The sequence below is a fragment of the Pedobacter sp. UYP30 genome (genome assembly GCF_040547165.1).
Taxonomy (GTDB): Bacteria; Bacteroidota; Bacteroidia; order Sphingobacteriales; family Sphingobacteriaceae; genus Pedobacter.
In genome coordinates this window covers 230,686-279,304 of the sequence record NZ_JBEPPD010000004.1, presented here as the reverse complement: position 1 = coordinate 279,304, position 48,619 = coordinate 230,686, and the positions used below count along the sequence as shown (strand labels likewise).

Sequence of the window (48,619 nt, the reverse complement as noted above, 5' to 3'; positions counted from 1 at the left end):
ATACTTGATACTAACTACTTTATACTATAGAGTTGGTTAGGTGGTTAGAGGGCAGTTGGTTAGCCGTTAAGTCGGTCATCTTGATACTTGATACTTGATACTTGATACTATGGAGGTGGTTAGCCGTTAAGTCGGTCATCTTGATACTTGATACTAACTACTTTATACTATAGAGAGGGTTAGGTGGTTAGCCTTTGAGTCGGTTTTCTTGATACTTGATACTAGCTACTTTATACTATAGATAGGATTAGTTGGTTAGCCGTTAAGTCGGTTATCTTGATACTTGATACTAACTACTTTATACTATAGAGTTGGTTAGGTGGTTAGATGGTTAGGTGGTTAGCCTTTAAGTCGGTTTTCTTGATACTTGATACTAGCTACTTTATACTATGGAGGTGGTTAGCCTTTAAGTCGGTCATCTTGATACTTGATACTTGATACTTGATACTTGATACTTGATACTTGATACTATGGAGGTGGTTAGCCGTTAAGTCGGTCATCTTGATACTTGATACTAACTACTTTATACTATAGAGTTGGTTAGGTGGTTAGAGGGTAGTTGGTTAGACTTTGAATCGTTTTCTTGATACTTGATACTAACTACTTTATACTATAGATAGGATTAGTTGGTTAGCCGTTAAGTCGGTCATCTTGATACTTGATACTTGATACTATGGAGGTGGTTAGCCGTTAAGTCGGTCATCTTGATACTTGATACTTGATACTTGATACTATGGAGGTGGTTAGCCGTTAAGTCGGTCATTTGATACTTGATACTAACTACTTTATACTATAGAGAGGGTTAGTTGGTTAGCCTTTGAGTCGGTCATCTTGATACTTGATACTAGCTACTTTATAATATAGAGGGTTAAGGTGGTTAGAGGGTAGTTGGTTAGACTTTGAATGTTTTTTCTTGATACTTGCTACTAACTACTTTATACTACTGAGACGAACCGCTAACAAGCTTTACCCAAATGTATCTACATATAAATCCTCTACCTTTTTTCTAGCCCAAGGCATGTGCCGTAGAAATTTAAGGCTAGACTTTACATTCGGATTGTTGTTGAAACAATCTATCCTTATTTTCTCTCCAAGTGCTTCCCATCCAAAATGCAGACTCAAATCTGTCACTATTTTTTCTAAAGTAATTCCGTGTAGCGGGTTATTTTTTTGGGTTTCTGGCATAAGTGAATTCTTTGTGATTTTCTTACGCAAAGGTGTGAAAAATATGGGTCTTAAAGGAAAAATCCTAAAACGAGTTCAGGAGCATTAGTCTCAACCCCAGTCTCAACCTTTCTTCCTTCTATCCACAACCTCCTCTCGCATTAACGATTGAACGGCATCTTTTTAGGCCTCCTTCAACTCAAAAATTACAGTGGAAAGCCACGCACGCGCAAGGCCCAAACCTTTATTTTAAACTAAAGGTTAAAAAAAATCCCCAAACCTGGACAAACCAAGAATGGGGATTTGCTTTATAAAAATTTCTCTTAGTTGTCTTTCGTAAAATTATACGTTTGTCCGCCCTCAGTTAACGTCAGTTCTTTCTTTGCAGGATCAAACTGAAATTCTAATCCGCCTTCTTCAAACGTAAACTTATCTTTACCGACATAGTCTAACGTTAATTCTGGTTGGTTTGGTATTGCTACATGAAGCGCCTTATTAACGTTAGTAACGGTTAATTTTACCGGCAAGGTTTTACTGCCATACACCCCAACGTATTGATCTATGTTTTCTGGAACCATAGCAGAAGTTGTGATACCAGATGAAGTCCATTTGTTGTTATCTGGATTTGCATCTGGAAGTACGTTGTTTGGATCTATTACTACAGATGTTAACTCTTCTGTAGTTGGGTATCTTATTGTCCAATTATCGCTCTTCATCCAAACATCTACCGCAATTTTTAAAGAATCTTGCTTGCCACTTTTTGTGGTCATTCCTAAAATAATTGGCATTGGCATCTTCTCGTTGTTATCTATCTTAATGTTGTAGGCCACCAATTTGCCACCTTCCATTACAGGCTTAACACTTTCTATACCTTGGTCCATTTTCCAGTTGTTTAACCACCAACTTCTCCAAAACCAAGATAAATCTTCGCCAGCGGCATTCTCCATCGTACGGAAAAAATCAAACGGTGTAGGATGTTTGTAAGCCCAATTTTTGATGTACTGTCTAAAAGCATAATCGAACCTATCTTTGCCCAACACCTGATTGCGTAAAATATCTAATCCCCAACCTGGTTTAGAATATAGGTTTACCCCAATATTTCTCTCCATCATGGCATCTGGCATTTGCATAATGTTTTCATAACTAGGATTGCCAATATAGTTTTTGCCAATAAAATGCATGTTTACAGGCTTAGTTTCATACTCCCCATGGTTAAAGTTTTGCGACGCAATTCCGTTTATAAAGGTGTTAAAACCTTCGTCCATCCAACCATACTTGCGCTCGTTAGAACCCACAATCATTGGAAACCAAGTATGTCCAAATTCATGATCTATTACACCCCACGCAGATCCTTTTTTGGCTTTCCAGCCACAAAAAACAATACCTGGATATTCCATTCCTCCAACGGAGGTAGCAATATTTACCGCCATTGGATATGGATATTCGAACCATTGCTTAGAATAATGCTCTATGGTTGCTTTAACATACTCTACTCCCCTACCATAACCATCTACACCATTACTTTCTACAGGCTGTGCCGAAACTGCCAAAGATTTTTTACCGCTAGGCAAATCTATCCGTGCTGCATCTAACACAAAAGCTTTCGACGCCGCCCAAGCTGCATCGCGTGCATTGTCTATCCTATACTTCCAAGTTAATGTACCTTTCCTAGCTCCATTTCCACTGTTTGCCTCTGCTTCTGTACGAACATGAACGGTCGCTTCGCTATTTTTTGCCTCATTCCAACGTTTTAATTCTGTTGGGGTAAAAACTTCTGTCGGGTTAAGCAAAGTTCCAGAACCCATTACAATTTGATCTGCTGGTGCGGTAATTGCGAAATTGATGTCGCCATATTCGCAATAAAATTCGCCACCTCCCCAATAAGGCAAGGTATTCCAACCAATTACATCATCATATACACACATCCGTGGAAACCATTGTGCAACCGCAAAAATTTCACCGTTTTTGGTCATCAGTCTGCTCGTGCGGTCAGATCCATCTTGCGGAATTACGTAAGAATAGTCGATTTTAATGGTAACAACATCGCCATTTGCAGCCAAGGGCTGATCTAGGCGAATCTGCATTCTAGTGTCTTCTATAATTTTAGTAAACTTTACTGCACCTTTCTTTTGAGAAACAGTAACGTTCTTAATGTCATAACCACCATCAAATTTTTCGCCCTGTGCACCATACCTGCTTTTTCCTGGCGTAATGTCTGCACCTCTAGAGTGTTTCTTAAAAGTATTTTGATCCAACTGAAGCCATAAAAAAGGCAATTTATCGGGGCTATTGTTTTTATACGTAATGGTTACCGAAGCTGTAACCGATTTCTCAGCCGTGTCTAATTTTGCAAAGATGTTATAATCTACCCTATTTTGCCAGTATTTCGGCCCAGGTGCTCCAATTGCCGATCTAAATTCATTACCGTTCTGAGTGTAAAAAAGTGGCCCAAATGCCTTTGCGGGATTATAGTTGCTCGAGTCTGATTTTGGTGCTATTTGTTGAGCGCCCGCAGTAAAACTAACAAGACAGCAAATAAAACACCAACCAAATAAATTTTTAGTTATTTTCTTCATTATTTTTAGCATATAAGTTGCACAAATATAAAAAATTATAGCGCCTACAGAAAGATTGATAGTGTTTTGTTACCGACCGAGAAATTTTACTTTAAGAACCAAAAGCTTTGCTCAGTTCTGCTGAATCTTTGGCAGATCTTTTAGTGTACGTTCCGCTGGACTAAGCTTTTTCCAAGCCCCTATGGATCGGGCTATGTAAAGCGAGTAGTTAAACGGCTGATCGTTCATCACCTTTTCTACTGAGGGACGATATAAAACCATAAAATCCTCCATTTCCTTTTCTGAAAGCTTAATGAATTCTGAAATAGCTTTGGAACTGAAATTCTCGGTAATCTGGTCTAAATATTTCTCTTTTTCTTCAATACGTCGTTCAGCAAGCTGTTGTCTTCTGTATTTACCATAACCTAAACTTAAAGAAAGTCCGCCAACTCTGTCGTTCATTCTCTTGTGGTTCAAATTGCCACCCGTACCTAATAAGCTTGGCTTTTCTGCAATCGAATCTCTAAGGTTGTTAAGCGCGCCGTTTACTTTTGCGCCAACTATGTTTACATCGTTTAAAGAATGGCTCTGCACAGGCAGATAAATTTCTTTCGTAAGCAAGGTGGTTAAATACAACGTGTCTGTATGATATCCTATTAGAGAAAATTCTAATATATCGCCAATTTTGGCCGGAATGGTAAATTTACCACCACTGCTGGTAATTGTAACTTCCTTACCAGATAAATTTCTAACCACTACGCCCGGTAAAGGCAAATATTTCTTAGAATAATCGTAAACAGTACCTGTAGTAACAGTTTGCGCTTTGGCAGCTATTGGAAGGATTAAAAGAAACAAGAGGGCAATTTTATACATCATCAAATGTAAGCGGTTTAACGATGGCAAATAATGCTTTAACATAGTTTAACATCCGTCTCTACAAACCAAATAACTGTGCATATTGTTCTTTGTCGAAGGAAATTAATACAGCTGCGCCATCTTTTTCTAATATAGGCCGTTTTATGGCGCTCGTTTTCAATTTTAAAAACTCAACTGCACGCTCTTGGCTATCAATTGCCGCTTGCTCTTCTAAAGATAGTTTTTTAAAAGTAGTTCCTTTTTTATTTAGCAGTTTCTCCCAGCCAAAAACGTCGCACCATTGGTTCAGTTTAAGCTCATCTATACCACTTTTCTTAAAATCGTGAAATTGAAAGTCGATGTTGTTTTTTTTGAGCCAGTCTTTGGCCTTTTTAACTGTATTGCAATTGGGGATGCCAAAAAGTATCATCTGCTTTTAATTTTGAATTATATTTTATTGGGATTTTCCTCTAAACTGCAAAATAATTGGCAAATCACCAAAGGTAGACGAGGAATTGTTTGCGAGGGAGGTTGAGGCTGAGGTTAAGATTGAGGTTAAGCGAAACAAAGGATAACAAAAAAAGGAAGAGAGATTGACGTCGACTATATGTCAAAAGCATCATTCGTCACATCTTTTAGGCCGTTCATCACATTTAAATGCTCAATGTTTAAAAGCTTCGTAACATTGCTGTATAGTTTGGCACAACATTAACAACACACATTTATGGAAACCAAAAACATAAACCAGTTAGAATTCTGGATTTCTACCACCATTTACGTTCTTGCCGTTATTGGCATTTGCTCAACGCTCGGTTCCAACATAGATCGCTCCTACTTTTTTAAAGAAGCACATATAAGCTATAACATTATCGGCAATTATCTTATCCCCGAGCTATTTAAGGCCAGTGTTTTGTACAGCAGTTTCTTGCTGTTTAACTTTTGCTTCGTGCCGCAAATGGTTTCCAGCAAGAATGTTGCACTCAACATTATTCTATCTATTGTAATTACCTTTGTTTCAATACTGGTTTGGATGGTAGCAAACACGTACACAGAAGCATACTTGTTGCTTAGATATAACAATTTAGACGATGCTTACGATGTTTTCTTTGGTAATGCAATTGGCTACATTATAATAACTTATCTTTTATTTAATGGCTACGCTTACTTTAACGAGCGCGGTTTGGCCTTACTTTCTAAAATTAACTATTTAAAAAAGTACGGATCAGAAATGCTTGCGGCTTTTTTTATGGCTATAAAAATTTGGCTAATTACGTTAATGGTTCTTCTTGTAGTAAACTCATTAAGATTTAATACCGATTTAATTCTAATATGGGCAATTGTACCGCCGTTAAATATTGCATTTGCCTTTCATTCTATATTTGAGACTATTCCAAAAATAAAAAAGCAATCAAAGCAGTTTGGTAAATATTTTTGGAAAAACATCATCCATATTCTAGTTGTTATGGCGGCCCTGCTAGTTTTAGCACTTATTCTATTTAATGGCAAAGATATCGCAGCAATAATTCTTATCATAACAAGCTTAACGCTCATATTTTTTACCACCCCGCTTTCATGGTACATCTACAAACAAAAGTTCGAAAAGCAATCGCAACTTCAGTTTTTAAAAACAGAACTCGGAAAATCTGATGCCAACTTAAACTTCTTAAAATCGCAGATCAATCCACATTTTTTATTCAATGCGCTTAACACTTTATTTGGAACTGCCCTACAAGAAAATGCAGAACGAACTGGAGAAGGAATACAGAAACTAGGCGACATGATGAGGTTTATGTTGCACGAAAATACCTTAGACAAAATTTCGCTTGCTAGAGAAGTAGAGTATTTAAACAACTACATTGATTTACAAAAGCTTCGCACCTCTCGCACAGCAGATATAAAAATAGAAACCCAAATTGAGGAACAGCTAAGCAATTTGCATATAACACCTATGTTGCTCATCCCTTTTATAGAGAATGCATTTAAGCACGGCATAAGTATGCAGCAACCCTCGTACATAAAAATAACTCTGCAAACCAAAGAAAGCACGCTTTATTTCGATGTGAGCAACAGCATTTACATTAAACCAGATAACGACCCCGAAAAACTAAAAAGTGGCATTGGGTTGGAGAATGTAAAGCAGCGCTTGTCTTTACTTTATTTAGGCAAACACGAGTTGATTATCCGCGAAAGCGCAAAAGAATTCTTTGTACATTTAACGTTGCAATTGGATTGAGGTTGAGGTTGAGGTTGAGGTTGAGGTTGAGGTTGAGGTTTTAGGCTTTAGGCTTTAAGGCACAGGCGATTGCCTTCTACAATCAAAGCGAAAAGAGAGCATAAATCTTTTAAATCCATCATAGGAAACCCTCAATCCTATCGTTTGTCAGGCTGAGCATGTCGAAGACCATAAAAAAAGTCTAAAAACTAACAAAATGGCTGTCCTTCGACGTGCTCAGGATGACATCATTTTGTTTGTTTTTCGTTGTCTTAATAGCAGTATGAAACTCCTCGCTCGTTACTGCGAGACACAGGGCAATCTGTAGAAAGGATTTATGATTTTGGGGTTGGAGATTTAGGCTTGAACAACCATAACTTGTAAATCAAAAATCTGAATTCTAAAATAACGTTGATTATCTTTAATTTTGAATTAACAAAGTCCAGAACCAAATGATTGCCATTGCCATAGATGACGAACCCATTGCCTTAGAAATCATAACATCGCATGCCGCTAAAGTTCCTTTTTTAGATTTAGAGGAAACTTTTGTAAATGCGTTCGAGGCAGCAAATTATCTTCAACAACATAAAATTGATGTTATTTTTCTCGACATTAAGATGCCAGACATTACCGGAATAGATTTTCTGAAAAGCCTGAACAATCCGCCGATGGTAATTTTTACCACAGCTTACTCAGAACATGCGGTACAAGGTTTCGAACTTGATGCCGTAGATTATCTTTTAAAACCTTTCTCTCTAGCCAGGTTTTTAAAGGCTTGCAACAGGGCACAAGAATTGCATCATTTTCGTAGTGAAACAAAGGAAAACGCAGCACCTTATATTTTTGTAAAAGACGGATACGAGCAAATTAAAGTGATGTTGGACGATATTTTATACATCGAAGCTTCGGGAAATTACACGTTAATTCAATTACAAGATTCGATGATCAGCTCTAGGATTACCATTAATGATTTGGCGACACTATTGCCTCAAAATCAGTTTGTTCGCTGCCATCGGGCATTCATTGTGCAAAAAAACAAAATCAATAAATTCGATAGAAACCAGGTCCTGATCGGGGAAAAAATTATCCCGATAGGTGCTACTTATGTGGGTTTGCAATTAATTTAGTTCATCTTATAGCCTGTTAAAATTCGATAAAATAAAGTCGCTATAGCCAACTCGGTGGGATCGGCCTAGCAACTGTTTGGGGGAAAAAACGCTCAGGGGAAATCGGAAGTCGGATGTCAGAAATCAGATAACGACGCAATTCATCGTAAATTGAGCTCCCCTCCTTTCTTTAGGAGGGGTTGGGGCAATGTCATTAATTTAAGGAAATCGTTTGTCCTTTAGATTTGTCTTAGTCTATATTTAAGGATAAACAAATTTTTACTTTTACTTGTAATAACTTATTTAGAGATTACCTAAAACGGTAGCGGCACATTACTTACTTTGTCAAGGTTTTTATGCCTATTGACTGATTTAATCCGCTACCGTTTTTTCCCTTTGTGACCAGATAACAATTAGGGCAGTACCCATTATTAAGGACTAGGATCGATGGGGTAAAAATTAGGTAACCGTTACAAACTTAAAAAAATAATATGATGAGCAACACCACATTTTATTTTATCGGGATCGATGTCTCGAAACCATACTTCGATGCCTCGCTGATGGCAGTAGTGAACCACATGAGAATGCCGATCGAAACCTTGCGTTTCGGCAACACGCCGGAGGGGATGAAGCAGTTCGAAAAATGGCTAAGGCAGAACGGTGCATCCATGGATGAATGTTCGCTGGTAGTGATAGAGAACACGGGTATCTACCACCGTCTGATCTGGTCTTTCTGTACCAAGAAAAACCTTCCCCTCCACATCGGCAATGCTGCCCACATCAAGTGGAGCTTTGGCATCGCCCGGGGCAAGAACGACAGGATAGACAGTATCCGGTTGTGCAACTATGCGTTCAGGGAATCAGACAACTTAAGGGCCACAGAGGCCTTAGACCCACAATTGCTGAACCTCAAAGATTTTGTATCAGCCAGGACAAAGCTGCTAAAACAGCTTACAGCTATACGGGTCACGGTAAAAGAACTCAGGAACACCAACTCAAAGTCCCATCAGAATATTCTGGAAAGATCGCTAAGGTCGGCCATCGAGGGGATAGCGAAATCTATAGGGAACATCGAGGAGGAGATCAAGAAAATCATAGCCGGGAACGCTTCCTTCAAACAGAACTACAAGCTCTTGAAGAGCATACCCGGAATAGGGCACGTAACGGCAGTATATCTGATCGGATGTACGGCCAACTTTGCGGGCAATCCCAGTGGCAAGCAACTGGCCTGTTATGCGGGGGTCGCACCGTTCGAACATAGCAGCGGAATAAGTATAAGGGGCAGGACCAGGGTGCACCGGATGGCAAACAAGGAACTCAAGAGATTGCTGCACATGTGCGCTCTATCGGTTATAGAACACAGGGAGGAATTCAAGATGTACTACAGCAGAAAACAGGATGAGGGCAAGCACAATATGTGCATCCTGAATGCCGTGAGAAACAAGATAATATTAAGGGTAGCCGCGGTTATCAAAAGCCAAAGCCCGTATAAAAATAATTATAAAATAGCAGCCTAAAAATTTGTAGAAGTCATAACAATCAGTCAGAGCCTGTCGAAGACCTTAAATAAATCTAAAAAACTAATAAAATGGCTGTCCTTCGACATGCTCTGGATGACACCATTTTATTGGTTTTTTCTTAAGGTAATGACATTGGGGGTTGGGGGGTGGTTGGATAGGGCCTCGAATCATCGATAATAAACAGCTTGGCGAATTTTTACCCAAAGAGGTGCCAGCCTTGAGTTTATTCATCAGAATCTATTTTTTTATTTGCATTCATGAGCTCGCAGAAATGCTCGGTTTATTCATCGGTGTCTATTGTCTTTTTGGCATTCATGAGCTCGCAGAAAATGCTCGGTTTGCTAATTTTTTTCAAGTCTATGTGGTTGCAGAACCAAATCTCAAAAATAGATAAATTTGTTGGCAAGGTCGCTCAGAAACCTTGCAAAAAGTAATTCTTTTTACAGCAGAAGATATATCGAAATTTGGATAACACGGAGTTCTAAAACAGCAATTTTGGAATACCGTTGCAATCCCGAAGCGATTGAATGTTTATAGAAGACATTGTATTAAAAATTATGCGACCCTGTCGGGGTCGTATGTTGCAAAAAGGAATTGGTGCTATAGACATTTGAACCGTTCCGGTTCAGGTTGCGGAGATTTACAAGGGCATGGTATTTGGTTTCAATTTTAAAGAACATTATTTTCAAATCAGGTTTATGTGGCTGTCGGACCGAATCTAAAAAAATAGATGGCTTTGCGGACGATTCCTTAAAAATCAACTAACTGTAATTTGTTATATAGTAGAAAAAAGTAGGACTCCCGTCAGGATAGGACAGCATTGGATAAAGTGGAGTGCGTTTTCGCCTAAGAAAATAAAAATTTTAAAATTTACACAGGTCCTTATTGTCTATACCTAAACTTTTTCGATCGCATTTGCATATCAATAAAACTTACTTCTTTTCAACAAAAGTATTTTCTACATCAAAGCTTAACATTATCTTTGCGGCATGGCCAGCAAATTAAAAAACCTATCAGATTTCTCTCACACAAGCGTTCCAAACGGAAAGAATTTTAAGTTTGGTATTGTGGTTTCTGAATGGAATGCAGAAATTACGGGTGCATTGTATCAAGGGGCGTTCGATACGCTTTTGGCACACGGCGTGGCAGAAGAAAACATCTTCTCTTATCCAGTACCTGGAAGTTTCGAACTTAGCGGTGCTGCCGATATTCTTTTGGGTAAAAAAGCAGCGCTAGACGGAGTAATTTGTTTGGGCTGCGTGATACAAGGCGACACCAAACACTTTGATTTTATTTGCAATGCGGTTGCAGATGGCGTAACAAATGTTGGGATAAAATACAGTAAACCCGTAATTTTTGGAGTTTTAACCACCAACGATTTTCAACAAGCAAAAGACCGAGCTGGAGGCAAACATGGAAACAAGGGAGACGAAGCTGCAGTTACCGCATTGAAAATGGCCGAATTTTCGTCGACGATTTAGTTTTTGAATTGATAAAAATTTGTACCTTGTGCAGTTGGAATTCAAAAACCTGAAAATCAAACAATTTTTCAAGTAATTAACGATGAAAAAAATAGTAATACTCTTATTGGCAATATTCTCTACCATGATTATTTTAGAGTCTTGTTCATCGAAAATTTGTCCAGCCTACAGTTCTTATCCACAAGGAAGAAAACATAGAAACTAATTCAAGATTTTTCGTGTATTCATTAAGAACATTTCTTAACCTATAAGGTTATTTCAAAAAAATTATTTTTCAACATGAATTGGATACAATTAACATCGCAGCAGCAATTAGCTGATATAAAAAGTGCAACTGGCTATAGCGTTATTTTTAAACACAGCACGCGCTGCTCTGTAAGTATGATGGCAAAACGCACCTTCGAAAGAGATGGCGACATTATCCCACAAGATGCAACACTTTATTTTTTAGATTTGATCGCCTATCGCGATTTATCTAATCAAGTGGCAGAAATGTTTGAGGTGCAACACCAATCGCCACAAATTTTGCTTATAAAAAACGGCAAATGTATACTAGAATCCTCTCATAGCGATATTTCTGCGGACGAAATTGCAGAAACAATGGCTGCTTAGGAAGGTTGAAGGCAGAAAGGTTGAAAGCAGAAGGGCAATATGATAAAGTTAAGCCAAATTACTGTCACTCTGAGGTTTAATATATTTCATATAAATCAATATAAATGACGTTTTTGTTTAAGCTCGCTATAGCCAGCCCGTTGGGATTGGCCTAGCAGCAGTTGGAGGAAAAAACGCCCAAGGCTGCTTGCAGAAACCGGACACTTTGCAGCTACGAAGAGGATTCGCAGCCTTGCGCGGGAATAAGCCTAGGGAAAAGGCCTCGAAGCATTGATATCGAACAGCTTGGCGAATTTTTACCCAAAGGGGTGCCAGCCTTGATTTATTCATTAGTGTTTATTGTTTTATTTGCATTCATGAGCTCGCAGAAATGCTCGGTTTTTGTAAACTTTTTTATCAAGAAAAAAGTTTGAAGCCCGTGCGGCTAGCACAGCGTTAGGCAGAGCCGAGGTGCTTTTTGGAAAGGCCGAATTAAGGGGTAGTGGAAATCAAATAATATTATAATTATTTGATATTCAATTGATTATAAATAACGTCAATGGTAGTTTGTCGAAGACCCCCTCAATAATCAAGAACCTAAAAAATAGTTATCCTTCGACTACTTGTCCCGACCATTCGGGAAGCTCAGGATGACACCATTTCGTAGGTTTTTCCTTAACTTTATGACATTGGGTATAAGGGTGGTTGAAGGTTGAAGCACCAATCGCTCAGCAGGGATTGTATTGTCGAGTTTAAAAACAATAAGAAAGTTATTAGGCGATAGGCAACCGCTGAGTGCAACCGGTGAATTTTCCAAACAAGTAAATACCTTCAAAATTATTCTGTTTCAATCTTTAAAATTTTAGAAGTTCGGCTTCTGGTTGCCTTTAACAAGTCATTATCTTCTGCAAGATACTTTCCATAAGTCGGCAGCATTTCTTTAATTTTATGTTGCCACGCATTGCTTTCTAACTTATCTGGGAAACATCTTTCTAGCAAATCGAGCATGATGGAAACTGCGGTAGAAGCGCCCGGCGATGCACCCAAAAGTGCAGCAATAGATCCATCGGCAGCACTAACTACCTCGGTACCAAACTCTAAAATACCACCACCGCTAGGCTTTCGCTTAATTACCTGCACGCGTTGACCTGCATACTCCAATTCCCAATCTTTAAGTTCGGCAGTGGGCAAATACTCTTTAAGTGCTTCAAGCCTATCTTCTGGAGATTGGCGTACTTGATCGATTAAGTATTTTGTGAGGTCTAAATTCTGTATACCAGCAGAAAGCATCGGCCTAATGTTGTCTAACTTGATAGACTTAGGCAAGTCTAGGTACGAACCACTTTTTAAAAATTTGGTAGAAAAACCGGCATAAGGCCCAAAGAGCAGCGCTTGTTTTCCGTTGATCATTCTTGTATCTAAATGCGGAACAGACATTGGGGGTGCACCAACAGCTGCTTTTCCATAAACCTTTGCATGGTGTTTTGCTATAATCTCTATATTGGTACACCGCAACCATTGTCCGCTTACAGGGAAACCACCAAATCCATTTCCTTCTGGAATATCAGCTTTTTCTAGCAGAGGCAGAGAGCCGCCACCAGCCCCAATAAACACAAACTTAGCCGTACGTTTTTTCTTTTCTCCTGTTGAACGATTCTTTACCTTTACTTCCCAATTCCCATCGCTATTCTTCTTAAGCTTGCGCACTTCGTGATTGAAGTTTAAAGACACATTTGAGGTATCTTTCAAATAGTTGAACATGTCTCGGGTAAGCGAACCAAAATTTACATCTGTTCCCAAATCCATCTTCGTGGCGGCAACCTTTTCGTCTGCTGGCCGGCCATTCATCACCAAAGGCATCCACGCAGCTATCTGATCTGGATTTGTAGTGAATTGCATTGCTTCGAATAAGTTGCACTTTTGCAGTGCCTGATAGCGCTTCTCTAAAAAGGAAACATTCTTTTCACCCCAAACAAAACTGATGTGTGGAATTTCATTAATAAACGTTTCTGGATTAGATAAAAGGTTTTTTTCTAACAAATAGGCCCAAAACTGTTTAGATATTTCAAAATTTTCGGCAATTTGAATGGCCTTATGCGTTTCGATGGTTCCATCTGCCTTTTCTGGCGTATAGTTAAGTTCGCAGAAAGCAGAGTGACCTGTACCTGCATTGTTCCATGCATCAGAACTCTCAGCCGCAGCTACGTCTAAACGTTCGTAAATTTCTATGTGTAGATTAGGTTCTAATTCTTTTAAAATTAAACCTAGCGTGGCACTCATTATTCCCGCACCAATTAACAAGACATCGGCTATCTCCGCACCATTGTTTTTATCTTCTTTCGACATGTGTTCTAAACAAAGTGCAAATGTAAAACGATTTTGCAATATTTTTAATCAGAAAAACAAAAAATGCGAAAAAACAAAAAAAAAGACCTGTTTTATCTAAAAACGACTAAAAATATATGAATTAGGCATAGACATCATCAAAAAACAAAAAATAATCGAGTCATAACTTCAATTTTTATGAATTTCTAAAAAAATTCGGAATTTCATTTTGTCCAAAACCACAATAAGTCTGTTACTAGCCTATTATTTTCCTAAAAAATCTAACGAGCTTAGGAGACCTTTTTAGGAATTGAAGTAAGTCTCTAAATATTCTTCGGCTTTAACTCCGGCAATTCCTTCCTCCATTTAAGCAATTTTGCTTGTAATTCCGCACTGATTTTAGGCTGGCTGGCGGCAACATTGGTGGTTTCATTTCTATCATTATCAAGGTTATACAATTCTACTTCCGTTCCATCGTAGTTCATCAATAATTTCCATTTACCCGATCTAATGGCAAGATTTGGACTTCTATCCTTTCCTTTCGGATAGTTAAAAGCGGTGTTGTTTCTGCCGTACTCCCAATACATGTCTTTTGCACGCAACTTAGGTTTACCAAGTAACACTTTGCTTTTATCTTCACCATCGCCACGATAGTTTTTGGGCAGTTCTACCCTGGCAAGCGCTGCAAGAGATGGAAGCATATCGGTAGAGTTTAATGCAGACAGGCTATCTACTTTTCCTTGCGGAACCTTTTCTGGCCAACTAATTATAAAAGGCATTCGGGTACCGCCTTCGTAAAGCGACAGTTTAGAACCACGGAGGCCAGCTGCTCTACTTCCTCTAAAACTGGGCAAAGGGCCATTATCGCTCGTAAACACAACTATGGTGTTTTTGTCCAATCCCATAGCCTTCAATCCATCTAAAAGCCGACCAATTTGCTTATCATACTCTTTTAAAACTAGTTTAAAGGCCTTTTCTTCTTCCGGATTCATTGGGAATTTTCCGGTGTAAGCTTCGTCGGTGTGCGGAACCCAAGGCGTATGCACATCGTCAGGCCAAAAATTAACGAAGCAAGGCTGCCCTTTATGTCGCTTGAAAAAACCTAGTGTTTTATCTACAAAATACTGTGTACGGTCCCATCTTTTTATGCTGTCTTTCGGCGACCAGATCCAATTGGTAGCAGTGATGAGCGGGTCCGGATCTGGGCTTTCATAAGTACTGTTGTGTTCATCAACGCCATAATGCTCAAAACCTGGCGCATTATGCACATCACGGCCACCGCCCATGTGCCACTTACCAAAATGACCTGTGGCATAGCCGGCATTTTTAAAAATTCTTGCGATTGACGGTGCAGTTGGATCTAAAAAATCAGCTTGTTCTGCAGCCCTATTTGCTTTTTTATTGTTTAAAAAAGTGGTAAAATTCCACCTTGCAGGATACATGCCAGTTAGCAGGCTCACCCTAGAAGGCGAACAGATAGGCGCGGCACTATAATATTTTGTAAATTTAATGCCCGCCTTGGCAATGCGATCTATATTTGGCGTAGGTACAAAGTTTCCGCCAAAGCAATTGATATCGCTGTAACCCATATCATCGGTCAAAATAAAGATGATGTTGGGCCGCTCTTGGGCCTTTAGTTGATGGACGGCCATTAAAATCAATACCGAAGCAATCGCGAGTCTTTTCATGTTTTTTTCTACCTTAAAACTGTTAAAATCTTAAAAAATAGAGACCGGAGATTTTAAGTGCTAACAAGATACGTATTAAAGAGCGAGGAGCAAATGGCGCACGCATACATTTTGCAATAGCCTAAAGCAAAAATCCTAACTAACAAGCTTATTGATAGCCCCGCGCCCAACCTTTTGAACTCAAAAATTAAAAGCAATACTTTTCTTTATATCTGGATGTAAACTATGGTGCACGGGGCAAGTATTGGCTGCACGCTCTATAATCTTCTTGGTTTTATCTGAATAATCATTCTTCGGAAAAGTCATATCCACCACTATTTCAGAAACACGTCTTGGGCCTTCTGCCATAATTTTAGTCACTTCGGCGCTGGCTCCATCTATGCTAAAACCATGTTCTTGCGCTGTTATACCAATAACAGTTAACATGCAATTCGCTAAAGAAGTGGCTAACAAATCGGTAGGAGAAAATGCTTCGCCTTTTCCCTTGTTATCAACTGGCGCATCGGTAACTATTTCATTGCCAGATTTTAAATGAACGGAAGTTGTGCGCAAATTGCCTTGATAGGTAACTTTAGATGTAGCCATATTTTTTTTATTAAGACACAAGATTACAATTTCTTTGGCTTATTTTAAAGCGAAATCATCAAGTTTACTAAAGGAAAACATTACAACGAGGCAACACTCTGGGATTAAAAATTTAAGCAAGTAATGCTTAACTTTGCCTTATGATTGATTTACCGGTAGTACCATCGAGCGACGAAAAAGCACGTAAACCCAACTGGTTGCGCGTTAAATTGCCAGTAGGCAAGGAATACGCGCAAGTTAGAAGCTTGGTAAATGAACACAAGCTACACACCATTTGCGAGAGTGGCAATTGCCCCAATATGGGCGAGTGCTGGGGCGCAGGCACGGCAACTTTTATGATTTTGGGAAATATATGCACCAGAAGTTGTTCTTTTTGTGCGGTTGCAACCGGAAGACCCATGTCGGTAGATTTAGACGAACCAAATCGTGTTGCGAACTCTGTTAAACTGATGGGTGTAAAACACTGCGTTATTACTTCTGTAGATAGAGATGATTTAAAAGATGGCGGCTCAATCATCTGGGCAGAAACCGTTAAAGCAATCAGAAAAGAAAGCCCTTCTACCACCCTAGAAACGCTTATACCAGATTTTAGAGGGATATGGGACAATCTATACAGGGTATTGGAAGAACGACCAGAAGTTGTTTCTCACAATATGGAGACGGTAAAAACATTGACAAAACAGGTTAGAATACAAGCAAAATACGACCGCAGTTTGGAAGCCTTAAACCGCATATATAAAGCAGGACTGAGAACCAAAACTGGTATTATGTTGGGTTTGGGAGAAAAAGAAGAAGATATATTTGAGGCCATGGACGACCTGGTAGAAAATGGTGTACATATTCTAACGCTTGGCCAATATCTACAGCCAACAAAAAACCACCACCCGGTGGTAGATTGGATACATCCAGATACTTTTGCCATGTATAAAGAAGTTGGTTTGCAAAAAGGACTAAAATATGTAGAAAGTGGCCCCTTAGTGCGATCTTCTTACCATGCCGAAAAACATCTTTTCCATATCGACGGAATTTCTTAACTTTAACCGATTTAGGATTGGTGAGATGGATTTGTTAGCATCGATTAAGCTTAAAACAATAAGCCCAATTTGTTGTTATTAAAAAAACCTTAGCTATATAAAAAATCTAACACCCTAACCTTACACACCTAATTAGTGAATTCTTTAAAAAAAACCAACCCAACAGAGCCAGAGCTTGTGATGGCATTGCACGAAAGAGATCCCGCGGTGCTTAAAACAATATACGCCATGTATTCTGGTTCTCTATATGGAGTAATTTCTCGCATTATAATTCATGCTGAAGTAGCAGAAGATGTTTTACAGGAAACCTTTGTTAAGATTTGGCAATCATCGGCTCAATATGATGCCAATAAAGGCCGCCTGTTTACTTGGATGATGAACATTGCGCGAAATTTATCTATTGATAAACTCAGATCTAAAGATTTTAAAAATTCTTCCAAAAACCAAGATATTGAAAATAACGTAGGTTATATAGACAATCACAACAAGGTAACGTTTAACCCGGATACACTTGGCGTAAAACAACTTGTAGAGAATCTAAAACCAGACTTAAAGGCTGTTTTAAATCTAGTTTACTACAATGGCTACACTCACGTAGAAACTGCTGAAAAACTAGACCTTCCTTTAGGGACCGTTAAAACAAGAGTGAGGTTAGCAATTATTGAACTAAGAAAGAATTTTAATTGAGCGTGGAAAATATAAAAATATATATCGAAACCGGGGCACTTGAACAATATGTTCTGGGAGATTTATCTCCGGAAGAAATGTTGCAAGTAGAAACAATGGCTGCTCTGCATGAGGAGGTTAGAAAAGAACTTGATGCCATAGAACAATCTTTAGAGAAGTTTGCCATTCAAAATGCGGTGCAACCGCCCGTAGATTTAGAAAAGAAACTGTTTCAAAAACTTGGATTAAAACAGGATTTTACTGTTGAGGCAGACGAAATAAAAACCCATGCCGAACCCATCATTGTTCCTCTAAAACCAAATAATGCAAACATTAGAACGTTAAGGTTTGCTTTGGTGGCTTGTGTTGCGCTATTGGTTATAAGTGTGGCTGCATTATTTGTAGCTTATAACAAATTGAATGATGCCCACCAACAGATTGCATCTTTAAACTTAAATAACCAAAAATTTGCGGCTACGGTTAGCCAATTGGAATTTAAGAACGGCGGTTTAAGTCAGGCTGTGGCAATGAGTTCTAGCAAAGAATGGGCTACTGTGCGTTTGGCAGGCGTAAAAAACACACCTTCAGCCAATATGGACGTGTATTGGAACAAGCAAAATAAAGAGGTATTGATTAATTATACTGCCATGAGCTTGCCTACTACCGATCAAGCTCACCAGTACCAACTTTGGGCTTTGGTAAACGGTAAACCTGTGAGCTTAGGTGTTTTTGGAGGAAAAAATTTACCTCTAGAAGCTACCCTTAAAATGGAAGGTATAGATACTGCACAAGCATTTGCTGTAACCATAGAGCCAATGGGCGGAAGCTCGTCTCCAACGATGGAAAAAATGGTTGTTATGGGCAGCGTTTAGCTGTGGCAGTTTGATTTTAGTATTATAGACGGTAAACAAAGTTATTTAAAAAGCTCTTGAAATTTCAAGGGCTTTTTTGTTGAATAAACAATTATCCTTTTTGGAGTTTGCGAACCATCAACAACATAATTTTTCTAGGCACGAACTTTACCATACCTATTGCTATTTTTTGAGTAAAATCAAGCCCCGCCAAAACATTTAATTTTCCCCGAAGCATTCCGTTATATCCTTGTTTGGCAACTACCCTAGCGCTTGCGGTTTTGCTGAACATAACTGTGTTATCCATTCCAGACCTTTCTCCAAAGTTGCTATCGGTTGCGCCTGGCATTAAATTGCTAACGGTAACCTTTTTATTGTGCAACTCCGCGGCTATGGCATTGCTAAAAGAAGTAACATAGGCCTTTGTTGCGAAATAAACAGCTTGCCCTGGCCCAGCCATTAGGCTCGCGGTAGAAGAAACGTTTAAGATTTTTCCTTCGTTGCGTTTTACAAAATCGACCAAAAAATAATGGGTAAGCTCAGTTAAAGCCAAAACATTTAAAGAAATCATGGCTAAATCTTCCTGTACACTGCGCTCGTAAAACTTACCCATCCCACCAAAACCTGCATTATTAATCAGATAGTCTATTTTAATTTTAGCTTGAATTACTTCCTCGTAAACTTCTTTTGCAGCGTTAGCCTGCGATAAATCTTTTTCGATAACTAAGACACTAATGTTGTGCTTCTCTTCTAACGTCGTTTTTAACGCGTTCAGTTTACCTATGCTTCTCGCAACGATAACTAAATCGCCGCCTCGCTCTGCGTGGATTTTGGCAAACTCTTCCCCTATCCCGCTACTTGCGCCTGTAATTAAGGCTGTTTTCTTCATGTCTATAATTCTGCTTTAATGTGTATCAAATTTGAATAAGCTTTTTAACTTCCTTTGGGACTCTCCGAGCAACAGAAGATGCCGAAACAACAAAGCTTTTTCTGGCCAAAGCATCGCCGGCCTTACCGTGGAGGTAACAACCCAATATCGCGGCCTGATCTGCAGCATAGCCCTGGGCAATAAATGCAGCAATTATCCCTGTTAAAACATCTCCCATACCACCTTGCGCCATTGCTGGGTTTCCGGTAGGATTAATATGAGCCGTTGCATCTGGCAAACAAACAAAGGTGTATTGATTTTTAAGTACGATGACAATATTTAGGTCTTTTGCTTTTTGTTTGGCGGTTTCAACCCTCGTCCACCAGCTATCATGATTGCCGAACAACCTGTCAAACTCCTTTACATGTGGAGTAATAACCGAATTCGCCGGTATCCTTTGCAGCCATCCCTTTTCTTCCGCAAGCATATTCAATGCGTCGGCATCAATAACCATCGGTCTAGCCAAAACCAACAAGCTTTCTAACAATTGATTGTGTTCTGTGGAAACGCCCAAGCCCGGCCCTACGGCAATTACCTGAAATCTACTAGCTTTTTCCAGTCTAGTATAATCGTCTCTTGCCATCGCCATCACTTCTGGCAATAAAGTATTTAGCGCAGCTAATCCGCTTTTCGGGATACATGCTGTTGTAAGTCCTGCGCCACTATTTAAACAGGCAGTTGAACAAAGTAATGCAGCGCCCATGGTGCTTTCATTTCCTGCAACAATTAACGCATGACCGAACGTGCCTTTGTAACTAAAAATTCTCCTCGGTTTTAGCATTTTCTTAATGTCTTTTTTCTCAGTTAAAAAGAAAGTGGTAGCAACCTTTTTAAGGTATTTCTCACTTAATCCAATATTTATCGTCGAGAAATATCGAGTTGCTGTAACAGATTCGGGAAAAAAGAAGTTGATTTTCGGACGTTGAAAACAAATTGTTTTATAAGCTTTAATGCCATTGTAATTTTCTGGCAACTCACCATCGGCAAAGAAACCAGAAGGCACATCAACCGCGTAAATTTTATTGCCTAAGCCGTTAATATTGGCCACCAACATTTCAAAATCACCGGCTAGCGGCTTATTCAATCCCGAGCCAAAAATTGCGTCAATAATAATTGCCTTTGGATCCACATAAATTTGATCGGGCTTTTTTACATACAGAACGTCTAAATCTTTGTTCTTCAAGCGCTCCAAATTGGCTGTAAAATCCTCGGTCTGCTTTTCTAAAAAGCCTACTACATAGACGGAGATTTTACTAAACCCTTTAGAAAGTAACAGTCGGGCTATTGCCAATCCATCGCCACCATTGTTCCCTTTGCCACAAAAAATTGCAATATCGGTATCGGTGGAATGTTCATCGAGCAAAAAGGCATCAACAAAAGCATTTGCAGCCCGTTCCATCAATTTTAAAGAAGTTATTGGTGTATTTATAATGGTAAATTCATCTGCATTCCGCATTTGCGCGGACGTAAGCAAAGTTTTCATAATTTAAAGTATTTACAAAAAGTAAAATATTACAGACTTAACAACGAAAATGCCTTTTAGATTTTAAAAACCTTGGACTTCGATAAAAGATCAGATTTGAAATTTAAACATGGATCTTTATAAACATTTTTAATATCTTGCATGATTATACAAACCTTAATTTCTTAAAATTTTATCGATGAAGATTTCCTGCTTAATCGCCTTAGTTGCGCTGTTTTACACGAGCTCAAGTGCACAATCCATCGTAAACGAGACAGAAGCCGGTGGAAACGAACTTGTATCGCCCAAACCGATTGCAATTATTCCAGAGCCTGTATCCATTGTAAAGAAACCAGGCATTTTTACGCTGCCAAGCAATGTAATTATACATGCGCCTGCAAATGTAAATCTTACAGAGTCGGTTCAATTTTTAAAAGATCGCATTAGTAAGGCCACGGGAAATTTTGTGGGCACTACCATAGGCAGTCAACACGCCACCATGAACTTGGTATTAAATAAAAAAACAGATGAGCAGTTGGGAATTGAAGGTTATAGGTTAACAGTAACGCCAACCTTAGTAACCATTTCGGCAAATCAACCTAACGGGATATTTTATGGCATACAGTCTTTTTTACAATTGTTGCCTCCAGAAATAGAGAGTAAAGAAGTTATTAAAAACGTAAAATGGGAGGCTCCATGCGTTGACGTGGTAGACTACCCAAAGCTTGGCTGGAGAGGCCTAATGTTAGACGTTTCTAGGCATTTTTTTACCAAAGAAGAAGTTAAGCAATTTATTGATGGCATGGTGCGCTATAAATACAACATTCTGCATTTTCATTTAACTGATGATGAAGGCTGGCGAATAGAAATAAAAGGATTTCCGAAGCTTACCGAGGTGGGTGCCTGGAATGTTAAAAGAGTAGGAACCTTTGGTAATTTTATTCCGCCAACATCCGATGAGCCAAAAGATTACGGCGGTTTTTACACCCAAGAAGACATCAAAGAATTGGTAAAATATGCTAAAGACCGTTTTGTAAACATTATGCCCGAAGTGGACGTACCGGGCCACAGCTTGGCGGCAATAGCTTCTTATCCAGAACTTTCATGCACGCCAGATGCCGTAAATTATAGGGTAAGATCTGGCGAGCAGATTATGGACTGGAGCCACGGCGCACCGCCAATTGGACTGGTTGACAACAACCTTTGCCCAATAAAAGAAACCACCTATGCATTTTTAGATTCTGTAATTACTCAAGTGGCAAAACTTTTCCCATTTGAATACATACACATGGGCGGCGATGAAGCGGCACATAACTTTTGGGAAAAAGACCCTATGGTAAAAGAACTGATGAAACGAGAAAATTTAAAAACGATTCCACAAGTGCAGGCCTATTTTGAAAAACGAGTAGAAAAAATAGTGAATTCCAAAGGGAAAAAATTTATGGGATGGGATGAGATTTTAGAGGGCGGCGTTTCGCAATCCGCATCTGTAATGAGTTGGAGGGGAAGTCAACACGGCATAGAATCTTCAAAAGAAAAACACAATGTAGTAATGACGCCAACAGATTATTGCTATTTCGATTACATGCAGGGCGATGAAGTTACAGAACCTAAAGTATATGCTTCTTTAAGGCTAAACAAGGTTTATCAGTTTAATCCAGTACCAGAAGGAGCTGACCCAAAATACATTTTAGGTGGGCAAGCAAACTTATGGACAGAACAAGTCTATAACTACCGACAAGTAGAATATATGCTCTGGCCGCGTGGTTTTGCCATGGCAGAAGCACTTTGGTCGCCCTTAGAAAAGAAAAACTGGTCTTATTTTGTCGATAAAACCGAAGATCAGTTTAAGCGATTAGATTTTAGGGAAACTAAGTATTCCCCTGCCATGTTCGACCCGATTGTGACTGTAAAGAAAGCAGCAGGAGGTGAATTGATGGTTAATCTTGCAACTGAAGTAGATGGTCTAGACATTTATTACAGTTTTGACAATTCTACGCCCGACTATTTTTATCCAAAATATAAAGCTGCAGTTGTAGTGCCAAAAGATGCAAGTTTAATGCGTGTCATTACCTACAGAGGTAAAAAACCTGTTGGAAGATTACTAAGTATTGCTGTAACGGATTTAAAAAGTAGGGCGAAGTAGTACTAATCCTGCTATTCTTACTGCTCAAAGTTAAATTAGATAGAACTGGTAAAAAGCTGTTGATAAGGTATCTCCCTAATCAATAGCTTTTATTTTTGTAACAATAAAAGTAACCAATAAGCCAAAACAAGCGATTAGCGCATAAGAATACCGGAGGTTAAACAACCCGGATACAAAGCCGATAAGCGGTGGCCCCATTAAGAAACCCAAGTAACTTACGCTAGATACCATGGCTAATGCCATGCCTGCAGATACTTTTGTATTTCTACCAGCTATGCTGTAAACGGTTGGTACGATACCAGATACTCCAAGCCCGACAAGCATAAACCCTAAAGTTGCAGATGGTAAATAAGGGAAAAGCACAGAAATAAACAGCCCAGCAGACGCTGTGAGACCGCTGAGTTGAAGTGTTTTCTTTCGGCCAAATTTTGTAATAAATCTATCGCCAAAAAACCTGCCCATGGCCATCATAATCATAAAAGAAGCATAGCCCAATATCACAACAGACTTGGGCGCCATTACAATTTTCTCAAAATAGATACCGCTCCAATCAAACATGGCGCCTTCTGTGGCCATGCTGCAAAACCCTATAATCCCTAACTGAAGCAGTACTCCCTCTGGCTTTGTGAAAAACTTGGGTTTTCTTTCCGTCCTAGCTGCCTTTCCCTCGACTAAATATTTATGGTTTATAAGCACGTTTATCCAAATCAACCCAGCAATAATCCAATAATGGCAATAAGGAGAAATCCCCAGGTTTATCATCAATAGGGCAATGAGTGCTCCAGAAAAATTCGCCAAACTCCAAGCGCCATGAAAGGAAGTCATAATTGGCTTTGCATATAATTTTTCGGCCTCTATTCCTTGCGTATTTACAGAAATATTGCACATGTTACCTATTACCCCAAATAGAAATAAAAAAGCAGCTAGTTGCCAATTTGCGTTGGCTAAACCAAGGTTTGTGAGTGCAATTACGTAAAGTGGAGCGCAGATGGAAAGTATTTTTTTACTCCCAAAATTTGTGACCAATTTAGCCGATATGGGCATGGTACACAATTGCCCAGCTGGGAGCGCCAAAAGTAAAGCACCAAACTGTGCATCGGTTAAATGTAAATGCTCCTTTATTTCTGGAATACGACTTGCCCAAGAAGCGAACGCTACCCCTTGGCCAACATAAAATAAGGAAACTGCAACCCTAGTTCGGGTTATCGATTTTTTTAGAGGGGTAACAAGAGGATTTTCCAATGTTTAGATGTGAGGCTTTAGATGTGAGAGTTGATTGCGTTATTTGATTGAAGAACAAGGAGCAAGGAATAAAGACGTGGCCGATACCCGATAGGATAAAATAGCAAGACTAAAAAGGGTGACCAAATGCGTCCTCTTATGCCGACTAACAACCTGAAAAGCGTTAACGACTTAAACAGCTAACTCCTACTAAACGTCTAACCTTCTAACCCCTAACCCTCTAACCACTTTACCTAAATATGTATCGCTCTATTGTCTGTTGCAGCCATGGCCGCCTCTCTAAAAGCTTCAGTATATGTTGGGTGTGCGTGCGAAACGCGGGCAATGTCTTCGGCAGAAGCTCTGAATTCCATAGCTAGTACTGCTTCTGCAATCATATCTGCAGCTCTCGGGCCAATCATGTGTACTCCCAAAATCTCATCAGTCTCTGCATTGGCCAAAACCTTTATAAAACCATCTGTATCCATGCTCGCTTTTGCGCGTCCACTTGCCTTAAACGGAAAAGAACCACTTTTGTATTTGATGCCATTTTCCCTTAACTGTTCTTCTGTTTTGCCAACCGAAGCGACCTCTGGCCAAGTGTAAACAACTCCGGGAATTAAATTGTAATCTATATGAGGTTTCTGTCCGACCAATTGCTCTGCAACCAAAGTTCCTTCATCTTCGGCTTTATGCGCAAGCATTAATCCAGCAACAACATCGCCAATGGCATAAACCCCAGGTACAGAAGTTTCCAAATGTTCGTTAACCGGGATTTTCTTGCCTCTCTCGGTAATTTCTATGCCAATTTTATCTAAGCCTAAACCTTCTGTGTAAGCTGTTCTACCAACCGCAACAATACAATAATCGGCACTTAGCTTTAACTCCTCGCCTTTCGCGTCATCTGCTGTTACCGTTACTATTTTACCCTTTGCTGTAGCACCCGTAACTTTATGGTTCATGTAAAATTCAATGCCCAATGATTTCTTTAGCACACGTTGAAGTTCCTTTCCCAAACCAGTATCCATGCTGCTAATAATAGAAGGTAAGAACTCTACTACCGAAACTTTAGTTCCTAAGCGAGCATATACAGAACCTAATTCTAATCCAATTACGCCACCGCCAATAATAACCATGGTTTTTGGTACTTCTTTAATGTTTAGGGCTTCGGTAGAGGTAATGATGCGGTTTTTATCTATGTTGATAAATGGCAATACCGTTGGTTTAGAGCCAGTAGCGATAATTACATTCTTAGCAGAAAGTTGTTCTGTAGAGCCGTCTTCCTTAGTTACCAAAACGGTATTCTTATCAATAAAAGAGCCAAGCCCTTGTAAAGCATCGATCTTGTTTTTTTTGAAAAGATAGGTGATGCCTGCCGTATTTTGTGCCACCACATCGTCTTTCCGGGCGATCATTTGTGGCATATTTACTTTCAAGCTCTTTAGCTCAATGCCGTGCGTAGCAAACGTATGCGCAGCGTTGTGGTAATGTTCAGAAGAATCTAACAATGCTTTTGATGGAATACAACCAACGTTTAAGCAAGTTCCGCCAAAAGTCTTGTATTTTTCTACTACGGCTGTCTTTAATCCAAGTTGTGCACAGCGAATTGCCGCAACATACCCACCAGGACCAGAACCAATAACTACCACGTCGTACTGCATAATTTCTTTAATTTTTACGGTGCAAAGTTAAGGAAAAAACAGGCAGCACACAAAACTGAGTCACTGGAAATTACAGATTTTTAAATGCTCGTAGCATGTACAGAATAGCAATGTTCATCGTAGTCAACATGAAAGAAATTGACAGCTACTTCTCCACCACCTCAAACAAGAAAAATTGCTGCACTTGCATTTCAGAAAAATTATCATCTACACAGAAAATTAAGCTTTTATGGCCGTTCGGCAAAACGGGACCAAAAGTTATCCCCTCAAAATTATCTATGTGCCTATTCAAGCTGTCAAAATCAAAAAGTAATTTTTTCTTTAAAACTTTTGGTGGGTTGGCCTTAAAAGATGGATTGTCAATTTCATTTTCGGCGACCTTTGTATCCACTATATACACTTTTATAAAGCTGTGATCATCGTTTCCTTTGGCCCATGCGCGCTCCATAACCAATAATTTATCATCACCTAGGGCAAGTATTTCAGAAATTCCGTTTACGTTCCAATCCATATCTATGGCTGGCTTTACCGGTAGTGGATCTAAATTGTATGCATATTGCGCAACGTTTTTCTTGCTTTTTACATCAAACTTTAGAATACGCGTTAACGCACCAGAAAAACCAAAACTAGCTTTCTCGCTGTCCTCATACCTAGGTTCTTCTAAACTTACAAATAGTGTTTTATAATTGTTGGCATAACTTAGCCCTTCAAACACGGCGTTTTTTCTCAAGCCTTTATCTCGCTTGCTAAAATGAAAACCGCTGGGCAATGGAATGGTGTCTAAAAATTGGCCTTGGGCGTTCATAAACGTTAAAGTTGGCTGGACGATAGTGGTATCCCCGACCTTAAAACGTCTTTCTCCCTCACTGCTCCATAAAAAATTATGCTCTATTGGGTTATACCTAATCGACTCTGCATCTGGTTTAACTGATCTATCTGTTCCATATTTAGGGTAAGGTTTGCCATTTGGCTGAAGTAAATCAGTCACTTTTGTAAACCCGATAGAATCTATCTTATAATTCGAAATAAAAATCCTTGCGGTGTAAAATCTAGCGGGGCTTCTAGCTGATGGATCGTCGCTGATGACATAATATTGGTCTTTCTTCTTATCGTAATCTATTCCCGATAGGCCACCAATAATTGTTTGATCATAATCGACGTTATGCGGAATTACATATTCGCTCAAAAACTTAATCGATGCAATGTTAGTTTCATCGGCCTTGCTTTGCGCAAATTTTCGAACCGAGCAAGAAAGGAAGAAAAGTGGGAATAAAAGAAGAAATAATAGGCTGACTGTATTTTTTTTCAAAACCTCGATTTTAATTTACAATGATAACAAAAAACCATTTTTAAACGCTCCCAAAAACGTCATTTCTGTGATGCAAATCACGTAGACCATTAATGGTAATTAAATACTCCACTTTTACAGCAAACACACAAAACTTTAGAAACTCTGACCAAATAAATGCCCAAAGCCAAAATGTATAATCATTAATGACGCCCGAGAAATGGCTTAGCCAATTCGGTAATTTGATGCCAATATCAAATTAAAATCCAAATGCATATATTTAAACTTTCTTGCTAAAAAACCAAACTAAATGAACCCATTTAAGATTTTCGCCCTAGCCATTTTTACGTTTCTTTCTGTTCATCTCTTCGCTCAAGAAACCGACTCTGCTTACGTAAAAGAACACTACACCAAAATTGAAAAGCAAATACCCATGCGCGACGGTATTAAACTATTTACTTCAATTTACATCCCGAAAAATAAAAGTGTAAAATATCCATTTCTTATCAATAGAACACCTTATACTGTTGCCCCTTATGGCGAAGGTTATAAAAAAAGCTTGGGCAATTTTCCCGCAGAAATGAAAGAGGGATTTATTTTTGTGTATCAAGATGTTCGAGGAAAATGGATGAGCGAGGGCAACTTTGAAAACATCCGTCCTCAGACAAATAAAAAGAATGGAATTGATGAGAGCACCGATACCTACGACACCATAGATTGGCTGGTAAAAAACATTAAAAACAACAACGGAAAAGCCGGTATTTATGGCATTTCTTATCCTGGTTTCTATTCTACCACATCATTGCCAAACGCGCACCCAGCGTTAAAGGCCGTTTCTCCACAAGCACCTGTTACCGATTGGTTTAGGGGAGATGATTTTCATCATAAAGGAGTATTCTTTCAAATGGATGCATTTGCCTTCTTAACAAGTTTTGGCGTACCAAGACCTAAACCAATTACTCCTGCTCAAGGCCCTAAAGGATTTAAATTCCCCATAGAAGATAATTATAGATTTTATTTAGACGCGGGATCTCTTAAAGGATTAAAAGAAAAGTATACCGGCGATACGCTAAAGTTTTTTAACGACATGTACGCTCACCCCAACTTAGATACGTTTTGGAAAGCCAGACTCATTTTACCGCATTTAACCAACGTAAAACCCGCGGTTATGGTGGTTGGAGGCTTTTTTGATGCAGAAGATGCCTACGGAACTTTCGCTACCTATAAGGCTATAGAAAAGCAAAATACAGGCGCAAAGAACATTCTTGTGGCCGGCCCGTGGTTTCATGGGGGCTGGGTGCGCGGCACCGGAAGTAGCTTTGGCGACATCAATTTCAATCAGTCGACAAGCACCTATTACCAAAAAAATATGGAATTGCCTTTCTTTAAATATTATTTGAAAGATGAGGGAGATTTTGACCCGGCAGAAGCCACCATTTTTGTAACTGGAAGCAACGAATGGAAGAAATTTAAAACTTGGCCACCTGCCGATACAACTTCTAAAAACTTATATCTACAACCTCAAGGAAAACTGGCTTTTGACAAGGTTGGTAGAACCGACAGTTGGGATGAGTATGTAAGCGACCCAAATCACCCAGTACCATACCAGGCAGGCGTACAAGCAAAACGCACTAGAGAATATATGATAGACGACCAACGTTTTGCAGAACGCCGACCAGATGTAACGACTTACCAGACAGAACCGCTAACTGAAGACATTACCGTTACTGGCCCTGTGTTGGCAAATCTGTCTGTTTCTACCACAGGTACCGACGCAGATTATGTGGTGAAACTGATAGACGTATATCCAGAAGATACGCCTGCGCCAGAACCTAACCCAAAAAACATTATTATGGCTGGTTACGAAATGCTTGTACGGGCAGAGATTATGCGTGGGAAATTCCGCAATAGTTTCGAAAAACCAAAGCCCTTTGTTCCCAATCAAATTACAAAATTGGCCTATCCCCTGCCCGATGTTGCCCATACGTTTAAAAAGGGACACAAAATAATGGTTCAAATTCAAAACTCGTGGTTTCCCTTGGCAGATAGAAACCCGCAGAAATTTATGGACATTTATCAGGCTGAGCCATCAGATTTTCAAAAAGCAACCCAAAGAATTTATCACGATGTTTCGAACCAATCTTACATTACCTTGCCCATTTTAAAATAGCCCTATGAAATATCTATTCCTACTGTGTGCGGGATTCTTCTTTGGCTTTACCGTAAATGCGCAAATGCTGAAAAAACATTCGGAAAACACGAGAGCAGATAGTTTGCGCGGAACATTAACGCCCTTACGTACATGCTATGACATTAACTACTATCACTTGGATGTTAAAATAGACATCGACCAAAGATCGGTAAGTGGCAGTAATGAGTTTGCTTTTACCGCTACGCAAGATTTCACTAAATTACAATTTGACTTGTTTAGCAATTTAAAGGTGGAAAAAGTGGTGTATAAAAACCAAGAGCTTCCTTACACCCGAGAATATAATGCTGTTTTTGTAACCTTTCCAAAAACCGTTAAAAAGGGAAGCAAAGATAAGTTTACCGTGTTTTACTCTGGAAACCCAATTATTGGGAAAAACCCACCTTGGGACGGTGGTTTTATTTTTAAGAAAGATTCACTTGGCAATCCTTTTGTGTCTGTTGCTTGCCAGGGTTTGGGCGCTAGTTGCTGGTATCCAAATAAAGATCATCAAAGTGATGAAGTTGACAGTATGTTGATTAGCATTTCTACACCCGATACATTAAATTGCATAGCTAACGGAAGATTAAGAAGCACCGTTAAAAAACCAGATGGGTACACCCAGCACAATTGGTTTGTAAATGATCCGATAAACAATTACGATGTTGCTTTTTATATAGGTAAGTATTCTCATTGGAAAGACAATTTTGCAGGTGAAGATGGCAATTTAACTATAGATTATTGGGCTTTAAGAACAGATAGCGCAAAAGCACGCCCACATTGGGATGCAGATGTGAAACGCATGCTAAAATGTTTCGAATATTGGTTTGGCCCTTATCCTTGGTATAAAGATGGATATAAATTGGTAGAAGCTCCTCAGTTAGGAATGGAACACCAAAGCGCAGTAGCTTATGGCAACAAGTTTATGATGGGTTATTTAGGCAGAGACTTAAGTGGGACTGATTACGGCTTAAAATGGGATTTTATAATTGTACATGAAAGTGGCCACGAATGGTTTGGCAATAGCATTACAAGTAAAGATTTGGCCGATATGTGGATACACGAAAGCTTTACAAACTATTCTGAAACACTCTTTATAGACTGTACACAAGGTATTAAGGAAGGAAACGACTATGTAATTGGCTTAAGAAAAGGGATATTAAATGATAAACCAATTATTGGCACTTATGGCGTAAATAAAGAAGGCTCTGGGGATATGTACAATAAGGGTGGCAATATGATTCATACCATCCGGCAGCTTATAAATAATGACGAAAAATTTAGGCAAATACTACGTGGGTTAAACAAAACTTTCTACCACCAAACCGTAACTTCAGCGCAAATAGAAAACTACATAGCAAAAGAAAGTGGTTTAAAATTAAACAAAGTATTCGACCAATATTTGAGGCACGCCAAAATTCCAGTACTTGAATACAGTATAAAGGACGGCCTACTGAAATACAGATGGATTACAGATGTTGAGGGTTTTGATATGCCTGTTAGAGTTACGCTAAACAACGACGGATATACTTTAATTAAGCCAACCAACAAATGGAAAAAGCTAAAAGTTGCCACTAATATTACTGAGGATACTTTTAAAGTAGACCCGCAATTTTATGTGGGTACGAAGAAAGATTGACATTATAGGAGTGACAAAAAAAGCTGCGTTTAGTGATAAGAATTAATAAGATGAGTGAAACAAAATTCCAACCAAAGAGCATTGTAGAGACAATTTTAGTAATATTACTGTTGCTTGGCTTACTTTTCGCCACATTTGAAGTACTGCGCGCGTTTTTTGGAGTATTAACTTTCGCTCTAATTTTTTCGGTTTCTTTTGCGACACCGTTTAAAAAATTAACGAACATACTTGGCAATAGAAAAAAATTAGCCGCTACCATCTACGCTGTTTTGCTTATCGCATTGGTTACCTTTCCATTTGTTCTAATTGTATCGGCTATTTCTAACCATATAAAAGACGCTTTAACATTTATTTCTAATGTAAAAGTGAATGGCTTGCCGCCCTTGCCAACTTGGATTGCAAACTTACCTTTGGTGGGCAATCAAATCAATTCTTTCTGGAACAATTTGCCTGTTAATCCAACAGAAACGATTGCTCCTCACGAACTGCAGGTTAAGGCTGCCCTAAACCATGTCGTTTCAGCAGGCACAGGTATAATTGGAGCTACAATTCAATTTATACTAGGAATTATAATTTCTGCTTTTTTCCTAGTTAGCGGAGAAAAAATATTACTGCCTATTAAGGCAGCTTTAAAGCATTTATTTGGGGCTAGAAACGGAATTGAACTTTTAGAGGCTACCGGGCAAGCTGTAAAGGGAGTTTCTATCGGTGTAATGGGTACTGCTTTCTTTGCTGCAATTATATCTTGGATTGGCTTCAAGATTGCTGGAATTCCCTTTGCCCTGCCGCTTGCGGGTTTGGTATTCTTCGTAACTATTATTCAGATCGGACCGTTATTAGTTTGGGTACCCGTTATTATTTGGTATTCTACCTTAGGACATACAGGATATACAATTTTTTTAATCATTTATGCAATGGGTGTATTAATGATAGATGCCGTTGTAAAACCAATTTTAATTGCAAAAAGTGGAGGGCGTTTGCCCTTTTTAGTGTTATTTTTAGGGGTTTTAGGGGGGCTGGCGGCTTGGGGATTTACTGGCATGTTTAAGGGAGCAATTGTGATGGCGATTGCCTACACGGTTTTTACAAAATGGTTAGAGAACCGAAAAAGGGAAAGCGAATTGGAACGAGCACCTATCTTTGAGGGTTAATTCATTTTTCACGTCGCTATGTGAAGATTGACCTCTATGCAATAGGTGTTTTGTGTTTATAGAATAATCCCAATCGATTGGATAAAAAATTATTTCGATAATCAATAAACAATATCGAATTTATCGGGTTCGGAAATTAAGCTATGCGACACATAAACCTTAGGAGTTTAAATCGAAGATTATCCAATATCTATTCGATGATAAAGGAGTTAATGAGCCTTTTTCTGAAACTTGGTTATTCGATGTTCAGCCCGTTAATAATTATTTGATCGAAAGATTGAATAGCAGTTAAGAGTAGAAATAGATTGCCACCCTTCATTTTTAAAGAGGAGCTGGACTGTCATTTTTTTAAGTAAAAATTGGATTAAAGAATTTTTGCTATCTCATAAGAACGGTGTTGCGACGCGTTTGATATCAACCCCATAGTAATTTATTCTAGGCGAAAAGAAAATTATTGAGCAACACTCGAAAAACTACGATGATATCCATTTTATAGTACGGGAAAGTCTCAGAAGTAAGAACTCTTAAATATCAGCGAGCGATTAACTCTTCTTTAAAAATATTAGTTATCAGAATTCAGACTAAATATTTTTTTAACGGTCAATGCAACAATTTACCATCTCGTGCGTCTTTATAAAAATAGTAAGTCTGTACTGAACATCTAAAAAGCATAAAATAAACTCAAAAATGAAAAAAACTTCTTCTGCCTTGCTCGTATTTCTTTTGTTGGGCGTAACGTATTTTGCAACAGCCCAAGAACAGCCTATAGTAAAAAACTTCTCAGGCATAGTTGCTGGCGGCCCAATTGATGTGGTGGTTACCTTAGGTGATTCTGAAAGCTGTAGATTTGAAGGCGACGCCGAAGCGATTGCGACCTTACTAGCTCAGGTAGAAGGAACTACATTAGTTATTCGTCCGCAAATGAGCTGGAAAAGCTGGGAACGTAAATATTCAGACAAAAAAATAACGGCTTACGTAAGCGCAAAAAAATTGAGTAGCTTTACTATGAGCGGATCTGGAAGCATGGAAGTTAAAGGAGCGGTAAATACAGGCGAACTCTCTGTAGTACTTAGCGGTTCTGGAAATTTAAGTTTGTCTTCAAAAACAAAAAATCTTAATGCGGTAATCAGCGGTTCTGGAAAACTTAACATTACAGGAGAAGCAGATAACGCAACTATTACGTTAAGTGGCTCTGCCATTTTTGCAGGAAAAGACTTTTCTGTAAGTAATCTTTCTGCTCAAATGAGTGGCTCCGGGAAGGTTAACATAGAGGTTAGCGAAAACATTAACGCAGTAATCAGTGGGTCTGCTAGTATATTTTACACCGGCGACCCCGAGGTTAAACAAACTATTTTAGGGTCAGGAAAAGTTAAGAAAGTTTAGATAGCTACTCTTCGTAATTACAAGAAAATTTAACCATTGCTTAAACCATTTTAATGGTCTAAATTGTCGGCAATAGTTTGTTATTTTCAAAAAAATGCGTTTTGCCGCATTAATTTGGCTAGTTTTGCACCACAATAAATCATCGCCCCTGGCAAATTAAAGTGCATGAACGAGTATTTGGTATTTTCTTTAACGGTTTTTACTGGCTTCTTCGCCATTATGAATCCGATTGCAAATGTCCCTATTTACTCTTCTTTGGTGGAGGACGCCGACCTGAAAACAAAAAAAGACATTAATAAACGCGCAACAACTACTGCGTTTATCATTGTTTTCATATTTATTGTTTTGGGGAAGTTTATTTTCGAACTTTTCGGAATAACCATTCCGGCATTTAAAATTACCGGTGGAATTTTGGTCTTTTTTGTGGGTTTTGAAATGCTCCAATCTAAAAAATCTACTGTTAAGCAACTTAAGGAGCCGAATATTGATGAGAATATAGCCATTTCTCCATTAGCAATTCCTATTTTGGCTGGGCCAGGCACTATTGTTACCGCGATGAATTTTGTGTCACGGGCAACGTATATAGAAATTGCCATTACCATTGTTGTTTTCGCATTAATGTGTTGGTTAAATTATTTGGCATTTAGTTTAAGCGAATATGTGGTAAAAAAAATCGGCACTAACGTTATCAAGGTCATTGGCAAAATTATGGGGCTAATTATTGCTATTATTGGTACTAACATGGTAATTACAGGTTTGAAGACTGCTTTTAACATTTAAAAAACTCAAGTTTTTACACTCATACCGTTTATAATAACTGCAAAACTTTGTTTTTTTTTTTACAACAAGGTTATGATAACCAATCCCGTAAAATGAATAGCAGATAAATTATTGCTTTAGATTTCTTATCTTTGTGTAATTGGCAATAAAGTCGATCTTTAAAAAACAAAAACAGCGTAATATATGGCTAAATCTCAGGCGACATACAGTAAAAAAGAGAACGAAAAGAAAAGGTTGAAGAAGAAAAAGGATAAAGAAGAGAAGAGAGAAGAGCGCAAAGGCGACAACCTTAAAGGTTCTAAGCTGGAAGATATGATGGCCTATGTAGATGAAAATGGAAACATCTCGTCTACCCCACCAGACCCGAAAAAGAAAAAAATAATCAATACCGAAGACATTCAAATAGGTATTGCCAAACAAGAAGACCTAATAGACGAAGATCCGATTAAAAAGGGAACAGTTACCTTTTTTAACGACAGCAAAGGATATGGATTTATAAGAAACTCTGACACTCAAGATAGTATTTTTGTTCATGTAAATGGACTTAAAGAACAAGTTGGAGAAGGCGATAAAGTGGTTTACGAAATAGAAATGGGGCAAAAAGGCCCAACTGCGGTACGTGTAAGCAAAGCGCCTATAGTAAAAGCAGAGCCTAAACCTAAGCCTCAACCTCAACCCAAAGTTGAGCCGGAAGAGAAGGAGAAGCCTCTACCGGAAGCATAAGATTTTTACAAAAAAACCTTTTCGAATTGAGAAGGTTTTTTTTTTATTAAAAAACGACGAGCGACTAATTAATCTTGATAAGACAGTAGACCATCGGTTACTGTTGCAGCGCTTGTATATGGATGCTGGGTCTCTTTACCGACACCCATAATATGCATCACGTTCCAGCCCCTAATCTTTAAATAATCTGCAACCAAAGAACGGTGGCATCGCCACCAAACTGCTTCAGAACACATAAAAGCAACATTAGCTTCTTCAGCTAACTGTTCTAATATTTCAGCAGCGCCTTTAAATTCTCCGGTTTCCATATAATCTGCGTAACCTTTAAATGATGCGTTTCGCCAAGCTATATTGTGCGAATTAGGCTTGGCTTTTCTTCGCCCACCAAGATCTTTCAAATAGATATAGTTTATGTGATGTTCTTGCAAACATTCAGATAAAACATCTTGATTAAATTGGGGATATTTTCTGGATCCAGGATGCCGTCGAATGTCAACAAGCATTTCTATCTCAAAAGACTGCAACATCTCCAAAAAAACCTGAAAACTATGTGTAGAATGGCCGATTGTCCAAATTTTTCTTGATGTTGAGCCCATAACTTTATTTATAAATGAAAAACCATAAAGAGCAATAATTAGGCTAGATTCAATCAACTGCCCATTTATTACTTCATTTTAAAAACAAAAAAAATTAATAACGGTGTGGAATTTGCTAGCATCCTGCATCATAAGTACACACACAAAAAAAATAAATATGAAAAAGTTAATTGCAATTGCATTGTTTACCGCACTCGGATTATCAACAGTTAAGGCCCAACAAGTAGATTTAAGAAAAAAAATTACCGTAAGTGGCGAAGCAGAGGCCGAAGTTACGCCAGACATTATTTACATAGAAATTTCTTTAAAAGAGTATTTAAAAGACAACAACAGCAAGAAAAAAGTAGACATTACCACGTTAGAAAACCAATTGTATTCTGCCATCCAAAAAGCTGGAATAAACAAAGACAATTTAACAATAAATAACCTAAGCAGCTGGAATTATGCAACAGAGAAAAAGAAAAACCCCGATTTTTTGGCAAGTAAACAATATCGTTTAAAAGTAAGCGACTTGAATAAATTTAATTCGATTATGGAAGGTATCGACCCGAAAGGGGTTGCAAGCACCAATATAGAAAGTTACGATTACTCTAAAATTGATAGTTTAAAAAAGGAATTGAAGATTAAAGCATTGTTGGCGGCGAAAGAAAAAGCAACTTATATGGTAGAAGCTTTGGGTGACAAACTATACCGTGTGATAGAAATTCAAGAAGGTAATGACAATACGCCTCAACCGGTGTACAGAAATTACCTGATGAAAACTGCAATGGCCGATGCATCAGCTGCGCCAGACATCGATTTTAAAAAAATTAAACTGAATTTTACTGTAAACGTTGTTTTTGAGATTAAATAAGACGGGAATTCCATTCCTTTTTACTAATTTTAAACCTACCAAAGATTTTGGTAGGTTTTTTGTTTCAGGGTAATCATTTAAAAAATTTAGACAAACATTATGAAAAAATTAATTTACACATTCGCCCTAATTTTTACGTTGGGAATTAGCGCCAATTCAGTTAGTGCAGCAGAAAAAGCATCTAAACATCCTACAGAACTTACTACAGAGCAGCAAGCGAAGTTGGACAAAATTACGACCCGCGTAGAGGAAATTAGAGAGATGGACAAATCTCAACTAAGCCGCACAGAAAAAAGGGAATTGCGTAAGGAACTTAAGGAAATGAAAAACCAAGCGAGAGCGATGTCTGGCGGAATCTATCTTTCGGTAGGGGCAATAATCATTATAATCGTTGTATTACTATTTATTCTTTAAGGCTTTTAAATGCTATATAAAAGAGCCTCGCAGAAAATTCTGCGAGGCTCTTTTTATTTTCTCATAATAATATCTTAATCTATCCTATCGAACCCTGTATATTTAACCAGCACCTCTGGAATTCGAATTCCGTTTGCTGTTTGATAATTTTCTAAAATAGAAGCAACGATTCTTGGCAAGGCCAAGGCACTTCCATTTAACGAGTGTGCCAATTGCGTTTTGCCTTCCTTTCCTTTAAATCTAAGTTTTAAGCGATTTGCTTGGAAAGTTTCGAAATTAGAAACAGAAGACACTTCTAGCCAACGTTGTTGCGCTGCGCTCCAAACTTCCATATCATACGTCATGGCGGCGGTAAAGCTCATATCGCCCCCACAAAGGCGTAAAACACGGTAATGCAAACCAAGTTCTTGCAATAAAGATTGCACATAACTACTCATTTGCTCTAATGTTTCGTAGCTCCTATCGGGATGGGTAATCTGCACAAGCTCTACTTTATCAAATTGATGCAAACGATTTAATCCGCGAACATGCGCACCGTAAGAACCTGCTTCTCTGCGAAAACATGGCGTATAAGCAGTATTTTTTATCGGTAAGTCTTCTTCCTTTAAAATTACATCTCTGTATAAATTGGTGATTGGTACTTCTGCAGTCGGAATTAAAAACAAATCATCTACACCAACATGATACATTTGGCCTTCCTTATCGGGCAACTGTCCCGTTCCAAAACCCGATGCCGCGTTAATTAGATGTGGCACTTGCATTTCTGTATAGCCAGCTTCTGTTGCTTTATCTAAAAAATAACTAATCAAAGCCCGCTGTAGTTTGGCTCCTTTTCCTTTATAAACCGGAAAACCAGCTCCAGTAATTTTAACGCCCAATTCAAAATCGATGATGTTGTATTTTGCCGCCAATTCCCAGTGTGGTAAAGCTTCGTGTGTAAATTCTGCAGGGCTACCATTTAACAAAACAACTTCGTTATCTTCTGGGGTAGCGCCTTTAGGCACCAACTCGCTTGGAAGATTTGGCAACTGAACAAGCAAATCAAACTGCGCTGTTTCTAAAGAAGTGAGTTGTTCGCTTAAATCTTTAAGTTGTTCTTTGCGAGAAGAAGTTTGCTGCTTAATTGCTTCTGCGGCCTCTTTTTTACCATTGCGCATCAATTCGCCAATTTGTTTGGCTGCCGCATTTGCCTCTGAAGAAAGGCTATCTAGCGATGTTTGAGTAGAACGGCGAACTTCATCTATTTTTATAATTTGATCTACCAATTCTGGTTGGCCAAAATTCTTCACAGCCAACCGCTCTAAAACTTTCTCCCTATTCTCGCGGATATAATTAACTTGCAGCATTATTTTTAATTTTTTTCAAAGATAAAAAGAGTTATGTGTTATCTGTTATGAGTTATATGTTTTTATAAACATACTCAAAACTCGCAACCCGCAACCCGCAACCCGCAACCTCGATATGGATGGTAAATTATTCCTTGTGCCAACGCCAATAGGCAACTTAGAAGACATGACTTTTAGGGCCATTCGCGTGCTAAAAGAATGCGACTTAATTTTGGCCGAAGACACCCGAACAAGCGCACCGATGCTTAAACACTTCGAGATCGATAAAAGAGTTTTCTCACACCATCAACACAACGAGCATCAAGCAACTTCAGAAATTATAAAATTTTTAAAGGAAGGCCAAAAAATAGCCCTAATTTCTGATGCCGGAACACCAGCCATTTCTGATCCAGGTTTTTTTCTTATCCGCGAAGCGATAAAAAACGAAATAGTAGTGGAATGTTTGCCTGGCGCAACAGCTTTTGTACCTGCACTTGTAAACTCTGGCTTACCAGCCGATGCCTTTGTTTTTGAAGGATTTTTACCCGTTAAAAAAGGTCGTCAAACTAAATTTAAAAAACTGACAGAGGAAGAACGCACCATCATTCTTTACGAAAGCCCGCATAGGTTATTAAAAACTTTAGAAGAGTTTGCACAATATTTTGGCGCAGACAGGCAAGCATCGGTAAGCAGAGAGCTTACAAAAATGTTTGAGGAAACTGTTAGGGGAACGTTGGAAGAAATAAAATCACATTTCGAAAACAATACTTTAAAAGGAGAATTTGTAATTTGCATTGCGGGGAAACCGAACGAAAAAAATAAAAAGAAATATAAAGGTATTGATGAAAACATCGTAAAATAGAAGAACAATTTTTACTAACATGATTGACATAGATAAATTTTTAAGCGACGAGCAAGACCCAAAAGCAGTAGAGAAAATATTGGGAAAACTTGACGACCTCTTAATTAGCGGCGAAGAGCTGATATACATAGCGGTACAGAAAAAACCCGCGGTAAATTTGCTTCCAGATAGCATTGTAATTACCAATAAACGTATTTTCTATTGCCAACCAAGCAATTTGGGGCTTACCATGAATTTTAAAGACATTTCTTGGAAAAGTATAAAAGAGGTTTCTTTCAAGGAAGAAATTTTTGGCGCCAAATTTATTTGTGTGCCTACGCATGGCGAAAATATCGTTACAGATTTTATTCCGAAAGTGCAAGCCAGAAAGTTAAACCAAGCGGCAAACGAGCAAATAAACAGTTTTCACGAGAGCATTTCGTCCAAAAAAACAGAAATAGAACCGCTTAAAGAAATTTTAGAACCTGAGCCAGAAGCGCCTCAAATTTCAGCACCACTTTCCGCAGAAGAAGAAATCGTTCGCCCATTTATAGAACAAACAATACCTGAAGAGGAAGATGAGACCGTTTTGAAATTAAGAAAGCTGAAAAATCTTTTTGACAAACATTTGATAAGTCAAGAAGAATACGAGGCGAAAAAATCGAATATTTTAGATAGTTTGTAATTTCCTATATTTTCTCCACAGTTAAGCTTTGCTAAAAACCACACTAACCAGATGTTTAGAAAACATTTAACATACATTGCAGCGTAAGCCCTACCTATGAACAATAAAAACAATTATCTACTTGCTCTACTAAGCGCTTTTTTACTCTGGTTGGCTTGGCCGCCAATTCCTTACACCACTCCTCTCCTACTTATTGCGCTTGTTCCACTACTTATAGCACTAGATAATATCTCAAAATCTATGTTGTTAAAAAAAGGAAAACAGATTTTTTTAACGGCTGGTTTAACTTTTCTACTTTGGAACACGGTCTCTGTTTATTGGGTTTATAACGCTATAAAGGCTTACAATGGCACTTTGGTCGCCATTCCTGTATCGCTTATTCCCTTTTGCTTGGGCGCATTGTTAATGACTTTTGCCTTTTGGCTGTTTTATCGCTTAAAGAAATTTGTGCCCAAATACCTGGCATATACTGGCCTTATTTCTTTTTACATCGCGTTAGAATATCTGCAGCAAACCTGGGATTTTGCTTTCCCGTGGATGACTTTAGGAAACGGTTTATCTGGCATGCACCAATTGGCGCAGTGGTATGATTATACCGGAGTGTATGGCGGTTCGTTATGGATTTTAGTCAGCAATGTTTTGGCATTCGAAACTTATAATTACTTTAAACATGCCAATAAAATAGCCAAATTTAAACCGCCTTATGTTTGGTTGGCCGTAGTGATTATTCCTATAGGCATATCGTTGACAAAATATTACAAAGCGACAGAGAAGGGCACCCCTAGCAACGTGGTAGTGGTTCAGCCCAATATAGATCCTTATCAGAAACTCGAAATCCTCCCACCAGCAGAACAAATAAAGATTTTAACACATCTCTCCGATTCAATAGGACAGGTAAATACAGAATATTTTATTTGGCCGGAAACAGCCATCCCCAACTACGCTGACGAAGATAAGATTAGAGAAAGCTTGGATTATATGAACCTTCGAGATTTTCTCTCGAAATACAAAAACGGCACCTTAATCACCGGAATAGAAACGGTAAAGTTCTATCAGACAAAAAAAACGGTTTCTGCAAAATACGATGAACAGGGAAACAGGTACTTCGATAATTTTAATACTGCCATGCAGGTAGAAAATTCTGACAACGTGCAATTTTATCATAAATCTAAATTGGTTCCAGGAGCTGAGAAAATGCCTTTTCCTGCAGTTTTTTCCTTTTTGGATGGTGTCTTCTCTCAGCTTGGCGGAAGTGTGAGCGGATGGGGTTGGCAGGAAAATCCTAGCGTGCTTTATTCGCAAAGTGGCATTGGTGCTGCACCAGTTGTATGCTACGAAAGTTTGTGGGGCGATTGGATTGGCCAACAAGTTAAACAAGGCGCACAATTTATTGCCATAATTACCAACGATGCTTGGTGGGGAAATACCTCTGGCAAAGACCAACATGAGTTGTACGCAAAACTTAGGGCCATTGAAACCCATAGAGATGTAGCGCAATCTGCAAATACCGGTATTTCTTGCTTCATAAACCAACGCGGAGACATTACCCAGCATACCAAATGGTGGACACGCACTGCCATTAAAAGCGACATTCATTTAAATGACGAGCTTACTTTTTACGTAAAAAATGGAGATTTGATTGCAAAATTGTTCTATATAATTGCCATTTTGCTTGCTTTGGTTATTCCATATAGCACATTTATCAAAAAGAAAAAATCAGAAAACTCTTTAGGATAGTTACATATTATTATGAAAAACCAAAAACACCTCCATTTTGCTGTGCTTATTTTATTGTTGCTTTTAAATATTGGTTGCGATCAGGTATCTAAACATATTGTAAGAGGTAGAATTAGCGAATATGAACACATTAGCATTATTAAAGACCATTTTACATTAACCAAGGTGCAAAATAGTGGCGCTTTTTTAAGCTTGGGCGACGAAATGCCCTATATTTTTAGGCTGATTATTTTAACAGGAATTCCGTTAATATTTTTAGCCTATGGTTTGTATTATCTTTTCGCACATAAAAATCTTCCTATATTGATGCAAATTGCACTATGCTTTTTAATTGGAGGAGGTATTGGTAATTTGTACGATAGGATCGTGCATGGCTCGGTTACCGATTTTATGCATATAAATTTTACCATTTTTCAAACGGGGGTGTTTAATTTTGCCGATGTTTCGATTATGATAGGTGTTTGTATATTGTTAATTAGGTCTTTTGTAGCGCCAAAAAACTCTACTGCTGAAAATTCTGAAACCTACTGATTTCTATAGCATGATTAAATCTTTACGCGTCATTTTTATAGAATTAAAGAACAGAATTTCCATTCGCAATATTTCTTGTCAAAATTCAATTGTCACGCACCGTTAATTATCGAAAAACTCATCTCAAAAACTAAAAAAACGTTTTGATTAATGAAATAAGTTTATGAGAATTTGGTAAAAATTCAATTATCTACTACCGGCTTCTGAAATGGGTTATGCTGAAATTTAAAGATTACTGATTTTAGGAAATTTAAATTATTACAAAACGGGGGTTTAATGATAGGTTATATCAAGGCGTTCATAGGTAACGAAAAAACTAATCGTATTTTTGATAGGTCAAATTAAAAAATGTAATAAAATATGAAATGTAATTTCAAAAAATATATTTCTAGATCGTTAATATGTTCTGCTATACTGATAGCTGCATGTAACAACAAACCGCAAAGCAAAATTACAAACTTAGATACTAGCAAGAATACCATTTCAAATACTCCGATTCCAGAGAATGACGATTATATTTCAGAAAACGCTTACAGTTTGAATGTTGTCTATTTTGTTCCAAGAGACAGATCAATTCTGCCTAACTATTAAGAAAGATTAAGTAAGTTTTTGAGATGGGGACAAGAGTATTACAGGTCTAACATGATAAGAAATGGTTATAAAAATACATTTGGTCTGTTGGTAAAACGTACCGATACCTCATCCGTACGTTTTACCGTTATTCACGGCATCTACACAGCTAGCAATTATACCTATAAGTACAAAGGAACGATTGAAGCAGAAATAAAAAACTATTTTGCGGCAAACCCAACATTAGCAACCGGAGATCACTATCTCGTTATTTCTTCTGTTAATGATATTGATCACGCGGATGCGCCTTTTTACGGTTTAGGCAAATTCTGCTATGCGCTAGATTATCCTGATTTTGATATTAAATATCTTGGACAAAACAATGTTAAAGGTCGACTAGTAGCGAAATGGTTTGGTGGAATGATGCATGAGTTAGCACACGGTCTAAACCTGCCACATTCACAGGAGACAAAAACGGAAGATCGTACTTTAGGGAAAAACTTATTGGGTACCGGTAATTATGTGTTTGGATCAGACCCAACTTTTATAAATAGGGCGGGAGCCGCTATTCTTGATAGGTGTCAAATATTTTCAAAAATTAAGAAGACATTTTACAACGCTTCTGATGCTGCGCTAACCTCATTAGACGGAAGGGTAGTTAATGGGGATTTTATTGTTTCCGGAACTTTTTCGACAACTGATGTTGTAACTGATGTTAACATTTATCAAGATCCTGACGCTCGCGAGAATGATTATGATGCCGTTGCTTGGTCTAGAAAGCCAGAAGGCAATTCTTTTAGGATATCCATGCCACTCAGCGATCTCGAAACTCCATCTGGAAGCTATGTGTTAAGAATTGGTCTAATAATGGGTAATGGAAATGTTTCAAACTTATCCTATCCATATGTTTTTAATAATGGAAAGCCTGTAATCAATTTTAATTTCAAATCGTTAACCGATGGTATTTATGAAATAGTATCGACTAGGCCTTCCGGTGGAAGTCTAAACGTCAATGGGGGTGAACTGAGGAATAAAGACAAAGTTGGGGTGTATACAGATAGTAATGGTAAAAATCAACGGTGGCAAATTACGGAAACAGGTAATGGTAATTATAAGATAGCACCCCAAAATGCAAATAAAAAAGTGCTAGAGGTCATTGATAAAAGTAATTTTTTCGCAACTGGTGTTCAGATTGGCGAAAGTGGAGATACATATGTTCAACAATGGCGAATTTTACCCTCAAATTCAAGAAATTATAAGATTCTCCCGAGTAGTTCCCCAACGTTTTTGTTGAGCGTAAATGATGAATTGGATGGTCGAGACAATTTAAAGCTTTTGGTTGACAAGGGCAATTCCGGCCAGGAATGGATGCTAAAAAAAATAAAGTAGTAATAGCTTTTTTTGGTATAACCACAGCCGAATTAAAATATTTGAACTTTAAAATTTAAGAGGAATAATTCTCATAAAACGGTCGTTTTTTGATAATGTCCAACTAAATTTCCTCACAGTTTACCTCTCCTAATAACCTCTTCAAATCATATACTTCCCAACAATGGGCATACGCCTACCCATGCCAAATGCTTTTGATGATATGCGTAAAAAAGGGTTAAATTTCCATCACAAGAGCAGTCTTAAAAAGTACCATTTAAAACAATTTTTGAATTTAAATTGTTTTACTAAACAATTTAGCAACTTTCTATCTAATTTAATATTAACTTTGTACTATGCAAGCATTTAATGTAAATAAGAAAAAAACAATTAACGCTGCGCTGTTCATCTTAAATAAGCTCGGAGATATAGATTATCATAAAATTTTTAAAATTTTATATTTTGCCGAACAGAACCATCTTAAAAACTATGGTCATCCGTTAACCGGCGATTCTTATCTAGCTATGTCTCATGGTCCAGTACCTTCGTTTCTTTATGACGTTTTTAAAGCCTCAGAATATCAGAGTTCGCCTTTCGGCGAGGCATTGGAATTATCTAAAGCGTTTAGCGTAGCTCGAAAAGATAAAATTCCTTATGTAACACCCAATAGGAAGCCCGATACTGATGAATTATCAGAGAGTAATATTGAAGTAATCGTTAAGTCAATTAGCGAAAATTATCAGTTGAGCTTTTTAGACATTACAAATAAGTCGCATGATTCTGCATGGTTAAAAGCTGAAAGGTCTAGTGAAAGTGAAATTTCTTATTTAGATATTGCAGAAGCTGCAGATGCGACGCCAGAAATGCTCGAATACATTTCGCTTAATTCTGAGAATTTTAATCTTGAAATAGCTTAATGTCGCTTTCTGATTCTTTTCCAGAAGATTTTAGAAAAGAATTTGCGCACCGTAATGTCAAAATTGGTTCAGTAATACGTGTTTTTGTAAAAGATACTAATCCTCCAAAAGAAAAACGTTTTGTTTTGGTGGGACAGTCTTATGACAAATTAATTTTTGCGGCCATTTTTATAAACTCAGAGATTAATTCCAAAATTTTTACCACCCCAGAATTAAGAGATTTAAACTTACAGCTGCTGGCAAAAGAAAGAACTTACCTCGATCATGATTCGTATGCGGACTGTTCAACTGTTCAAAAACGAGATAAAGTATGGTTAACAAAAATTATAGAAGAAAACCCAACACGAGTTATAGGAGAGGTTTCGGAAACTGATATGAGTGAGATACGCTTGAAAATTAAATCTGCTCGGACAATTTCGCCGGCAACAAAGAAAACTTTTGGCTTATTTTTATAGCCTACTAACCTGTAGTGTTTTCTAAACTCCAAATATCAGGTAGCTTTTTTTACCCCCACAACACCGCGCCAAAAAAAACTGCAATTTTTCCATAACTAATAACCTCTTCAAATCATATACTTCCCAACAATGGGCATACGCCTACCCATGCCGAATGCTTTTGGCGATACGCGTAAAATTGGTGGCGTTTGATAACGTTTAAACTCGGCACGGTTAACCATCAACAGCACGCGCTTTACCAAATCAGCATCAAACCCTTGATTTATAATGGCTTGTGTTCCTTTTTTCATTTCGATGTGTTGAAATAGAATTTTATCCAACACCTCATAAGGTGGCAAAGAATCAGAATCTTTTTGATCTGGCCGCAGCTCTGCAGACGGTGGTTTAACAATGGTATTTATTGGAATTAGTTCGCGTTCTTTGTTAATGTATTTGGCGAGTTCGAAAATCTGCATCTTATACACATCGCCAATTACGGCAATGGCGCCGCACATGTCGCCGTATAAAGTTCCATAACCCACGGCACATTCGCTTTTGTTTGATGTGTTTAGCAAAATATAACCAAACTTATTGCTCATCGCCATTAATAATGTTCCTCTAATCCTTGCCTGTATATTTTCTTCTGTCAAGTTTTGTGGTTGCCCTTTAAACGACTCGGCAAGCATCACATCAAAAGCATCTGCACCTTCTTTTATAGAAATAATGCGGTGCTGACAAGCAAAATTATCTACCAAAGCCAAGGCATCGTTAACCGAATGATTAGAAGAGTATTTAGAAGGCATTAAAATTGCCATCACATTTTCTGAGCCTAAAGCCCTACATGCAAGCGCACAAACTACTGCAGAATCTATTCCGCCAGACAAACCCAAAACCGCCTTAGAAAAACCCGATTTTTTAAAGTAATCTGAAATTCCCAAAACTAGGGCGTCGTGTATCTGGGCAATATCGCTTTCTCTCTCCGTATTTTCTGAATCTATATTTTTATTAGAGCGCGGATTCTTTTCATCCTCGAATTGAAATACTTCCAAATCTTCCTCAAAATATTTCATCTCTTTCAGCACATCGCCACTGGCATTTATCACCATAGAGCCACCATCAAAAATCAATTCTGTTTGCGCACCAATTTGGTTTACATAGTAAATAGGCAACTGGTATTTTTTTGCATTATCGGTAAGCACCTTAATTCTATTTTCATCGTGCAGATAAGAAAATGGCGACGCAGCAATGTTGATCATCAAGTCTGGCTGCTCCTGTATCAGCACATCCATGGGGTTTGCTACATAAAGAGGGTTGTCATTTATGTTCCAAAGATCCTCGCAAATGGTTAATGCAATCTTTTTACCCATAAATTCCACACACTTAAATTGGTTTGCGGGTTCGAAATATCTATACTCATCAAAAACATCGTACGTTGGCAGCAGTGCTTTTTTAGCTATGTGCTTCACTTCACCATTTTCTATAAAATAAGCGGCATTATATAAATCTTTCCCCTCAATTACCATGTTTTTAATCGGCAAGCCAACAATGCAAGCAATGTCTTTACAATGCCCCGCAATTTCTTTCGCGGCTTTTTCGCAAAGCGATATAAATTCTTCGAACTCTAAAAAATCTCTAGGCGGATAACCAGAAATGGCCAATTCTGCAAAAACAACAAGATCTGCGCCTTTTAATTTTGCCAGCGAAATGGCCTCGATGATTTTCTTTGTGTTCTGTTCGAAATTACCTACGTGATAATTAAGTTGTGCCAAGGCTATTTTCATGCGCAAATGAGGTATTTTTTTAATTTAAAGAAGTAAATTATCTAAGTTTGTAAGATATGGCATCTTGTGTAAAACCTCTGCAAATTTATCTAATTTTTTTATGCTCCTCTATATTTATCTCCTGCAAACAAGAACGCAAACCAGATGTAAGCAAAATTAAAGTAAATATAAAAATTGCCCGCTTCGACCAAGATCTTGCCGAGGGAGCAGGGGGAAACACCACAAAAACAAGCGCCGCTTTAAGTAAGAAATATGGCGTTTTTTATGATGACTATATCCACAAAATGGTGGGAGATCCATCACGCCTGAGACCTGAAGTATTAAATGCGCTTTACAAAGACAAAGCTTATAAAGACCTTACTAACGAGGTTGACAGTGTTTTCCCAAACTTAAACTCACAAGAAAAAGACCTTACAGAAACCTTTAAATACATAAAATATTATTATCCGAAAGCAAAAGTACCACACTTTATCGCTTTCGTTTCGGGCTTTTCTTATCAAATACCTATCGGCGATAAATACTATGGCATTGGGTTAGATATGTTTTTGGGCAAAGACAGCAAATTTTATCGTGGAATAGTAGAAAGTGTGCCTAGGTATTTGTCTGCGCAGTTTAAACCAGAGAACATTGTACCCAGAGTTGCCACCACTTATGCACATGAAGAGCTTTTTCCAGAACCCGACGAGAATAAAACTTTACTTTCTAAAATGGTTTTTCAGGGAAAAATTCTCTACTTTTTAGAAAAAGTATTGCCAGAACACGTTGGCGATTCTACTTTATTGGGTTATACAAAAAAACAATACGACTGGGCAACACATTTTGAGGGAGATATTTGGGCGTATATGCTACAGAATAATTTGCTCTATGAATCTGATTACCAGAAGATACAAGTGTACCTTGCCGAAGGGCCATTTACCCCCGGTTTGGGCGAACATAGAGAATCGGCACCAAAGTTGGGCGTATTTACCGGATTGCAGATTGTAAAAAAATATATGGCTGAACATCCTACAGTTACGCTACAGCAATTAATGGCCGATAACGACGGACAGAAAATATTGCAGCAATCGAAATATAAGCCAAAACAAGAATAGGTATGATGTTTGAAGCAGTTGGATGGAATACGAGTAAACCAAGTAGTTAGGCCAAAGATCAATAAAGGAAATATGAAAATAGGGATTGTTTTATCAGGAGGAGGAATAAGGGGAATTTCGCATTTGGGTGTTTTAAAAGCACTAAAAAACTTTGGCATTACACCCGATTTTATAAGCGGAACGAGCGCTGGCGCAATAGTGGGTGCAACTTTGGCCTCGGGCATAGATCCAGAAAAGGCCTTTGAAATTTACATGGACACCAAGTTGTGGCGT

At 38.3% G+C, this 48,619-nt stretch carries 41 protein-coding genes (1 of these 41 cut by a window edge); 26 read left to right on the top strand and 15 right to left on the bottom strand.

The window, feature by feature from the left end:
• Window positions 1–966 precede the first annotated feature (966 nt).
• From ABIB40_RS07240 to ABIB40_RS07225, 4 genes are all read right to left on the bottom strand, one after another.
• Entirely contained in the window at window positions 967–1,185 is a 219-nt protein-coding gene (locus ABIB40_RS07240) for a VF530 family protein (RefSeq protein ID WP_354357486.1), read from the bottom strand.
• A 302-nt stretch (window positions 1,186–1,487) separates the two neighbouring features.
• Window positions 1,488–3,740 carry a M1 family metallopeptidase gene (locus tag ABIB40_RS07235; protein WP_354357484.1) on the bottom strand — a complete coding sequence of 751 codons (2,253 nt, stop codon included), beginning with the start codon at window positions 3,738–3,740 and terminating at the stop codon, window positions 1,488–1,490.
• 111 nt (window positions 3,741–3,851) lie between these two features.
• Window positions 3,852–4,595 (bottom strand): hypothetical protein, encoded by a 744-nt coding sequence (locus ABIB40_RS07230; protein WP_354357482.1) that lies wholly within the window; start codon window positions 4,593–4,595, stop codon window positions 3,852–3,854.
• A 58-nt stretch (window positions 4,596–4,653) separates the two neighbouring features.
• Window positions 4,654–5,004 carry a Spx/MgsR family RNA polymerase-binding regulatory protein gene (locus ABIB40_RS07225; RefSeq protein ID WP_354357480.1) on the bottom strand — a complete coding sequence of 117 codons (351 nt, stop codon included), beginning with the start codon at window positions 5,002–5,004 and terminating at the stop codon, window positions 4,654–4,656.
• Window positions 5,005–5,298: 294 nt separating this feature from the next.
• Here ABIB40_RS07225 and ABIB40_RS07220 point away from each other — a divergent pair, with 294 nt between their 5' ends.
• The 5 genes from ABIB40_RS07220 (at window position 5,299) to ytxJ (ending at window position 11,505) form a co-directional block, all read left to right on the top strand.
• Window positions 5,299–6,807, top strand: a complete 1,509-nt coding sequence (locus ABIB40_RS07220; protein WP_354357478.1) for a sensor histidine kinase — start codon at window positions 5,299–5,301, stop codon at window positions 6,805–6,807.
• Between the two features lie 431 nt (window positions 6,808–7,238).
• A complete protein-coding gene (locus ABIB40_RS07215) occupies window positions 7,239–7,913 on the top strand; it encodes a LytR/AlgR family response regulator transcription factor (RefSeq protein WP_354357476.1) in 675 nt (224 codons plus the stop codon).
• Window positions 7,914–8,383: 470 nt separating this feature from the next.
• Window positions 8,384–9,409, top strand: a complete 1,026-nt coding sequence (locus ABIB40_RS07210; RefSeq protein WP_354357474.1) for an IS110 family RNA-guided transposase — start codon at window positions 8,384–8,386, stop codon at window positions 9,407–9,409.
• A 992-nt stretch (window positions 9,410–10,401) separates the two neighbouring features.
• Window positions 10,402–10,893 carry a 6,7-dimethyl-8-ribityllumazine synthase gene (gene ribH, locus ABIB40_RS07205; RefSeq protein ID WP_354357472.1) on the top strand — a complete coding sequence of 164 codons (492 nt, stop codon included), beginning with the start codon at window positions 10,402–10,404 and terminating at the stop codon, window positions 10,891–10,893.
• Window positions 10,894–11,172: 279 nt separating this feature from the next.
• On the top strand, window positions 11,173–11,505 hold the full coding sequence (gene ytxJ, locus ABIB40_RS07200; RefSeq protein WP_354357470.1) for a bacillithiol system redox-active protein YtxJ: 333 nt from the start codon (window positions 11,173–11,175) through the stop codon (window positions 11,503–11,505).
• Window positions 11,506–12,321: 816 nt separating this feature from the next.
• Here ytxJ and ABIB40_RS07195 read toward each other — a convergent pair.
• The 3 genes from ABIB40_RS07195 to ABIB40_RS07185 form a co-directional block, all read right to left on the bottom strand.
• Complete coding sequence (locus ABIB40_RS07195; protein ID WP_354357468.1) at window positions 12,322–13,869, bottom strand: malate:quinone oxidoreductase; 1,548 nt, start codon at window positions 13,867–13,869, stop codon at window positions 12,322–12,324.
• 263 nt (window positions 13,870–14,132) lie between these two features.
• Window positions 14,133–15,497, bottom strand: a complete 1,365-nt coding sequence (locus ABIB40_RS07190) for a sulfatase family protein (protein WP_354357466.1) — start codon at window positions 15,495–15,497, stop codon at window positions 14,133–14,135.
• Between the two features lie 180 nt (window positions 15,498–15,677).
• The gene (locus tag ABIB40_RS07185) at window positions 15,678–16,082 is read right to left on the bottom strand and encodes an OsmC family protein (RefSeq protein WP_354357464.1); all 405 of its coding nucleotides are present in this window, start codon (window positions 16,080–16,082) and stop codon (window positions 15,678–15,680) included.
• A 140-nt stretch (window positions 16,083–16,222) separates the two neighbouring features.
• Here ABIB40_RS07185 and lipA point away from each other — a divergent pair, with 140 nt between their 5' ends.
• The 3 genes from lipA to ABIB40_RS07170 all read left to right on the top strand — a co-directional run bounded on the left by lipA (window position 16,223) and on the right by ABIB40_RS07170 (window position 18,654).
• Window positions 16,223–17,116, top strand: a complete 894-nt coding sequence (gene lipA / locus ABIB40_RS07180) for a lipoyl synthase (RefSeq protein ID WP_354357462.1) — start codon at window positions 16,223–16,225, stop codon at window positions 17,114–17,116.
• Between the two features lie 135 nt (window positions 17,117–17,251).
• Window positions 17,252–17,803 carry an RNA polymerase sigma factor gene (locus tag ABIB40_RS07175; protein WP_354357460.1) on the top strand — a complete coding sequence of 184 codons (552 nt, stop codon included), beginning with the start codon at window positions 17,252–17,254 and terminating at the stop codon, window positions 17,801–17,803.
• A 2-nt stretch (window positions 17,804–17,805) separates the two neighbouring features.
• Window positions 17,806–18,654 carry an anti-sigma factor gene (locus ABIB40_RS07170; RefSeq protein WP_354357458.1) on the top strand — a complete coding sequence of 283 codons (849 nt, stop codon included), beginning with the start codon at window positions 17,806–17,808 and terminating at the stop codon, window positions 18,652–18,654.
• Between the two features lie 91 nt (window positions 18,655–18,745).
• On the opposite strand, the gene ABIB40_RS07165 is transcribed toward ABIB40_RS07170, so the two are convergent.
• Window positions 18,746–19,522 (bottom strand): SDR family NAD(P)-dependent oxidoreductase, encoded by a 777-nt coding sequence (locus ABIB40_RS07165; RefSeq protein WP_354357456.1) that lies wholly within the window; start codon window positions 19,520–19,522, stop codon window positions 18,746–18,748.
• Between the two features lie 25 nt (window positions 19,523–19,547).
• The gene (locus ABIB40_RS07160) at window positions 19,548–21,044 is read right to left on the bottom strand and encodes an NAD(P)H-hydrate dehydratase (protein WP_354357454.1); all 1,497 of its coding nucleotides are present in this window, start codon (window positions 21,042–21,044) and stop codon (window positions 19,548–19,550) included.
• Between the two features lie 178 nt (window positions 21,045–21,222).
• On the opposite strand from ABIB40_RS07160, the gene ABIB40_RS07155 reads away from it, so the two are divergent.
• Complete coding sequence (locus ABIB40_RS07155) at window positions 21,223–23,169, top strand: beta-N-acetylhexosaminidase (protein ID WP_354357452.1); 1,947 nt, start codon at window positions 21,223–21,225, stop codon at window positions 23,167–23,169.
• A 75-nt stretch (window positions 23,170–23,244) separates the two neighbouring features.
• Here ABIB40_RS07155 and ABIB40_RS07150 read toward each other — a convergent pair whose 3' ends face one another.
• The 3 genes from ABIB40_RS07150 to ABIB40_RS07140 form a co-directional block, all read right to left on the bottom strand.
• Entirely contained in the window at window positions 23,245–24,411 is a 1,167-nt protein-coding gene (locus ABIB40_RS07150) for an MFS transporter (protein ID WP_354357450.1), read from the bottom strand.
• A gap of 233 nt (window positions 24,412–24,644) precedes the next feature.
• Window positions 24,645–26,051: a dihydrolipoyl dehydrogenase gene (gene lpdA / locus ABIB40_RS07145; protein ID WP_354357448.1), complete on the bottom strand. Its 1,407-nt coding sequence runs from the start codon at window positions 26,049–26,051 to the stop codon at window positions 24,645–24,647.
• Between the two features lie 145 nt (window positions 26,052–26,196).
• Window positions 26,197–27,360, bottom strand: a complete 1,164-nt coding sequence (locus ABIB40_RS07140; protein WP_354357446.1) for an esterase-like activity of phytase family protein — start codon at window positions 27,358–27,360, stop codon at window positions 26,197–26,199.
• A gap of 289 nt (window positions 27,361–27,649) precedes the next feature.
• On the opposite strand from ABIB40_RS07140, the gene ABIB40_RS07135 reads away from it, so the two are divergent.
• From ABIB40_RS07135 to ABIB40_RS07110, 6 genes are all read left to right on the top strand, one after another.
• Entirely contained in the window at window positions 27,650–29,509 is a 1,860-nt protein-coding gene (locus ABIB40_RS07135) for a CocE/NonD family hydrolase (protein WP_354357444.1), read from the top strand.
• Window positions 29,510–29,513: 4 nt separating this feature from the next.
• Window positions 29,514–31,166, top strand: coding sequence for a M1 family metallopeptidase (locus ABIB40_RS07130; RefSeq protein ID WP_354357442.1), 1,653 nt, complete (start codon window positions 29,514–29,516; stop codon window positions 31,164–31,166).
• 50 nt (window positions 31,167–31,216) lie between these two features.
• Complete coding sequence (locus ABIB40_RS07125; RefSeq protein ID WP_354357440.1) at window positions 31,217–32,317, top strand: AI-2E family transporter; 1,101 nt, start codon at window positions 31,217–31,219, stop codon at window positions 32,315–32,317.
• A 687-nt stretch (window positions 32,318–33,004) separates the two neighbouring features.
• The gene (locus ABIB40_RS07120) at window positions 33,005–33,700 is read left to right on the top strand and encodes a head GIN domain-containing protein (RefSeq protein WP_354357438.1); all 696 of its coding nucleotides are present in this window, start codon (window positions 33,005–33,007) and stop codon (window positions 33,698–33,700) included.
• Between the two features lie 165 nt (window positions 33,701–33,865).
• Window positions 33,866–34,480 (top strand): MarC family protein, encoded by a 615-nt coding sequence (locus tag ABIB40_RS07115; protein WP_354357436.1) that lies wholly within the window; start codon window positions 33,866–33,868, stop codon window positions 34,478–34,480.
• A 183-nt stretch (window positions 34,481–34,663) separates the two neighbouring features.
• Window positions 34,664–35,203 carry a cold-shock protein gene (locus ABIB40_RS07110; RefSeq protein WP_354357434.1) on the top strand — a complete coding sequence of 180 codons (540 nt, stop codon included), beginning with the start codon at window positions 34,664–34,666 and terminating at the stop codon, window positions 35,201–35,203.
• Between the two features lie 68 nt (window positions 35,204–35,271).
• Here the strand turns inward: ABIB40_RS07110 and ABIB40_RS07105 are convergent, their stop codons facing one another.
• Entirely contained in the window at window positions 35,272–35,799 is a 528-nt protein-coding gene (locus ABIB40_RS07105; protein ID WP_354357432.1) for a DUF488 domain-containing protein, read from the bottom strand.
• A gap of 157 nt (window positions 35,800–35,956) precedes the next feature.
• On the opposite strand from ABIB40_RS07105, the gene ABIB40_RS07100 reads away from it, so the two are divergent.
• Window positions 35,957–36,652: an SIMPL domain-containing protein gene (locus tag ABIB40_RS07100; RefSeq protein ID WP_354357430.1), complete on the top strand. Its 696-nt coding sequence runs from the start codon at window positions 35,957–35,959 to the stop codon at window positions 36,650–36,652.
• Window positions 36,653–36,751: 99 nt separating this feature from the next.
• On the top strand, window positions 36,752–37,066 hold the full coding sequence (locus tag ABIB40_RS07095) for a hypothetical protein (RefSeq protein ID WP_354357427.1): 315 nt from the start codon (window positions 36,752–36,754) through the stop codon (window positions 37,064–37,066).
• Between the two features lie 74 nt (window positions 37,067–37,140).
• Here ABIB40_RS07095 and serS read toward each other — a convergent pair whose 3' ends face one another.
• Entirely contained in the window at window positions 37,141–38,412 is a 1,272-nt protein-coding gene (gene serS, locus ABIB40_RS07090; protein ID WP_354357425.1) for a serine--tRNA ligase, read from the bottom strand.
• A 115-nt stretch (window positions 38,413–38,527) separates the two neighbouring features.
• Between serS and rsmI the strand changes: the two genes are divergently transcribed.
• The 7 genes from rsmI to ABIB40_RS07055 all read left to right on the top strand — a co-directional run bounded on the left by rsmI (window position 38,528) and on the right by ABIB40_RS07055 (window position 45,495).
• A complete protein-coding gene (gene rsmI, locus ABIB40_RS07085; RefSeq protein ID WP_354357423.1) occupies window positions 38,528–39,253 on the top strand; it encodes a 16S rRNA (cytidine(1402)-2'-O)-methyltransferase in 726 nt (241 codons plus the stop codon).
• 19 nt (window positions 39,254–39,272) lie between these two features.
• Window positions 39,273–39,917, top strand: a complete 645-nt coding sequence (locus ABIB40_RS07080; RefSeq protein WP_354357421.1) for a PH domain-containing protein — start codon at window positions 39,273–39,275, stop codon at window positions 39,915–39,917.
• Between the two features lie 96 nt (window positions 39,918–40,013).
• Window positions 40,014–41,654, top strand: coding sequence for an apolipoprotein N-acyltransferase (gene lnt, locus ABIB40_RS07075; protein ID WP_354357419.1), 1,641 nt, complete (start codon window positions 40,014–40,016; stop codon window positions 41,652–41,654).
• Window positions 41,655–41,666: 12 nt separating this feature from the next.
• Window positions 41,667–42,185: a signal peptidase II gene (lspA, locus tag ABIB40_RS07070; RefSeq protein WP_354357415.1), complete on the top strand. Its 519-nt coding sequence runs from the start codon at window positions 41,667–41,669 to the stop codon at window positions 42,183–42,185.
• A 642-nt stretch (window positions 42,186–42,827) separates the two neighbouring features.
• The gene (locus tag ABIB40_RS07065) at window positions 42,828–44,144 is read left to right on the top strand and encodes an RICIN domain-containing protein (RefSeq protein ID WP_354357413.1); all 1,317 of its coding nucleotides are present in this window, start codon (window positions 42,828–42,830) and stop codon (window positions 44,142–44,144) included.
• Window positions 44,145–44,479: 335 nt separating this feature from the next.
• Window positions 44,480–45,040, top strand: a complete 561-nt coding sequence (locus tag ABIB40_RS07060) for a Panacea domain-containing protein (protein WP_354357411.1) — start codon at window positions 44,480–44,482, stop codon at window positions 45,038–45,040.
• Complete coding sequence (locus tag ABIB40_RS07055) at window positions 45,040–45,495, top strand: hypothetical protein (protein WP_354357409.1); 456 nt, start codon at window positions 45,040–45,042, stop codon at window positions 45,493–45,495. The genes ABIB40_RS07060 and ABIB40_RS07055 overlap by 1 nt, the downstream gene beginning before the upstream one ends.
• A 107-nt stretch (window positions 45,496–45,602) precedes the next feature.
• Here the strand turns inward: ABIB40_RS07055 and ABIB40_RS07050 are convergent, their stop codons facing one another.
• On the bottom strand, window positions 45,603–47,255 hold the full coding sequence (locus ABIB40_RS07050) for an NAD+ synthase (protein ID WP_354357407.1): 1,653 nt from the start codon (window positions 47,253–47,255) through the stop codon (window positions 45,603–45,605).
• A gap of 56 nt (window positions 47,256–47,311) precedes the next feature.
• Here ABIB40_RS07050 and gldB point away from each other — a divergent pair, with 56 nt between their 5' ends.
• Both gldB and ABIB40_RS07040 read left to right on the top strand, forming a co-directional pair.
• Entirely contained in the window at window positions 47,312–48,346 is a 1,035-nt protein-coding gene (gldB, locus tag ABIB40_RS07045; RefSeq protein ID WP_354357405.1) for a gliding motility lipoprotein GldB, read from the top strand.
• A 72-nt stretch (window positions 48,347–48,418) separates the two neighbouring features.
• Window positions 48,419–48,619 carry the 5' end (the start) of a patatin-like phospholipase family protein gene (locus ABIB40_RS07040; RefSeq protein WP_354357403.1) on the top strand. 573 nt of this gene lie beyond the right edge of the window, so only the first 201 of its 774 coding nucleotides appear in the window; its start codon is at window positions 48,419–48,421; the stop codon falls past the right edge of the window.

What these genes read in the sequence shown, in the direction of transcription:
- ABIB40_RS07240 (WP_354357486.1), bottom strand. Translation starts at nt 1,185, where the DNA reads ATGCCAGAAACCCAAAAAAATAACCCGCTACACGGAATTACTTTAGAA.
- ABIB40_RS07235 (WP_354357484.1), bottom strand. Translation starts at nt 3,740, where the DNA reads ATGAAGAAAATAACTAAAAATTTATTTGGTTGGTGTTTTATTTGCTGT.
- ABIB40_RS07230 (WP_354357482.1), bottom strand. Translation starts at nt 4,595, where the DNA reads ATGATGTATAAAATTGCCCTCTTGTTTCTTTTAATCCTTCCAATAGCT.
- ABIB40_RS07225 (WP_354357480.1), bottom strand. Translation starts at nt 5,004, where the DNA reads ATGATACTTTTTGGCATCCCCAATTGCAATACAGTTAAAAAGGCCAAA.
- ABIB40_RS07220 (WP_354357478.1), top strand. Translation starts at nt 5,299, where the DNA reads ATGGAAACCAAAAACATAAACCAGTTAGAATTCTGGATTTCTACCACC.
- ABIB40_RS07215 (WP_354357476.1), top strand. Translation starts at nt 7,239, where the DNA reads ATGATTGCCATTGCCATAGATGACGAACCCATTGCCTTAGAAATCATA.
- ABIB40_RS07210 (WP_354357474.1), top strand. Translation starts at nt 8,384, where the DNA reads ATGATGAGCAACACCACATTTTATTTTATCGGGATCGATGTCTCGAAA.
- ribH (WP_354357472.1), top strand. Translation starts at nt 10,402, where the DNA reads ATGGCCAGCAAATTAAAAAACCTATCAGATTTCTCTCACACAAGCGTT.
- ytxJ (WP_354357470.1), top strand. Translation starts at nt 11,173, where the DNA reads ATGAATTGGATACAATTAACATCGCAGCAGCAATTAGCTGATATAAAA.
- ABIB40_RS07190 (WP_354357466.1), bottom strand. Translation starts at nt 15,497, where the DNA reads ATGAAAAGACTCGCGATTGCTTCGGTATTGATTTTAATGGCCGTCCAT.
- ABIB40_RS07185 (WP_354357464.1), bottom strand. Translation starts at nt 16,082, where the DNA reads ATGGCTACATCTAAAGTTACCTATCAAGGCAATTTGCGCACAACTTCC.
- lipA (WP_354357462.1), top strand. Translation starts at nt 16,223, where the DNA reads ATGATTGATTTACCGGTAGTACCATCGAGCGACGAAAAAGCACGTAAA.
- ABIB40_RS07165 (WP_354357456.1), bottom strand. Translation starts at nt 19,522, where the DNA reads ATGAAGAAAACAGCCTTAATTACAGGCGCAAGTAGCGGGATAGGGGAA.
- ABIB40_RS07160 (WP_354357454.1), bottom strand. Translation starts at nt 21,044, where the DNA reads ATGAAAACTTTGCTTACGTCCGCGCAAATGCGGAATGCAGATGAATTT.
- ABIB40_RS07155 (WP_354357452.1), top strand. Translation starts at nt 21,223, where the DNA reads ATGAAGATTTCCTGCTTAATCGCCTTAGTTGCGCTGTTTTACACGAGC.
- lpdA (WP_354357448.1), bottom strand. Translation starts at nt 26,051, where the DNA reads ATGCAGTACGACGTGGTAGTTATTGGTTCTGGTCCTGGTGGGTATGTT.
- ABIB40_RS07135 (WP_354357444.1), top strand. Translation starts at nt 27,650, where the DNA reads ATGAACCCATTTAAGATTTTCGCCCTAGCCATTTTTACGTTTCTTTCT.
- ABIB40_RS07130 (WP_354357442.1), top strand. Translation starts at nt 29,514, where the DNA reads ATGAAATATCTATTCCTACTGTGTGCGGGATTCTTCTTTGGCTTTACC.
- ABIB40_RS07125 (WP_354357440.1), top strand. Translation starts at nt 31,217, where the DNA reads ATGAGTGAAACAAAATTCCAACCAAAGAGCATTGTAGAGACAATTTTA.
- ABIB40_RS07120 (WP_354357438.1), top strand. Translation starts at nt 33,005, where the DNA reads ATGAAAAAAACTTCTTCTGCCTTGCTCGTATTTCTTTTGTTGGGCGTA.
- ABIB40_RS07115 (WP_354357436.1), top strand. Translation starts at nt 33,866, where the DNA reads ATGAACGAGTATTTGGTATTTTCTTTAACGGTTTTTACTGGCTTCTTC.
- ABIB40_RS07110 (WP_354357434.1), top strand. Translation starts at nt 34,664, where the DNA reads ATGGCTAAATCTCAGGCGACATACAGTAAAAAAGAGAACGAAAAGAAA.
- ABIB40_RS07105 (WP_354357432.1), bottom strand. Translation starts at nt 35,799, where the DNA reads ATGGGCTCAACATCAAGAAAAATTTGGACAATCGGCCATTCTACACAT.
- ABIB40_RS07100 (WP_354357430.1), top strand. Translation starts at nt 35,957, where the DNA reads ATGAAAAAGTTAATTGCAATTGCATTGTTTACCGCACTCGGATTATCA.
- ABIB40_RS07095 (WP_354357427.1), top strand. Translation starts at nt 36,752, where the DNA reads ATGAAAAAATTAATTTACACATTCGCCCTAATTTTTACGTTGGGAATT.
- serS (WP_354357425.1), bottom strand. Translation starts at nt 38,412, where the DNA reads ATGCTGCAAGTTAATTATATCCGCGAGAATAGGGAGAAAGTTTTAGAG.
- rsmI (WP_354357423.1), top strand. Translation starts at nt 38,528, where the DNA reads ATGGATGGTAAATTATTCCTTGTGCCAACGCCAATAGGCAACTTAGAA.
- ABIB40_RS07080 (WP_354357421.1), top strand. Translation starts at nt 39,273, where the DNA reads ATGATTGACATAGATAAATTTTTAAGCGACGAGCAAGACCCAAAAGCA.
- lnt (WP_354357419.1), top strand. Translation starts at nt 40,014, where the DNA reads ATGAACAATAAAAACAATTATCTACTTGCTCTACTAAGCGCTTTTTTA.
- lspA (WP_354357415.1), top strand. Translation starts at nt 41,667, where the DNA reads ATGAAAAACCAAAAACACCTCCATTTTGCTGTGCTTATTTTATTGTTG.
- ABIB40_RS07065 (WP_354357413.1), top strand. Translation starts at nt 42,828, where the DNA reads ATGATAAGAAATGGTTATAAAAATACATTTGGTCTGTTGGTAAAACGT.
- ABIB40_RS07060 (WP_354357411.1), top strand. Translation starts at nt 44,480, where the DNA reads ATGCAAGCATTTAATGTAAATAAGAAAAAAACAATTAACGCTGCGCTG.
- ABIB40_RS07055 (WP_354357409.1), top strand. Translation starts at nt 45,040, where the DNA reads ATGTCGCTTTCTGATTCTTTTCCAGAAGATTTTAGAAAAGAATTTGCG.
- ABIB40_RS07050 (WP_354357407.1), bottom strand. Translation starts at nt 47,255, where the DNA reads ATGAAAATAGCCTTGGCACAACTTAATTATCACGTAGGTAATTTCGAA.
- gldB (WP_354357405.1), top strand. Translation starts at nt 47,312, where the DNA reads ATGGCATCTTGTGTAAAACCTCTGCAAATTTATCTAATTTTTTTATGC.